This is a genomic window from Microbacterium sp. NPDC019599 (genome assembly GCF_040632175.1).
GTDB lineage: Bacteria > Actinomycetota > Actinomycetes > Actinomycetales > Microbacteriaceae > Microbacterium.
The window spans coordinates 115,344-171,982 of the sequence record NZ_JBEYBL010000008.1 but is presented as its reverse complement, the minus strand read 5'-3'; the positions used below and the strand labels follow the sequence as shown (position 1 = coordinate 171,982).

Below are 56,639 nucleotides of genomic sequence, written 5' to 3'. Positions count from 1 at the left end.
GCACGGCGCCGTTCCCGACACTCGCTATTTGCAGACTCCGCGCTGGCGCGCTCCGCTTACCAACCGCTCGCGCCGGGCACTCCGTCGCGCCCGACCGCTGATCTGGCTGATTGTCGGGGGGTAGGCAATTGAGCCAGACGAGGGCTGCGATAAGTGTCGATCTGCCCGCGCGCCACCGACCGCTTTCCTTGATGACGGGTGCTCTGCTCGCGACATCAGTCGCGGTCCACAGCAAGCAGTCAGCATCCCGCCATATTCTCTGCATAGAGCGTGCATAGGGACTGGATAGATCACCGGCAGGTAACCCGAGTCTCGGTGGAGTGTCCGCTCCATTAGAGTGTTCTCATTTTGTGGAGGCCGCCCGTCCTCCATATCGGTCGAAGAGGTTCCGAAGAGGATCTCGCCTGAGCGGAAGGCTACGCATTGCCCAAGTTCTCGGACGCCCTCGCAGTGCTGGGCGGTGCGGACCTGCGCGTTCTCGAGCGTGCGCGTTCAGAGAAGAACGGCCTGGTTGGACTCGGCCTCGTCGTGGTCTCGACCGCGCTTGTGGCGGCGGTGTCGATGACCTTCGCCATCGCAAACGCGATGAGCCAGCCGCTCCCGGTGGCGATCGTCTTCGGTGTCGTCTGGGGCGGCATCATCCTGGCCCTTGACCGTCTCCTCATCAAGTCGATGCAGGGCATTTATGGCGCCAAGGCGCTCCTCTATGCCATTCCTCGACTAATCATGGCGATCGTGATCGGCGTGGTCGTGTCGATTCCTCTCACACTCCAGATCTTCGACCGCGAGATCGTCAACCAGGTTCACCTCGATAACGTCGCTGCGGCTGCCGCCAACACCGACGAGGTGGAGCACGGCCCCGTGGCCCAGCGGCTCAAGACTGTCGAGGAGGAGATCTCCGCGAACGAGAGGGTCCTGCGGGGTGAAGTAGAGGGTCTGACATCGCCCGAGCTTGAGACCGCCCAACGAGAATTCGACGAAGCCCAGGCCGCGAGCGAGACAGCCGACGCGACTAAGACCGAGGCGTACAGGCTCATGGTGTGCGAGAAGGAGGGTGCGGGAAGCAACGCTGACTGCAGCAGCTTGGTGAGTCACACCGCTGGCGAAGGTCCTTTGTATGCGGCTCGTGTGCGCGAGTACCAGGATGCGCTGTCGAAGGCGGATACCGCAGCCGCGCGACTTGCGGAAGCTCGCATCGACCTCGAGACGGCGCGTGCGAACGCTGTGACTTCGAACTCGGAGAAGGTCGAAGAGGCACAGGAGGAGGCGCAGACGCTGCTGTGCGGACCGCCCGCGCCAGCCGACGCTGAGCCAAGCGCGGACGCGCCCGCCGGAATCGATCCGGAATGCGCCGCGGGACTGCGCGCCGAGGCTGTGCAGCTTCGCCAACAGCTGGCGAATGCCCAGGACCCGAAGACCTTCGATGAGAACACGGGAATGCTCGCCCGCCTGAAGGCGCTCGACGAGCTGGCCGCGAACAACCCGCTCAGTGGTACCGCTCACATCGCCATCGCGCTGCTCTTCATCATCATCGAGATCATGCCCGTCACGGTGAAGACGCTCCTTGCGTTCCGCGGCGAGAGCCAGTATGACCGCATCGCGAGACGTCTCCAGGAAGACGAGCTCAACGAGCTTGAGACGGATGTCGACACCGACCAGGTGCAGCGCGACCGCGAGATGCGCAAGCGCGAGGAAGTCCGCGAGGACATGCTTCAGCGCGAGATCGCACTCGGCAAGACGGCGAACGCGCACGTCGCCGAGCAGATGGAGTCGATCCTCGCCGCTGCGCTCGAGAAGTGGAGCGAAGACGTCCAGGAAAGCCTGGAGCGGAACCGCGCGACGTCGGGCGTGGAACCGGAGTTCGCAAGCCGCTCGCATCGCCCATACGACCTGCCGCGCGAGGACGACCTGTGACCGAGGACCCGGAATCCGAAGCTTCCTCGGCGACACCGTCCTCGACGCCTGCGCTCTTCCTCGTGGTGACGACGGCCGAGCTCAAGGACGTGGTTCGGAGCGCGACCTACCTGGCACGCGATCGTGTAGCCACCCGGCCGAGTCTTGAAGGCGTGACAATCGTCGGGCCAGCCCGATCCACCCGGACGGTCGGCCAATGGCTCCGTGGCAGCGACGATGTCGGCGAGCCGGTCTGGAAGGCTCTGCGCGACAGCATCCCGGATGTCGCTGTCGCGCCAGGCGGTCAACTTCTCCTCGGTGTCGTGGTCCTCGACCGGCAGCCGACCGCCGTCGCGGATCGCGTGGCCGCCCTTCGTGCTTCTCCGCGGTTGAAGGGCGTTCCACTCCAGGTCCATGGGCTCTCGGTTGACGGACGCTCAGTGGACGCCGATGAGAGCGTCGGGGAGAGCGGGAGAGCCGGCCGGGCGGAAAGAAATCCCGGCGCGACAGTGCGTGACGGCCTCGACGTTGCGTTGCTGAGCACCATCGAAGAGGCGATGTTGGGCGCGGAGGAGGATCCCGCTCTTCTCATCCCTGAGCCGATGATTGTGGAGCTCTTCGCCGGGCGCACTGTTCGACGCGAGCCGGCTCGAGGGGTTCGGGCAGTTCCATTGAGAGACGCCGACGAGGCCGCAAGCCATGCGAGCCTGCTCGCCGCGCGAACTGGCCAGCGCGCCGAGGAGCCGCTGGCGAGTGAGCCCGCTCCGCCGCTCGTCAACGCGGCTCCCGTCGTGAGCCGGCCCCTCCGCAGGGTCTACATCGTCGCCGGGGCTGGACTCGAGTCCCGCCCCCGCAAAGTCAGGCGGCGCCTCGGCGAGCTCGTCGAGAGCCTGGATCGTGCACTCCTGTCTTCCGATAGTGAGACGACGGGGTACACCTGGCTCGTGGCGGCTGGGACCCCCCGTTTCTCTGAGCCGATCGTGCGGCCGAGCGGGACTTTGAAGGCGGCGGATCTGCCTCGCAGCTCGGCGACCTCTGTCGATATGCGTGCCACGATGCGCGGGGTTGCTGCCTTGGTTAGCAGCAACGAGGCTTCATTCCGACGGCGCGGACAGCCACTGACGCCCGCTGTCGTCGTCTTCGTGCTTCCGAGCGCGATCCTGCCCGGCCCGACCACTCTCGGCGCGTACCGCGCGATCAAGAACCTCGCGACGGTCGGCTGGTTGGTCACAGATTCTGCGGTCCGCACGCCCAACCGAGACATCGACCTCGCGACGCTCGTCTACGACAAAGATGACGCGGCCAGCGAGCTCGCTTCGGCGCTGCGCGACGCCGAACTCGACGCGAGCGACCTCGACAGTGTCCTTCGCGATCTCGAGAACGAGATGCAGAACGGATGATCGGCCATGGTCGCTAGAGAGGAAGTGGGTCCGCTGGGGCACGCGGGCGACAGGGGCGCCTTCACGCGGCAATACCGGACGGATCATCGGATGGCGGGGCGTGCCGACGCGCTCACATATGTGGAGCTGGACTCGGATTTGGATCATGAGGTGCGGGAGCGTCTTGAACGCGGCGTGGCGCAGTGCATAGGGCTCCGACGAGCCCTGGATGCACCCGACCGAGCCCGACTCGACAGCATCGCCTCCTGGCCGCTCGAGCTGGTGACCGATGGGGACACGCCGGTGGGGTGGCTTGTGCCGACGATGCCCGATTCGTTCTTTCTCGGCACCGATACTTGGAGGCGTCCCGGCGCGCGGCGCCCGCAGCTGCTGGAGTGGCTATCGGCCACGCCCGCGCAGGCTCTCGTCGCCGGCTTTCGTGTCGACAGCGGCGACGCCGTCCTCCGCTTGGCCGTCCTGGCGAACCTCGTGCACGCCGTCGCAACACTCCACAAACTTGGGATTGTCTTCGGGGACCTAAGCCTGAGGAGCGTGGCCTTCTCTGCCGTCGACGCGAGGGTCCGTCTGCTGGACTGCCACGCCGCGGCGGCCGCTGCTGACGTAGCGAGGCATCAACGAAACAGCCCCTACTATCTCGCCCCTGAATGTCAGGCCGTCGGCGTACATGAGCACGCACGCGGGAACCCGCACATCCAGGATCAGGCGACCGACGTCTACAAGCTCGCCCTGTGCATCGTGCGTGGACTCAGCGAGGGGCGCGGCGTCCCGCAGCTAAAGACAGCGGAGCACCTGGCTGACGTCCTCGATGCAGACACGGTGTCGGCTGTCAACGGCGCGCTCAGCGCCGATCCCGTTCTTCGGCCACCTGCGAGGGCGCTGTATTCTCATCTATCGCGCTGCCTTGAGAGACTGACCGAGCCACCCGAGATCGCAGACTTCCGCGCCCTGTCCACCGTCGTGCCCCGCGGAAGCGATCTGCTCTTCACGTGGGAGGTCCGCAACGCCACCGCAACCCATCTGAGGGGACCCAACGGATTCTCGATGCCGGTCGATCCCGAATGGGGCTACTGCGCCGTTCCGATTACGCATTCGGGAATCTTCGCCCTTGAAGCGAGCAAACGAGGCGTGACGACTGTACAGCGCTCGAGCTTCGTCACAGCATTCGATCTCCCTGAGTTCGATCTCGCCGATGTCTGCGAACGGATTGTCGAGATCCCGAGTCTCGAGCCGGTTGAACTGGGCACTGTCTTCGATGGCGTCCCGCGCCGCCCCTCGGTCGAGATCGGCTCCGACTTCGTTCCCTCCGTGACCATTCCGCCAGTCACGACTCTGACGACCGCCATCGCGACGATGACCGAACGCATGAGCTCGTCGTTCTCCGTGGCTGAAGCGGTCAAGACACTTACGGGAGCCGACGTCGGCCATCTGCGACTGCCGACGATCGACGCCCTCAGGTTCGACGTCACCGAAGTCGACACCACTGAGGCATCCGCACCGAAGCGCGCGCCAGGCAAGGACACACCGAAGGCATGACGGCGACCCCCGGATGGTTTCCCGAGCCATCGAACCCCGACCAGTCCCGCTACTGGGACGGCCAGCAGTGGACTGAACACGTCCTGCCTACTGCCACGATCGGCAGGGTCACGGCGTGGGCAACGCCCACCGGCCGACCCGGATTGCCGATCTGGTCATGGCTGCTCGTCGGGGCCGCGGGCCTCCTTCTGCTGGTGTTCCTGCCGCCGATCTTCGGCGTTCTCGCCCTCGCCGTCCTCATCACTGCGATAGTCGCACTTGCGACTCGTTCGGCGACATGGATGCGCCTACCGAGCCGCGCAGTCGCTATCGCGGCGACGGCGGTCGCTGCGACCAGCCTGCTGGTGGCCGGCGCGCTGACCGCCTCGGCTTTCGCCGGATTCCCAGCCGATACGGTCGCCGAGGCGTCCATAGCAAGTGGCGCGCGAACGGTCGTGCCTGCCTTCACCGGCGAGACGGGGACCGCAACCGACACCTCCGCCACGGAGGGCCAGACGGCTCTCGCGGTGCTTGAGACGCTGCAGATCAAGGGGCGCGCACCCAAGACTGACTATGCCCGCGAGAAGTTCGGTCAGCGGTGGCTCGATGTCGATCGGAACGGATGCGACACGCGCAACGACACTCTCGCTCGCGATCTGACCGACGTCGCGCGCTCCGGCACGTGCACCGTCACGACGGGCGTCCTCGCTGACCCTTTCACTGGCGAGAGCATAGATTTCAAACGCGGGGAGTTCACCTCCGCCGAAGTGCAGATCGACCACGTTGTCGCGTTGTCTGACGCATGGCAGAAAGGGGCGCAGCAGCTCACCGAGGACGAGCGTGCGACATTCGCCAACGACCCGCTCAACCTTCTAGCTGTCTCAGGCGCCGCCAACAGTCAGAAGGGAGACGGGGATGCGGCGACGTGGCTCCCTCGGAACAAGCCGTTCCGCTGTGCCTACGTGGCGAGGCAGATCTCGGTGAAGGCGACCTACGGCCTATGGGTCACTCAGGCCGAGCACGACGTAATGGCCAACATCCTCACCGCATGTCCCGATGAGCCGGCGCTGACCTCGACCTTCGCTGCGAAGGCGACGACCCGCGACGAGCGGGTCACGGAGCCGGTGGCCTTCTCCGAGACCCGCGTCGACGACCCGACGCTCTTGGTCGGCGAGACCCGCGTCACAACCGCTGGGCAGAACGGAGAGCGGACCCTCACCTATCGCGTGAAGCTCGTGGACGGCGTTGAGGCCGGGCGTGAGCTCATCTCGGACGAGGTGACCACCCCGCCCGTTGCCCAGGTGACTGCCGTCGGAACTGGCGTCGCTACGGCGCCCGCACCTGCACAGCCGGGATCGGACTGTGATCCGAACTATGCGGAGGGGTGTGTGCCTCGTGCGAGCGATGTCGACTGCGCCGGCGGAAGCGGAAATGGCCCCGCGTATTTCCGAGGGCGCGCACGAGTAGTCGGGACTGACATTTACGACCTCGACAGGGATGGTGACGGCTACGCGTGCGATTGGGGGTAAGAGCGGGGTGGGCGGTCCCAGGGTGCTCCAGGTCCGCATGCAGTGTCCTGATACCGTCGCACCGTGACGAGTGAGCAGGTAAAGCGCGCCTTGGAGGAACTCGTTCGAGAGCGGGACTGGGCTCAGTTTCACACCCCCGCAAACCTGGCGAAGAGCATCTCGATTGAGGCTGGCGAGTTGCTTGAGTGCTTCCAATGGAGCGACGACGGCGACGAGGCACGAATGCGCGAGGAACTTGCCGATGTCGCGACCTACTGCGCGCTACTCGCCGCGAGACTGGGTGTTGACCTCGACGACATCGTGCTCGAGAAGCTTGCCGTAACCAAGGCGAAGTATCCGACCGAGCAATCGAGAGGACGGAGCACGAAGTATGACGCCCTTTGAGATGGAGCGGATCGACTTCGCGTCACACTCCATCTCGACCTGGGCCTCCGGCGACGAGCGTCGCAGAAACTGGCCCGTCGTCTACGTGCTCGATGGCACGGGCTCGCCAGGCGCCCCATCCGTCTACGTCGGTGAGACGGTCAACGCTGCCTCGCGCATGCGCCAGCACCTGCAGAATCCCGCGAAGGCTGAGTTCCGGCGTGTTCGCGTCATCATCGACGAGACGTTCAACAAGTCAGCCTGTCTGGACCTGGAGTCGCATCTGATCCGGTGGCTTGCCGGCGACGGACAGTTCACGGTGATGAATGGCAATGAGGGCATCATCGACGCCCGCTATTACGAGCGTGACTTGTACCGCGAGAACTTCCGCGACATCTTCGAGCGGCTGCGGGCCGAAGGGATCTTCCAACGAAGCATCCCCGAGATTGAGAACAGCGACCTGTTCAAGCTCTCGCCCTTCAAGGTGCTGACTCCCGAGCAGGCGATCGCCGTCGAAGACATCGTGGAAGGCTTGCTCAACGATCTCAGCACAGCCACGCGATCGCTCAGCGTCATCGATGGGCACCCGGGGACTGGCAAGACGATCGTCGCAATCTTCCTGTTGAAATTGCTCGCCGACATCCGGGACTACGACGACGCCGACGAGATCGAGCCCGACTCGATGTTCGCCGAGTTCTTCGTGCCCGAGAACCGCCAGCTGCTGAGGGGTCTTAGGATCGGCTTCGTCGTCCCCCAGCAGTCACTCCGCGAGTCGATCAAGCGTGTCTTTCGCAGGACCCCGAAGGTCGTGGAGGACCAGATTCTCACGCCGTTCGACGTCGGCGAGTCTGACCAGGTCTGGGACCTGCTCATCGTCGATGAGACGCATCGCCTTAACCAGCGCGCGAACCAGTCGTCCGGTGTGAACAACAAGAGATTCGTGACCATCAACGAGAAGCTCTTTGGTGCCGACGATCCATCGAAGACGCAACTGGACTGGATCCGCGCTCAGAGCACGCACCAGATCTACCTGCTCGATGCGGAGCAGACAGTCCGCCCAGCGGATCTCCCACAGAAGCTGCTTCGTGCAGTCCTTGACGAGGCCCGATCTGCGCACCGCCGATACCCCTTGTCGACGCAGATGCGCGTGCGGGCGGGTGCCGACTACGTGGAGTTCGTTCGAGGGATGCTGCGCGGCGAAACCAACGCCCATGACCGACCAGACTTCGGCGATTACGACTTACGACTCTTCACGGATCTCAGTGCGATGCGACGCGAAATTCTCGACCGGAACGTCGAACACGGTCTTGCGCGGCTCGTCGCCGGATACGCGTGGGAGTGGCAGAGCAACCGCGACAAGGACGCGTTCGACATCGAGCTCGACGGTCTGCAGCTGCGATGGAACAGCCAGGCGAAGGACTGGATCAATAGTCCGAGATCCATCCATGAGGTCGGCTCGATCCACACCGTGCAGGGATACGACCTCAACTACGCGGGCGTCATCATCGGCAACGACCTCCGCTACGATCCCGAAGCCCAGCGACTCTACATCGACCGCGACTCATATAGGGATGCCAAGGGCAAGGAGAACAACAAGCAGCGCGGCATCGTCTACTCCGACGACGACCTTCTCGAGTTCATTCGCAACATATACGGGGTCCTGCTGACGCGCGGTATACGTGGCACTTACGTGTATGTGTGCGATCCGAGCCTTCGGGAGTACATCGGTAATGCGCTCAGACCCTAGATCAGGGCCGTGCTTGAGACGGCGTCGCGCGCGGATCCTCCCCTGGCGCTCGGCCATCGCTGACAATGCAGCGCGCCTCGCCTTACCAAGCTCGGCCGGACGCGGTCGTCGGGGAGCGGCGCTCGCCGCCACGTGTCGAATCCGTAAGTCTCATCGAGTGCGTACAGGTCTTCATTGCGCGGCTTTCCAGTAGGCCTCACCGATCGCGCGGGCCACGGCACCAGGATCCTCGTGCTCCCAGAACCTCAGCACCATCCATCCGTGCGACTGCAGAGCCGTTGTTACGGTTCTGTCGCGCGTTCGATTGCGCTCGAGCTTGGGGCGCCAGTAGGCGACGTTTGTCTTCGGAGCGACGCCGTGTTCCGGGCAACTGTGCCAGAAGCATCCGTCGATGAAGATCGCAATCCGTCGCTTGCTGAACACGATGTCGGCTCTCGTCGGAACGGTGCTAACGGGTCGAACGTCAACCCGATAGCGAAGCCCAGCCGCATGGACGAGGCGGCGCACGCGCAGTTCGGGCGTGGTGTCTCGGCGACGATTGCCAAGCATGGCGCGTCGCACGTTCTCGCTGGAGGCCCAGGAGTCGACCACACTCGAGCCTACCCACGGGAACGGGTGCGCAGCACGGTCTAGATTGAAGCCGACTGCGCAGCGCGTCAGCTGGCTGTTCGATGCGAGGTCCGCTACGAATAGTGAGTGGCCATCATCACTCGCTTCTTCCGTGACTCGCGTGCCTTCCGCAAACAGGCCAAGAACGCCGAGTGCGCGTACCGCTTACTCACCGGCGATGACGGCGTCGAGTACTTGCAACTCGTAACGTTCGGTTCAGAGGACCGGCAGAATGTCGGAACTGGCTCGCAGAATGTTCGGATGGATGAGGCAAGGGCCGCTGAGTTGATCGACATCATCCTTGATGCATTCCCCGGGATCGAATCTCGCACGCGAATCAGCCTGCGTCCGATTGCGGCCCCTAGTTCGCGGCCCGAGGAAGGTGTGTGACCGTTGGCGGACTTCAGGTTCGTTGACCTCTTTGCTGGTCTCGGTGGCTTCCACGTAGCTCTGGCCGAACTGGGCGGCCAGGGGGTCTTTGCAGCAGAGTGGGTGAGGCCCCTTGCCGATCTCTATCGCGAGAACTTCGGCGTGACCCCCGCGGGCGACATCAACTCTGTAAACCCGAGCGAGATTCCAGATCATGACGTTCTGACGGCGGGTTTTCCCTGCCAGCCGTTCTCGAAGGCTGGCGACCAACTCGGCTTTGAGGATACAAGCCAGGGTAATCTCTTCTTCGCAGTCCTTGGCGTGCTTGCCGCCAAGCGCCCCAGTCATTTCATCCTTGAGAACGTCCCTAACATTCTGAAGCATGACCAGGGCACGACAATTCGTCGTATTGAGGGCGAGCTAAGAGCACTTGGCTACGACGTCAGGATCGGCAGGCTGAGCCCCGATGCGTTCGGAGTCCCACAGGTGCGCGATCGCGTCTACATCGTTGGTAGCCGCACGTCGCTAGCGGGATTTGAGTGGCCGTCGCCTAGCAAGTCAGTGCCAGACTTGCGATCGATCCTCGACACTCGCCCTCCGGAGGCGAAACCCATCGGCGAGGCTGCGACGCGCGCTCTCTCGTTGTGGGATGCCTTCCTGAAGGCCTCGCCAACGAGTGTCTCGCTCCCGTCGTTCCCCATCTGGTCCATGGAGTTTGGAGCGACCTATCCTTATGAAGAGACGACACCGTTTGGAATAGTGGAACGTGAAGGGCACTGGGGGCTACGCAAGTTCCGGGGTTCCCACGGAGCCTCACTTAGCGGCGCTTCATCTTCCGTTTGGGAGCACCTTCCTAGCCACGCGCGGAGAGGAGAGCGCATGTTTCCTCTCTGGAAGCAGCGCTTCATCGCCCAGAACCGCGCATTCTACGAAGCGAACGAGTCTTGGATCTCGAGTTCGCTAACTGGAATTGAGGAGTTTCCTTCGAGCTACCAAAAGTTCGAATGGAACGCTCAGGGAGAGGAGAGGACCGTCTGGAACTATGTCATCCAATTCAGAGCTTCCGGCGTTCGCGTGAAACGACCTACCACGGCACCGTCATTGATCGCGATGACAGACACCCAAGTTCCAATCATCGGTTGGGAACGCCGATACATGACGCCTCGTGAGTGTGCGCGCCTGCAAAGTCTCGACACCATCAGCCTGCCTTCGTCGCCCAAGGCGGCGTACCGTGCGCTCGGGAACGCCGTGAACGTGACTGTCGTTAGGGCGGTTGCGAGCGCACTCTTCGAGTGCTCTCCGGTTCGTGCCCTTGAGGATGCGCTGATCGCATGACCGTTGAGTCGATTGACATCCGACCGGGCGTCAATATTCTGGGTGTCCTTCAGAGCCTCAACTACAAAGCCTGGTATGCGCTTGGCGAGTTCGTGGATAACGCACTCGGTAGCTATATCGCGGGTGTTGCCGAGGGGCGACCGCACGCTGGTCCGCTTCGCGTCAGGATCACGATCAGTACTAGCGGGTCTGGTCGAGTCACCGTCGCTGACAACGCGTTCGGCATTGCCCATGCAGACTTTCCGCGGGCGTTCAGAGCGGCCGAGCCGCCGCCCAACCGAAGCGGGCTGTCTGAGTTCGGCATGGGAATGAAGAGCGCAGCGACATGGTTCGCCGCGAATTGGTCGGTTCGGACGTCAGAACTGGGCGATCCAGTGCAACGTTCGGTTCATTTTGACATGCGCCAGATCACCGATATGCAACGTGAGTCGCTCCCGATCACGGTTGAACCGGCGCTCGCTGAGAGCCATTTCACCGTGATTGAGTTGACCGATCTTAATCACATGCCCCGCGGACGCACGATTGAGAAGATCAAGCGGCATCTAACTAGTATCTACCGACAATTTCTTCGCGACGGGACGCTTGAGCTCATATACAACGACGAACCACTCACCTATGAGGAAGTTGAACCGCTCTCAGCTCCCCCCGCATGGAGACCGGATGAAAACCTCGTCGACTGGAGAAAACCCATCGACTTTGTGATGTCGGACGGTCGCCACGTCGGCGGCTTCGCTGGGGTGCGACAACGCGGGAGCACGAGCGAGGCGGGTTTCGCTCTGTTTCGTCGCCGGCGCTTGATTGTCGGAAGCTTCGACGAGCCGTACCGTCCCGAGGCAATCTTCCGGCGCTCAAACTCTTACGAGTACCAGCGGATTTGGGGAGAGCTTGATCTCGACGGATTTGAAGTCTCGCACACGAAGGACGGATTCGTTTGGGGAGAATCGGAGGACGAGTTCCTTGAGAGGCTCCATGAGCGACTCCGAGAGGCACCCCTCGACTTGGTGAAGCAGGCGCAGGAATACCGACCGACTGCCCTTGCCCGCGCATCGCTCTCGCCGTTGCGTGAAGCAACCGAAGACGTGGGACGCGTATACGAATCGCGCCTACTCGAGGTTGCCCATGATCTCCAGAAGACTGCCTCGCCGCCGCAAGTTCTCTCTGAGTCAATCGACGATCCGCCAGACGCGGCAACGGCGACACACACAATCAGCGTCCAAACCCACGACATCGACTGGGTTGTTCGGCTCGACATCACAAATGACGAGTCCGTCACGGACTGGATCGAGGTTGGTTCGACCACACGCGTCGATGACCCCGTCACCAATCTGCAAAGCCGAAGAATTGAGGTGAAGCTTTCCTGGGCTCACCCTTTCGTTCAAGCCTACGTCGGGCCAAATGGGGAGGCGAACCGAGCGCTAATCGGGATGGGCTGCGCTCTGGCGATCGCATCGTCGCTGAGTCAAGACGCGGGCTACTTCAGCCGGCCGATGCTGATGTACGCCAACGACGTACTAAGGAGGGTTCACGCTGTGATTGGGGATCGAAATGACTGAAGTCCGGGTCGTTCCCGTCGACACGGTCAGCCCGCCGATGCACTGGGTCGCTAAGTCGGGCGATCGCGTGAGCGCATCGATCGCCAAGATGCGGACGCGCATCGGCGACGCAGAAGCGCTGCGCGTGGCGGGAGACTCGCTTGATATCCTCGGTCACTGCGTGGATCCCATTGCTCCATCGACGCAGAGCGCAGTTCTCGTGGTGGGTCAGGTGCAGTCGGGCAAGACGATGTCATTCACGACCCTGATTGCGGCCGCGCGCGACAACGGGTTCGGCCTCGTGATCCTGCTCGCGGGGACCAAGAACAACCTGCGCTCACAGTCAGAAGATCGGCTGACGCGTGACCTCGACATGGGAAAGCTGGAAACACGAGATGCATGGCGGCACTACAGCAATCCTGGGCCCCTTCGACGGGACGATGTTGCACAGACGCTCCGCAACTGGAAGAGGTTCACGATCGAGGGCGGCCGGTCTCGCCCGACAGTAGTCATCACGGCGCTGAAACAAACTACGCGGATTGAAAGCCTTACGACCCTCCTTCGGAGCCTCGAACTCGCAGATGTCCCGGCGCTCATTGTGGACGATGAGGCGGACCAGGCCAGCCTCAACACGCGTGCCCGGTTCAACCTCCTAAACGATGCAAACGAGCGGAGCCGGACATATAGCACGATTGACGCGTTGCGGAGCGCAGTACCCCATCACACCTTTGTGCAATACACCGCAACCCCACAAGCGAACCTTCTGCTCGGGATTAGTGACGCGCTGAATCCCGAGTACGTGAGAGTCATAGACAGCGGTTCGAGTTACACCGGTGGCGACTACTTCTTTGTCAAGCGTCGAAGCGAGCTCGTAAAGCGACTTCCTGAAACCGACTTGGTCGACGATTACTCTGACCCTCCCGAGATCGCGCCCGCTTCCTTGCAGGAGGCGCTGCGAGTCTTCCTTCTCGGGTGCGCGGTAGTTGACCTCCACGGGCTGGCCGAGAATCGGTCAATGATGCTGCAGGTTGCTCAGGCGACCGAGCCGCATCAGCTGTATAAGAACTGGGTGACGCGACTCGTTGCCACTTGGCCCAACCTCGTGGAAAGGTCTGAAGGGGCCGAAGAGCTGCTCCTCGGATGGCAGGCCGCCTACGACGAGTTGGCACGTACCGTTGGCGAGCTACCGCCCCTCCGAGAGTTGATCGGGGCAATCCCTGAGGTTTGTGCCGAACTCCAAGTAGTGGAGGTGAACTCGACTCCAACGGGAGAAGAGGTCGACTGGGAACGTGACAGATTCTGGATTCTGATCGGCGGTCTCAAACTAGACCGCGGCTATACCGTCGAGGGACTGACAGTCACCTATATTCCCCGGCCCGCACCCGGTAGCACCGATGTGCTTCAGCAGCGTGCGCGATTCTTCGGGTACCGAGCACCATTCGGGGACTTCTGCAGGATCTATCTTCCGAAAACTCTTGAGGATGAGTTCGTCGCCTACGTGAAGGACGAGAAGGCGTTGCGCGACACGCTCGCGGCCTGGCACGGTAGACCGCTTCGGGAATGGAAGCGACAGTTCTTCATTTCACAAGGGATAAGGCACTTCGCCAGAACGAGTGTCATTGGCCGTCGAACCAGTCGACTCAAGCTTGAAGGGGGGTGGGTCTGGCCGCGGCAGATGGACAGCGGCGCCGAGGCCATTGCGAACAATCTCGGCCTGCTTCGCGCGTATCGCGAGTATCTGATTTCGATGGATACGCCACAGGGTGTCGAGAGCATCCCCGGTGTTGTGGATAAGAGGCGAGGAGTGGTTCCCCACGAGTACTTCCCGAACGTCGGACCGACCGAACTCCTCAATGTGCTGCTTACGCTCGAGTTAATAGACCAGGGGGATCGCGTCCTTATGACGGCGCTCACGCGCTACGTCGCATACTTTCAGCCGGATGTCGACCTCGTGATTCTCTCTGGGCTCACGACCGATGGGCAGCGTGGCCGCGACCCGAAGTCGTTTCGCCAGAATCCCTTTGTCGGGCGAAACCCCCAGACCGTCTCCGAGGCAAGCCCCTTGCTGTACTCAGGCGAGCGCGAGTTGCGTCACGCCGATAGGTTCACTGTTCAGTTCCGACAGGTTACCTTCACGGGTGGTGAGACACCCGTCCCCTGGGCGCACTTTTTCGTGCCGAAGGTGGCCGAGAAGGATGTGGTCGTCGAGGTATTTTGATGCGTGACCCAGCGACCCTAAGGTCAGCCTTCCATGGCCTTACGCCGGCCGCGGAGCCAGGCTCCTTTGTCGGTTCAGTTGCTGTCGACAACATCATTTGCGCCCGCGGCAATGGGGGAGATTACGAGCTATTCGTCCCTGCCGCCAGCGCCGATGATGATCCTGCCGTCTTACGGATCGGGTCGATGCGCTTGCATTCGCCGAGAATCTACGAGGTTGACGTTCTGAACGAAAAGCGTGTAGGCCCGTTTCTTCGGCTCTCCCTGGCAAGCGAACGATTCGACCTGTTGGACGCGTTTCTCGCCTCGTTCTGTGCATGCGTCCCAGATTCGCTCCCGCTGGCCGAGCCGCGGTCATTATCCGAGCAACTTGCGGAGATTCTCCAGTTGCTCCAGGGTGACCGCGTGCCGACCGCTGGCGAGATCAAGGGACTCTGGGCGGAGTTGTGGCTCATTATGTCGTCGGTGGACCCCGGCCAACTCCTGAGGGGCTGGCACTCTCATCCTCACGACAAGGTGGATTTCGCAGTGAGAAGTGTGCTGCTGGAGGTGAAGTGCCACGAAGGTCGCGAGCGACTCCACCACTTGCGACTCGACCAGTTGCAGCTTCGCCCAGATGCAACCTACATCGTGTCGGTCTGCGTGGCGGCATCTCCCTCCGGGTCCACAATCCGCGAACTAGTCAGCGGAATTGAGGCCCGAGTGACCGACGTAGAGCGTGCTCGCATGGCAAGGCAGGTCGCCCTTGTTCTTGGAGTCGAGACCCAACTCGCTTCTGAATACCGGTTCGAGCCGTGGCCGGATGTGCCGCCCATTGCCGTTCCCGCTGCGGCCATTCCACGACCCATGGTTACTGATGTGCTTGCGGTGCGAGACGTGGAGTTCGTAGTCGACCTCTCCGGCGCCGCTGGCGTACCGCTCGCAGACATTCTCGAAGGCTGACGCGAGCGCTCGCATCACGTTCGACCTGACCTCAGCGTACGAGCTGCGGCTCTGCGCCCCTCGTAGCGCAGTGGGATGGGTCGCGATCTTCGACAGTCCGCGACTCGTTATTGGTGATGTGTGGCATCTCCTCTCGCATTTCGGCGACGTCCTTCAACAGGCGATCGGTGAACGTCAGTACTCCAGTTCACTTGAGACGAACCAGGCGAGCGCATCGTCCTCGCCCTCGGTCGCGCCTCCGAGGCGGCCAACAAGCCGAAGCCGATCAATCACGGTGGCGTACGGCGACAGGAGAAATCGTAGGTGCTCGTCCTCGATGTGATGCGGTACCGCCAGCATGCCGATCGGGTGGAGGGTTTCCTGCAGATAGCCGACCCAATGGTGTGGTTTCGGTTCGGTGATCTTGTACTCCCATCGTGCGCTTGAGGTCAGCGTCGCCTGGGCTATCAGGACGAGCTGGCCCGGACGTCTGTCCCCCCAGCCAAAGACACCTATTGCATCAACCCCCGCGTCCTTCGCAAACGTCCGCGATGGGTATGGGACTTGGGCTGCCGTCAGTCCGACTGCGGTCGCCGCCTCCTGGAGTTGGCTGGCGAAATCGCGTCCTCGTGTGGTCGCGGTCCCCATCCCGACAGCGGTCAGCCCCATTGAAGTGAATGCAGACACGATTAGGCGTTCGAAGATGGTTCTGGGGTCGACACGCAGCACGGCGCCGTACGCGTGTGCCATGGTCAGAACTAGCAGGCGACCGTAGTCGCTATGCTCCCAATCTGCCGCGACATCGACTCCATCGTCCCTCACTACAAACGGATACGAGGGGCCTAGCACGTCGCTCCGCTGTTTCAGAACTGACATCGCCCAGTCTGGCCAATCCGGATCATCCAGATCCTCGGTGCCATCCTCATTCTCGAGACTTTCGATGTTTGCGAGATCTATATCGGGGTCGGTGGTAAAGAGGCCACGCTGCACGCGATACCAACCCCCGCGCTTCAGGCTCAACTCAAGGTCGGTGCGTAGGGCCGAGCCACGATGCGCGGCGATCGATTCCAGGAAGTCGGCAAGCGCGCTGGCGCGGGCGAATTTGCCGTATGGGTCCGCTCGAAGCTTGATCGATGACGGTTTCGGCACTCAGAACTCGTCCCGAAACGTTGCAACCGTTACCTGAAGGATCTTCGCTGACTTGGTGAGACGCGCTGCCAGCGGTTCGGTCTCGTCCGTAAGCGGGGCGCCGTCTTTGACGGAGTTGGTCAGCACATCAAGCTGATCCAGCAGACCTTGGAGTTGGCCATCTAGGCCGTGTTGATCAAGCTGGTGCGTAGCCAGATCAGGGTGGCGGCGAGGGCGATGGCTGCGCGATAGTTGCGGGCGAGTTTGTCGGTGCGCATCGCGATCCCGCGCCACTGCTTGAGCTTGTTGAAGCACCGCTCCACGACGTTGCGGCCACGGTAGCGGGCCTGCTGCTGGTGCCCGAAGTCGATCGGCCGTCCCGGCCTGCGGCGACGGTGAGCGATCTGATCGTCCCGCTCGGGGATCGTCGCGGCGATCCCGCGCTGGCGCAGCCATCCCCGGTTCGCCCTCGACGGGTAGCCCTTGTCAGCGAGCACCCGGTCCGGGCGGGTCCGCGGCCTGCCCCTGCCTGATCTTGGGACACGGATGCCGTCGAGCACGGCGGTCATCATCGTGGTGTCGTTGATGTTCCCTCCGGTGAGCACCCAGGACAGCGGCCGCCCCTTGCCGTCCGCGACCAGGTGGACCTTGCAGGTCAGGCCGCCGCGAGAGCGCCCGATCGCGTGATCAGGCGGCTCGGCCCGCGGATTCCTGTGATTCGGTGGAGCCCCCTGTGGTCCGCGGGAGGGTCGCGCCGTGCTGGTGCACGCGTGCGATCGTCGAGTCGATCGACACCACCCAATCCACGTCACCGTTCGCGTCCGCGAGCCTATGGACCTCCGCGAGCAGCTGCTCCCAGGTGCCGTCCTCGGCCCACCGATTGAACCGCTTGTAGATCGAGTTCCACTTCCCGAACCGCTCCGGAACATCCCGCCACGGCGCCCCAGTCCGGTACTTCCACACCGCACCCTCGACCGCCGAGCGATGATCCGTCCAAGGCCTGCCCGCCGTCTTCACCGCCGGCAGCATCGGCTCCAGCACGGCCCACACCTCATCAGAGATCTCGCGACGCGTCACCCATCAAGACTCACCCAGGACCGACCAGAACTCCTTGATCAACACGGCCTAGGTCGGGCCGGTTGGCAATCGTCGACGCGAGGTCCAGATTCCCGCTCGAGCGCAGCACTCCTAGTGCGATCTCGTCGCCGATCGCGTCGCTGTAGTCCGTCACCTGCCGGCTATCGCGAAGTGTCGCCTCTCTGCGCCCAGCCGCGGGACGCAGATCCTCTAGGACTTCGGTCAGTCGTGTGAGCTCGATCTGAGCAATTGCCGTATCTACGCCATCGAGCTCGGTTTGACTCGCATCCAATGAAATGAAGGTCGATAGGTTCTTTGTCCCCAAGAGACGGGTCCAGACGCCGAATCGCTCTGAGATTACATAGTCCACGAGATCCGGCGCGGCGCCCTCACGGCGAGCATGCTCCAGAAGTTCATAGGCAATATAGGCACTCCTTACGCCACGAGCATTGCTGCCGACTTGCCTGCCGATCCGATAGAAGATTTCGTCCGAACTTGTAGCGGCTTTGACTCGTGACCACAGATAGCGAGCCTTCTCGCCTGCTCCCCACATGCGCAGACCGCTGATGTGGCGGAAGCCGAGGTACGTCTCAAACTCCTGCTCGTCATCGACCTCGACGGCTGGCAGAGCGCCAATGTGCTTCTGTGCGGGAGCGCCATCAATTCGAAAGCCAAGTCCTCTCGTGGTGGCGCGTGAATCCCCGGCAAGGATCAGCGCGGTCGCAAGACGCCGGTTGCCTTCGAGCACCGTTCGTCTGCCATTCCCGTCCGGTTCAGAGACGATGACCGGCTCGCTTGAGAAGAACCCGTTCGAGTAGATCGATTCGGCAAGTTCTTGCAGCGCAGCACGCCGGTAGAGATGTTCGAGAACGCTCTCCTGTGATAGATCACTCAGACCGCGTGGGAGTCGGGGATTGTCGACATCCAGAAGGAGTTCCTCGAGGGGGATGTTTCCGATCGGTCGCATGCCACTTCCTTGATCGTGTTCCGTCAACTCTAGGGGCGGGGTGATCCCACATCCCTGATGGGCGCGGTTGGAAACCTGTTGGCCTGTCGGCACCGACGTGTCTGCACTCACGTCGGTGGCACATGGCGCTGAGAAGTGAATTGTCAGGAGCCGAACCCGACGAGCACTGTAAATATCTGAGCCAGTGAAGACCCGAAGGTCGAGTCCCAAAGCGGCGCTGCATCGGTGGATTAGCTGTAGCAACCGGCGAATCAGAGCGCTGATTCGGCGGCGACTTCGTCCGAAGCGAAGAGCTCGTCTGTCCCAGGCATCGCTGCGGCACTCGGTGCCAGCCACTCGCTGTCCGGGCGAGCAACCAGCCGTGCGTTCGTGTACGCCATATCAAGGGTCAGCACAGTGTGACCGCGGTATGCGCGCTCTCCCACCGCCGAAACGACGAGGGCGAGGTCGGCGCTTCCGTCGCCGGTGAGGTCGAGCGGCATAAGGAACTGCGCCCCGGCCTCACCGAGCTTCGGGTACCACTGCGGAATCACGAGCTTGTGGTTCCGGCGAACTCGACGAAGCGTGAGGTTGATAGCCGAGTCGAGAGCCTGGCGGGCGCGTAGCGGCTGCTCGACCATCTCCGGAGGGAAGCGGTCGATGTTGTCGCCGAGGATGTGGTCGTAGGCAAGCTTTAGCTCGCGCCGCCAGTCGTAGACAAGTTCCGACGCGGACGTAACGTACTCGGCCATTTGCGGTGGTTCATCAAAGCTCCGCAGCAGATCCCGGTTCGACTCGGTTACCCAGCCGACGAAGAACCAGTGCTGTGCGCCTTCGTGCTGGTTCCGGCGGAAGAATCCGAAGATCTCCTCGGCATGCGGTGTTAGGAGCCCAGTGTTCGAAGCTGCGCACTCCCCGTCAACCGTGACCGCAATCTTGTCCTCCATGACGAGTCGCCGGTGCGTGTAGCGAAGGAAACTGTCGAGGATCGGAAGGGGGCGCCCAGTCGGGTTCGACCCTGTCCACTCCTCAGGTTCTGCCAGTGCAGCGAGAGAGGCGAGCGTGTCCTCCCATGCCCGCCGACCAAGTTCGGAAGGCTCCACTGATCCCGGCGCCGATTTCGGCCCACGATATGGAAAGAATGCGAACGTCCGCAGACCCTCGGCATGACCTTCGGTCACGGGGCCGATCTCGGGAGACTGACGTCGAGCGACGTCCGCCGGCGTAGGAATGCTGTGCATGCCTGAACATTAGCGGTGCCATGGAAGTAAGCCGGTGTGGGTCAGCACTCACCAGTGACGCCCAGCCAGCCGTCCGCTGAACGATCTCTGCGGAGCGTCCTCGCGCGCCAGCCACTTCCTACACTGCGCGCGCATGGATCGGTCTGCGCTTCGGCGCACACCTGAGTCGCGCAGAGTGTGATTGCGCAACATCGCCGAAGAATCGGGGCTGCTGGACGCAGGGAACGGGGTCTAGTCAGATTATTCAGCGAGCCGTAGCGCAATTGTCGGTGCTTGATACTGCCCGGTGGTCATCGCCCCGGCGGCTTCGACGACTGTGCCGTCGGAGGAGGAGCTTCACTCGCGGCTGCGCGCCCATGCGTGGAAGCGCATAACTCGGTCGTGGCCGCGAAACTGATCGATCGACTCCGTGTCCGCTCGATGATGTCTCCGTGCGGCACCGCCGACCAAGATCAAGAGTTACCAGACCTTCCCACCCTGCCCGGATCGCGTTGGCGATCGGGCGCTCAAGCAAGACATCGATGGAGCAATGCACGCAGGCACCGTTAGGTGGGGTCGTGATTCGAGCGCCGTTCTGAAGCATCCAGCCACACGTACCTGCGTACCGCAAAAAGTGCTGGCCAGGCGGTAAAATGGGTCGTACTCTGACGCCATGCGCGGAGGCCTTCAGAGATGGAAGAGAGGCGCCGGATCCGGCGGGGTCGGGCGGGCGATCGACTACGCCGTCAAGGGAACCTGCGACGCTCACCTCCACCTGTCGAGTGGCTCCGATGCACTGGAGTTGTACAGCAATGCCGCCGACGCGAGCGTCACGCGATTCGTCGTCACGGACGGCGCGATCCACGCCGACGAGCTGTCCGCGGATGCCCTGCGGGTGTGGCTGACGGGCCATGACCCCGTCACAGGGGAGGAGCGCGGAGTCCAGCGCCTCAGCGCGGACGCCGACCTCTTGCTCGATGCGACGCTCAACCACCCCAAGTCGTACAGCATCGCCGCGCTGCTGCATCCGGACTTGGCGACCGAGTTCGAGTCGCTGCAAGACCGCCTGCGTGACCGGATCCTGACCACCTGGCTCGACGAGCTCAACGCACGTCGCGGCCACGGCGGACTCATCCGAGAAGACATCACGCGCATAGAGGTCGTCGAGCTCGACCACCGTCGCTCGCGCGCACTGGACCCGCACGCTCACCGCCACCTCTGGCTGAACGTGAAGGTGCTCGGCGCCGACGGCAAGTGGTCCAACGTCGACTCGCGGGTCGCGATGAAGCTGCACACCCTGATCAACGCCGAAGGCGACCTCGCCGCGCGCACCGACCCGCAGTGGGTCGCGACGCTCGCTCGCCACGGATTCACCCTCGATGACGACGGCGAGGTGGCACAACTGGCGGGGGTGGTTCGACCCTTCTCGCGTCGGTCAGCGCAGATCGAGGCGAACCGGGCGAAGCTCATCGCGGAGTGGAGTGCCGAGCACGGCGGCGCGAGCCCCAGCATCCGAGTCTTGACGCAGATCGACCGCCGCGCGTGGGCGATGTCGCGACCGAACAAGCCCGCCGACCTCGACGAGCGTTCGTGGGAGGCGACCATCCGTGACGAGCTCGCGAGTCTTGACCCCCGGCTCGCCCTCGACCGGGCGCCGGTTGCGCTCGTCTCGACTCCACTCGACACGCTCGACCTGGACCTCCTGGCGGACGCCGCAGTCGTTGATGCGGACGAGCGGTCCACCCGCTCTGGCGGCAGGTTCAGTTCGTTCGATCTGCGCGCCGGCGCTGCGCGCGCCCTCTCACGCAGCGGCGTGATCGCGCCCCGGGACGAGCTGACCCCCACCATCGATGCGATCGCCGAGCAAGCGCACCGCAAGTCCGTGCGACTGGTGAAGGATGCTGACCTCCCAGGCCACGTGAAGGCGTTCATGGCGACCGAGACGGTGCGCCTGAAGATTCGCCTCGCCGGCCGCCTCGATGCTCTCGCAACCCCGGGCCGGTCACTCCTACCGCAGGAGTTGCGCCAGGCCGCGGCACCCGCAGAAGACGTCGACCAGCTGGATACGTCGCAACTCGCTGCCGCGGGCGCGATCGCGGGGACGGGCGGACTTGTCGCGATCACCGGGCCGGCCGGCGCGGGCAAGACCACGATGTTGCGTGTCGCGTACGAGGGACTGAAAGGACAGCACCGACGGATGCTGGTCGTCGCCCCGACCCGAAAGGCAGCATCCGTGGCGTCACGCGAGGTGGGTGCTTCGGCGTCGAGCCTCCACGCTCTGCTCGCCGACCACGGCTACCGCTGGACCACCGACGCCACCGGCGCCCAGGTGTGGACCCGGCTGTCCTTCGGCCAGGTAGACGCGAACAGCGGGGTCATCTACAAGGGACCTTCACGGTTCGAACTCCGCCGCGGCGATCGGATCGTCGTGGACGAGGCCGGAATGGTCGACCTGCAGACGGCTGACGCGCTCGTCGATCTCGCGCACCGACAGCAGGTGGGGGTCGCGATGGTGGGCGATCCGTATCAGGCTCTTCCGGTCGGGCACGCGGGAGCAATGGCATCCGCGGTGCGCTTCGCGACAGCATCCGTCGAACTGGACACCGTGCACCGGTTCAGCGATCCCGAGTACGCCGCACTCACGCTTCGCCTGCGCAACCCTCGCGACCGGGACCACGCTCTTACCGTTGCAGGGGAGTTGCTCGAGGGTGGGCACGTGCAACGGGTGCGAAGCACGGAGGAAGCGCGCCACGCGATGGTCGCGGCCTACTTCGAGTGGCACGCGCGTGGCAAGCGGGTCGCGTTGGTCTCGGGCACGAACAGCGAGGCGGATGCGATCAACGATGCGATCCAGCAGCGCCGCGTCGACGAGGGCGAGCTCGATGCGACCGTGCTTGCGCTCGGAATGGGGGAGCAGCGTATCCTCGTCGGCGACACGGTGCAGACCCGTCGGAACGACCCGCGCACCGGCGTCGAGAACCGCGCGCAGTGGGTGGTGCGCGGCATCCGGGATGACACCATCACCCTCGCGTCGGCGAGCGACAGCGGCGAGCTGCACGGCGTAAGTCGCGAGTACGCGCTCGAGCACCTGCAACTGGCGTACGCGTCAACGGTGCACGGCATCCAGGGCGAGACGATGGATGCTGCGGTGGTGGGGCCGGATGTCGACGCGGCTGGGTTGTACGTCGGACTGACCCGAGGGCGTCACCAGAACATCGCGATCACGGTCGCGCGGACCGACGAGGAGGCGATCGCGCACGTTGGCGCGACGATGATGCGCGGGACGACCGAGCTCACGATCCAGGACGCGATGCGGGCGGCGGAGGCGGAGATGCGACGGGCGGCGCGCGAGAGGGAGCTCCAGGCTTCCGCACCCTGGACCACCCCGAGCTCGTCTCCTTCGCGCGGCGGACTCTCGCTCTGATCGCCCGCTCTCGCGCGCCGGTATACTCCGAGTATGACTACGACCATCAAGGTCAGCGACGAGCTCCGCGACCGGCTCAAGGAGCAAGCCGCGCGTGACGGGATCACACTCGGTGCGCACCTCGCGCATCTCGCAGATGCCGAGGACAGAAGGCGGCGTCTCCACCTGCTGAAGTCCGCGATCACCGCGTCGAGCAGCGCCGATGCCGGATCGCACGCTGCGGAGACCGAAGACTGGGAGCGCACCGAACTGGCCGATCCTTCGTGACGACCCCAGACCTTGCTCCCGGCGTCGTGGCCTGGGCGGCACTCGAGCCTGTCCGCGGCAGAGAGCAAGGGGGTCATCGGCCGGTGCTGGTCGTTGCGTCTGCGGGCTACCTGGATGCCGTGACGACCCTCGTCATCGTATTGCCGATCACGACCACCGACCGCGGATGGCCGAACCACGTTCGCGTTGAGGGGCCGAGCGGGCTCGACCGGCCATCGTGGGTCATGACCGAGCAGCCTCGCACGCTGTCTCGGGACCGACTCACCGGGGTGGCCGGCGAAGTGTCGATCGACTGTCTCGCAGCAGTACGCACCTGGCTGGGCGACTTCCTCGATCTCTGACCAGCGGGACGACTGCTTCCGGCTCCCGGCAATCCCTCGCTCGCGTGTCCCCGATACCGTTGACGGGTGCCCGCTCGCCCTTCCCGCAGCATCCTTCGTCTGCGCGTCTCCATCATCGGGATCGAGCCGGAGATCTGGCGCACGATCGACGTCGACGACAGCCTGACGCTCGCGCAGCTGCATCAGGTGGTGCAGATCGCCTTCAACTGGTTCGACTCGCACTTGCACCGCTTCTCGGAGGACGACCCGTGGGCGAGGAGCAACGGCATCCCTCGCATCGGGCGGCGGCCCCGAGCCTGGGTGGATGCGTGGTCGCTCGCTGAAACCGAGATCGAGGGCGAGGAGGACGAGGCGCTCACGACGGTTGGTGAGGCCATGCAGCACGACGGACCGCTCTGGTACGTCTACGACATGGGAGACAACTGGCTGCACCGCATCGACCTGATCGATCGCGATGGGGCGAGGCCCGGTGAACCGCTCGCGCAGCTGATCATCGGCGAGCGGCGCGCACCGTTCGAAGACTCCGGCGGGATCACCGGCCACCAAGACATCGCCGACATCCTCGCCGACCCGTCGCATCCTGACCATCGATCGACGAAAGCCTGGGTCGCCACGGCCGTCGGGCCGTGGGCCACCGACGATCCCGAGGACGCGGATCTCGATGGTGCGCGCGGTGAGCTCGCGGCCCTCTTCGCGCCGGACGGGTCAGATCCGTCGGGACTGGTGGATGCCGCAGCCGGCGTCACGGCCGACTCGCCCATTGCCGTGTTCGCGGCCGGCCTCACGGCGCCACTGCGGTCGAACCTGCGCCGACACCTCCGTCGCACGGGACTGCTCACGCCGGAGCGCCCGCGTGATGAGGACGTAGTCGACGCCGTGCGGCCGTATGCCTGGCTGATCGAGCGCGTCGGTGTCGACGGTCTGACGCTGACGAAGGCCGGATGGATGCCGCCCGCCGCCGTGCTGGAGGGAATGACGATCCTCGGCTGGCGCGACGACTGGATCGGCGAGACGAACCGCGAAGACCTCACCTACCCCATGCGGGAGTTGCGTGCCTCGGCCGAGCGGTTGCGTCTGATCCGCAAACTGAAGGGCCGGCTCGAGCTGGTGAGCCGCACGCGTGCGGCGATCGGCGAGCCGGCGCTGCTCGGCGAACAGATCGGACGGATGCTGCTCCGCCAGCGCATGACGGACGTTCAGCGCATCGCCGCCACCGTCCTCGTCATCGGCTTGGCGGACGGCAGCATCACGTCGCGGCGCGATGCGGAACGTCAGGTGCTCGAGTTCGTCAATGAACTGGGCTACACCGACGCTCAGGGACGAGAACTCGACCAGCGCTGGTTCGTCTCGCTGACGGAGCCGGTCCTTGACGTCCTCGAGGCGCTTGGCCTCTGGCGGTCCGCCGGTCGGCGCCGAGACGTCCCGCCTACGGATGGGATTCGCGCCATCGCCCGTCTTGCGCTGAGGTAGTCGCACCTCACCGATAGGCTCGCGGCGACGACGGCATCACTGGGGATTGCCGCTCACTGGGGTTGGGGTACGGATGGGTGATGGCCCGCGCGACTGGAGTCCGCCTGGGTACTGGGACGACAAGCCGAGGGCCTCGTATGTCGGGGCGACGCCGCGTCCTTCGGCAACGACAATGACCTTGAGACGACCACCTCGGTCGTGGTGGGGTCTTCTGTCGCTTTTGTTCGGAATCGCGGCGCTGGCACTCGTCCTTCTTCCGCTCCCGTCGACGTCCAGAGTGGGTGTGATCTGGACAACAGTGGGGCTTACCGCCATCGGATTCGGCATCACGCACCTCGATCGGCGCCGCCGCGGCTGTGCGCGGGGAGGAGTGCTCGCGACGCTCGGAATCATCTTCGGAGCGCTTGCGACGGTGCTCTCGGTGTGGGGGATGGCATGGGCTGCCGACCAGACCCTTCCCGCGCCGCCACAGGCTGTGATTACTCAGGCGTTCTCACCGCAGGCGTCGGCTTCTCCGGCTGTCGCGCCCAGTCCGCCCATGCAAGAGGCGGCACCCGAGGACCATTCGTATGCGCTGAGGGCGGGGCGGGACGTGCCGGCCGCGTCGAACGCGCGCCAGGTAGAGCCGCAGTACCAGCTGCAGGCGAACCTCGTCGCCGTCGCGTACGAGATCTGCGTCGGACTCGACGAGTACCGGTCGCAGTACGGCCAGCTGCCTACCTCGCTGTCGGTCGCCGACGACGGAAGACTCACCACAGAAGGCGTGACCTTTTCCGCAGTTCTACCCGCGTACATGCGGTTGAGTTACGCACCCGATGCGCCGCTCGACAGCGCCTTCGTGACGATCGCAGACGCGGAATCCGGCATGGCGATGTCGTGCGTGAGGTCGGCAGAAGAGATGTGGATTGCAAACAGCTGAGGCTCGAGCGCCGGAGCGGCATCGGCACCCCGTTTCGGCCTGCCATGCTGGTCGCGTGCCGCAATCGAACAATCTCCTCGCCGTCCTCATCGATGCCGACAATGTTTCGTCCACTCGTATCGAAGCGGTGCTCGCGGAGATCGCGAAGCACGGCACGGCATCCGTCAGACGCGTCTATGGCGACTGGACGAAGCCAAACCTGAGTAGCTGGAAGCCTGTCGCGAGCGAGCACGTCATCCAGCCGATGCAGCAGTTCGCAAACACGACCGGCAAGAACGCGACTGACAGCGCGCTCATCATCGATGCAATGGATCTGCTCTACACGCGGCGGTTCAGCGGCTTCTGCATCGTGTCGTCCGACAGCGACTTCACGCGTCTGGCATCGCGGATCCGCGAGGACGGGGTGACGGTGTACGGCTTCGGTGAGCGCCAAACGCCCGAGGCGTTCCGCAATGCCTGCGATCGGTTCACCTACCTCGACGTCCTCGAGCAGACGGAGACGGATGCCGGGACCGCGGCCTCGCCGAAGCCACGGGTGCGGTCGGCCAATCTTCGCGGCGACACGAAGCTCGTCTCGAACCTGCGTGCCAGTGTGCCCACCCGTCCGACGAGGACGGGTGGGCGAACCTCAGTGCGGTCGGTTCGCTCGTGCGGACGAAGCATCCCGATTTCGACTCGCGCAACTGGGGTTACGCCAAGCTGTCCGACCTCGTGCGCGAGATCGGACTGTTCACCGTCGCGCCGAATCCGAACGGCGGCGTGCGCGTGAAGAACGGCGGCAGGTAGTCGGTGATCCATCCCGAGCGCAGCGCTGTATGGAGGGAGCGTTCACCCTCATCCTTCTGCGCTGGCGCGTGACTCTTCGGCCAGTTGGTCAAGCACGCTCCGCACGGTGGCGTTGGCGCGGCCATGCTCCTGGACTATCCCGAGCAGCTCGACCGAGGTCACCCTGGACCGCAAGTGCCGCACGGCGTCGGCCGCCTCGCCCCGCATGCCGCCTTGTGCCGGCCTCATGATGAGGTCGTACATCGTCTGCGCCGGCGTCGTGACCAGTGCTTGTCCGAGTTCGGTGCGTTCGAGTGTCGCATCGAGTCGGTCGAGCGTACGGGGGATCAAGTGAACTTCTCCGCGGTAGTCCAGTCGCACGGGTGGTCGGCCCGCGACGGGTACTGCGACAGTCGTCACCCCGATCGCTCGCGGAATCGCCATCCAATGTCGCGCGGCCCCCAGCCCCATGAGAATTGCGTTGCGATTTCCAAAGCGCGCAGTCGCTACGGCGATGCCCGCAGCCTCGAGGCTGGGACGCCATGTGCGCGAATCTTTCCCGTCTGGCGGAGCGGTGTAGACGCCTCGCGCAAGCCGGAGAAGGGCGCCGATCTTGACGAGTCGATTGATGGTGCGACGGGGATGGGTGAAGCGCTCCTCAAGGTCCTGGGGTCTTATTGTTCGCAGAGGGGCACGCTCGACCATACGCAACACGTCGATATCCACGCCCATACCAGTCACCTTTTCTGAGACTAGCGTGACAGAGGGAGTCACGTCAGTCTCAGTAAGTGAACTTCGGGGTGACGATTCGGGATTGGCTGAATCTTGGACGTCTGACTTCGGCGACGGTCGTCCACGGCCGGGGCCCTTTCGGGCATGGCATCGCGCGGCTCCTGTGAAACAGGCTGCTCGTCGGAAGTGTGGCAATGATGACCCTCACGCCATGCCCATCCGAGGACTGATCAGCGACCCGGCTACGGGCGGCCCACTCCTGGGCGCACCTATTGGTGCAAGCAGGATTCGGGTCGCCTGTCACGTCTCAGACTGCGACGAATCGAGTTCAGGACTGCTACGAATCGAGCGGCTTCGGGTCAGCTTCGAAGTAGTCGACCACCGAGCGGAGTGTCTCCTGGGTCGCCAGCTTGAATGATTCCTTGAGGTGCCGACCGTCCTTGTCGAGCAGGCCCTCCTTTCCTTTCGAGGGTGACGCAGGCTTGTCTCGAATGTCGTCGGCGGGGATGGTCGTCGCGAAGTAGTGCGGATACGCCTCGCGAATCGCAATCACTTCGTCTGGCTTGTCGGCATCGAGCAGTGCGACCACCTTTGTGAAGCCGAGTCCATCGAGGAGGCCGATGATACGCCGCGGGTTTCCATCGCCCCCGCCCGAGCCCCAGCCGAACACCGTCCCGCGTGGGGTGACGCCGGATTGCTCAAACACTGTAGCGAGCAGTCCAGCATCCTCTTGACCCTCGACGACAATGATCTCGTCGTCAAGGAACAGGGCCTCGTTCGCATCAGATCCCAACGCGTGAGGGTTTTTCCAGCCTCCACGCACCTTGGATACTTCATCGATTCGGTCGCGTGGGACCTGTGCGATCCTCGAATCCTGACCTTCCTTGTAGACGCGGGCTATCTCGGCGCCGGCCGCGATGGCGTCCCATGACACGAGCAAGGGTGAGTGAGTAAAGATGACGATCTGCCTGAACGAGGACACGCGCGTAAGTTCGCGACCAAGTCGTCGGATGAGCTGGGGGTGGAGAGACAGTTCAGGCTCGTCGATGACGAGGAGCGAGTTCGGCTCGGGATCGTACAAGGCGTCGAGGATGAAAAGCAGGGAGATGATGCCGTCGCCGAGCCCATCGCTGTTGTGCGTCACGCCCTCAGTGGTGACCTTGAGGAAGTATGAGCCACCGCCCTGTCCCTCAGCCAGATCGATTCGCCAGTCCAACTTATGGCCCAGCACTCGCTCGAGTAGCTCATCAAATTGCGCTTTGCGGACGGCGTCAGCATGCAGCGCAAACAGGCGGCCCGTAAAGCGATCGCGTTCCTCATAGCGGGAATAGCCCATGCCTCCGGTGCTCATCCAGTCGGGACGCTCGCCGGAGTTCTTGCCGAACGTAGCGCGAAAGTAGCGACGCGAAGGAATGACGACGATTCTGAGCGGGTGCGTGGCGGACGCCGACTCGGGCAACCAGTCGGATTTGGTCTCACTCGTATCTGGGTGAAGCGAGGAAACCACGTACGAGGTGCCGTCCGCCCATGTGAGCCCGATACGAACGCCCGAGTCGCTCAGCTGATTTCGGCGCTCAACGGAGAACGAGACGTCTTGATCGCGCTTGCGGGCGAGAGCGTCGAAAGACTCCCACACCGTGGACTTTCCTGCATTGTTTGCGCCGACCACGACCGTGAGTCCGCTTCCCGGCCGGTCCTCCTGCGGTTGCGCAAGCGTCAGCAATCCGGTCTCGCGGAAGCCGCGATACCCGGAGATGTGCAGGCTGATCGGCGACGTGCTCTGCTCGATATTCGTCATGCTCCTACTCAGCTGCTTCTCTCGACTCTGGCGGTCTCTCAGATCCCTGCGGGTCATCCTTCGCACATGTGTGTTCAGTGCGAGGGCGGTTGGCGTGGCGCCCGTATCGGTTCGATGGACGTATCTGCGGATCTGTTCCGCCTCAATGCCGAAGGCCAGTCGAGGCCGCTTTCCCTTGGTCAACTCGTCATGAGTCCAGAGCAGACTCGCAATCCCACCCTCACCATTCCCATCGGTGCCGGACCACGTCGCCTCGAGGAGGAGCATGTGCCCAGCAGGAAGTGCAATCGCCCGGGGATGCCCGCTCGCGCTTACTTCGTAGATGTCGTACCGCGGGTCGTACACGAAGAGATCGATGAATCGGTCGGGTGCAAGCGGACTGCTCGGCCCTGTTCCCTCACCAAGAATTCCCTTGCCATGAGGAAGAAGCAGTTCCCAACCCATGTTGAAATCATCAACGATGTGCTTGCCCACGCTGCAGACCGATATCAGCCGTGCCGGCGCCAGAGACGTGTTCAGACGAAAATTGACAGTTCGTTTGCACTTGGTGGCTCTGGTCACATTTCCCCTAACTGGTCGCATGCCGTACGTCAACCGACGCGAGCGTTTCACCAAGATGGGACGATAGCTGATCCTGAGGCTCCGTATGTGGCACCACCTCAGCACATCACGCCGCGCCCACTGACGGGTTGGGTACGAGACGGTCGCACCGCGACCCCGACCGCGTTGATCGCCGTCTGACATCCGTCCACGCGCCCATCGCCCTGGATAGAGCTGTGTGGCGCGCACAGCGACGGGCTTGCGAGCGACCAGCGAGGATGCACCGGGCGTCCCGGCTGTCGGTGGTGCCCGGTAGCGTCCGCGTGTCGACCGAGCCGCGTCGACGTACGAACGTGAGGGAGCCACAATGGCCAAGAACAGCAAGCAGACCTCCAGCAAGGCTGCGACAGCCGCAAGCAAAGTACTTCGCGACGGTCGCACCTCGAAAGCCTCCAAGACCGCCGCGGCCAGCGCGCTGTCGCAGAAGGGCAAGGGCGAGAAGTAGGCCCCACGTGCTCAGTCGCCGTCGGCCGCGAGCACTCCGCCGAGAAGATCAATAGCGCCGCGCATCGGCGTGAGATTCGCGCGATCGGGGACCGTCAAAATGGAACTCGGTCGCGGGAACGTGACCCGTCGTCTCGGACCTCTCCCGCGTCGTGACTGTGGGGGAATCTTCGAGGCACCGACGGGGCGTCGTCGACTTGCCCGCGTTGGAGGACCGCCCGATGGACCGCACCCTCACCCGTGCTTAGTGATGCGCTGCTATCCCGAAACCTCCTGCCTCGAGACCAATTTGGTGTTGCGCCATGGTCGACCGCCGATCTCGGACGTCGCCAATCCCGTCGAGCCTCCGAAGCCCCGCGTGCCTCCGCGTAATTGTCTTTCATGTAGGAATCCACAACGCTCACTTCCCATTCACAATGGTGGCATTGTGGGGCGCGCTACGCGCTCTAAAGGGGCACACTCAGGTGTCTCTCGGCGCGCTATAGGGGTACAACCAGGCGTCTCTCACGCCACAATCATCATGTGGTCATACCATAGGGCTGGCGCGGAGCCCATAGACGGGGCACAGCGCCTTACACCTATCGAGGGAGAGAGATGAGCACGACGGAGAGCAAGGCCGCCCCGGGTTGGTATCCCGACGAGACTGGCCAGGCGCGCTGGTGGGACGGGACGCAGTGGACGGAGAAGACGGCGAACGCGCCGGCCACCGTCGCCGGTGAGAACTTGGTCGGCGAGGCCGAGAAGTCCCAGCCCAAGAAGTCTTGGTACAAGCGCAAGGCCGTCGTGATCCCCGCCGGAGCACTCGTCGGTATCCTCGCGATCAGCGGCATCGCGAACGCCGCCGGTGGTGGCGACGACACCACTGATACGGCATCCACCTCGCAGGTCGCGGAGGCGGCTGCCGAGGAGCCGGCTGCCGAGCAAGCACCTGCCGAGGAGGAGCCTGCCGCTGAAATTGGGACGCGCGAGAACCCCGCCGCCATCGGCTCGACCATCGAGGGAGACGACTGGACCGTCGTCATCAACTCGGTCACGCTCGGCGCGACTGATCAGGTTCTCGCCGCGAACCAGTTCAACGAGGCGCCCGACGCCGGCACCGAGTACATCATCATCAACTACACCGCCACCTATACCGGTGACGATCCCGAAGGCCAGATGCCGGCATTCGTGACGCTCGAGTACGTCACGGCTGGCGGCGTGACCGTCGACGGTTTGGACAAGTTGGTCGTGGCGCCCGACGCGATCGACTCGATGAGCACCCTTTACACGGGCGCCTCCGCGACCGGCAACAGCGCGATCCAGGTGCCGACGCCCGCCGACGGTGTCATCGCCGTGAACGCCGGCATGCTCGCCGACACGATCTTCGTCGCGATCAAGTAAGACGACGCGAGAAACCGTCAGGGCCGGGTGAGCATTGGCTCCCCGGCCTTGGCCGTACTCTCCGCCGGAGAGGGACACGGCCCGTCGCCTCTCAAGACCTCAACATCACAGGCGGCTTCAACGTGTCGCCGACCGAAGTAGAGAACGCCATCGAGACGCACCCCGGCGTCGCGCAGGTCGCCGTTCTCGTCCACCCGCATGGGGATGGCAAACGAGTTCGTTGCGGGCGCACGAGTGGTACCTTCATCGGGCGATGCCCGGACAAGGATCGAATCGGTTGTGCCTCGGCCACTTCACCATTTGTGCCAGCCGGACGCTCACACCGTCGGCGGCGGGGCGGGGCTCGATCTCGAAGAGTCCGATCTCGCCGACGAGGTCGGAGAGTTTCGCGTCTCCCCAGTTGCGTGAGTCGAAGTCGGGTCGCTGCTCTCGCACAACTGGCCGCGCATCATCGTGTGGCCAAGCCTGGGCATCCTCGTCATCGGGCTCACCGAGGCCGGAATCATCTACGCGAACTTGATCTAGACACCTTTGTCGGGATCCGCGAAGCGCCGAGGCCCTTCACCCGGCGTGCGTCTGGTGGATCCAGCCGCCCCATTCTTGCTCGTCGTCTGCGTTCGTCCAGGAGCGGGGCTTGAAGCGGCCGTGTTCCGGCGAGCACTGGCTGTAGTACGTCTGACGCAGGCGAGGCAGAGCCAGGCTGAGTTCTTCGTGCCATCCGAGCGGCCCGAATCCGTTATCCGACGGATCGAATGCGACGGTGTGGGAGGCGTGGAGCGCGGCGAGTTGCTCGACGAGGTCGCCGTGCTTGTACCAGCACACCGGCACGACCGACTCCGAGATCTTGTAGCGGACCGTGAACCACTCGACCCAGTCGCGCAGGGAGTCCCACGCGGCTCGGGCGTCAGCATCCTTTAGCGTCCGCCAGTCGACGGGTGCCGACGATTCGGCTGGGATCTCGAAGTCGACGTCGCTGATGTCTTCACGCAGGAGGAAGTCGAAGTCGACGGGGTTGCGCTGAGCGGTCATGATGCGGTCCCCTCGAGCGGGTGGAGCCTGGGGCGGCGCGGCCCTGAGGGCGAGCTCGATGCTGCGCGACGGGCGCGGTGGCACAACAGTACTGCGTCACCGGTCGATGAGCTCGTGCGAGTTTCTCCGAGCCCGCCACGGGGAGCGACTCTCAGTCGCCAACCCCGAACACCCGCATGAGCCCGGCGCGCGGGATCATGCGGCGTGGGCCGAGCTGGACTGTGGGGATCGTCCCGCTGTCGATGCCGAGCTTGATCGTGCGGTAGTCGACGCCGACGAGCTTCGCGGCATCCTTCATCGTCAGAGCCAGGCAGTCCTGAGATCGGTTCATCGCCCTTCCTTCCCTAGAGCCAGGAGTGACACTCTCCCTGCGTCGCACGCTACCACATATCTGAGCCAAGAGCGACAGTCTTGTTCACGAATCGCCGCCGACCTGGAATAGTGGGCTCCATGGCAGAAGTCGAGACATACGACATCAGCGAGGAACGCCTCGATCTCGGCAGCGGCGTAACCGTGCCGAAGTCGTGGCATGCGCGCGTGTCGGGCGAGCAGGACGTGCCCGCGACGATCACCGTGCGCGTCGAATGGGATGCAGCTCTCGGCCGTTCCGTCGTCGCTCTTGCCGCACTCGAGCGGGAGGGGGGCGGCGTCGACATCACCAGTCAGGTGCTGCGCGAGGTGCGCACGCATTGGATCATGACGAAGTCAGCCTTCGCCGTCGTCACGGTCGACGTCGAATCCGCCGACGGCTACAGCGAGCGGATCCCCGTGGGAGAGTTTCTCGCGCGCGAGCAGACACGCGAAGATCGCGAGCCCTCGGACATCCTTTACGACGCGGTCGCCGTCTACCGCGTTGCGACGGCGCTCAGCTACCCCCCGCTCAAGCTCGTTGCCGACACGCTCGATATCAGCCAGAGCACCGCGACCCGCCTCATGAGTCGCGCTCGCGATTCGGGCCTCGCGCCGGAGGTGCGAATCCAGGAGCCTCGACGGGCGCCGGCGGTTGACCCTTTCCTTCATCGGAGTGGGCCGATCACGGGCTCCGGCCGGCCCGGGGGCCCGTCGATCGGGCGCTGACAGCAACTCGGCGCAGACAGCGGCATTGGAGCACTTTGCCCTACAAGGCGCGACATGATGATCAGACCGCTCAAAATCAGCGTCTTCAGTTAGCGTGCAATAACCATTTGCCCGCATCCTCTCCCGGCATGCCCCCGCATGCCGCTCCACGACTGGGATTCTTGCCCGCAATTTGCCCGCATTCCATTCGCGGTTGGCTGTTTTCGGACGTCGTTCGATGTCGTCGAACTCTCGAAAACCCGCGTAATTCCGCGGAAGTTGCCGTTCGATGGCGCTATGCAAAATGCTCAAAACGTGTTCGAGTCCCTCCAGGGGCATCGCTTGCCTTGTACCCTGACCGATGATGTCGAGCGCCCAACGCTGTGCGCGTCGCGAGCGCTCGCCTGTCTGCGTCTGCGCCGCGACTTGACTCCTCGGCCATCGGCCGAGCATGCTCCGCACGGCGGGGTTGGCGCGGCAATGCGCCTGGACAATCTTGGGCAGTTCGATCAACATCACCCTCGAGAGCAAGTTCCGCACGGCGTCGGCTGCCTCGCCCCGTGTGCCCCCTTCTGGCTTCATGATTGGGTCATACAGCGTCTGCGCTGGCGTCGTGACCAGCGCGTGCGCGATTTGGGAGTGTGGGAGTGTCGATCGAGTCGGTCGAGTTCGTGGGAATCGGTCACACTTCTCGACCTTCGAGACCGCCAGGCGGCATGTGGCGTCTGCCAACCATTCCCGCCTAGCTTTTGCGCATGAAGCTCTTATCCCTTCAGGCGCCGTCGACACGTGCGGCGAGTTCAGACGGCAGCACCAGTGCCCTTCATGCAGGGGTGGGTGTGGACAACTGCGGAAGTCAGTCTCGTCGGTATGCCTACAGAGACGGTGTTTCTGGGCGAAACGCTGCCGGGTACGGAAGCAGATGAGTTGTGGGCGCAATTCATAGCGCGTCTTACGAGTTGAAAACCTCCGGGGGATCTCGCCAACGGCCGGCAGGAATCGCCCATTGGCGGCCAGCGGCCTCTTCGCGCAGGTGCGTTCTTTCGTGGCCGACACCATCGGCCCTGCCCACCGAAGCGTCATCGCGCCGCGGATTGAGACCCTCGTCGACGGGATCACGCAGGTGCGCGGGCGGTGACCGAGCATGGATCGAATCGGCCCGCTCGAGCTCGATGGGACCGTGCTTCACGATCGACGTCGTCCTCGGCACCAAAATGCTTCGGATCATTGGCAGCCCCACCGAGGACGAGGCGATCGCGCTCGCCAAGCGGGTGCTGGGTGTGAACTGACGAGAAGTCTCGTGCCCAGCAGTGCCGGTCGTCCGGTCCCTGGTGCGGTCGCCACGGCTGGATGTCCCATAGTTCCGGTCGGCTTTCGCGGGGGACCATCACCCTGGCGACCCGCCGGTGACAGGGCAGTTCCACTTTCGCCCCAGGCTGCGCGTCCTCCTGTGCGTCGCGGTTGCGCTCCGTTCAGACCTGTTGACACGCCAATGGGGCAGGAACACAATGGGCCTGCAATCCTTCGAACGACCGCGTCGATGAGAGGTATCGCCATGCCGGACGACGAGAGAAGATTCGAGCTCAGCCTGCAGGATCTCGAGGGACTCACTCCAGCCAAATTGAATGAGCTCAAAGAAAAGCACGGGCTCAGCATCGAGATCAGGTCGAGTTCGTCGGGGATCAACGAGATACTCGACTCGCTCGGCAAAGTCGAAACCCTGACGGGACACGAGAGAGGCTTCGACCGCACCGACCCCGGGTACAGCCGGAGCTACGACCGCGAGGTCAGCACGCTCGAGGCGCTCAAGGACGAAGTGATCAATCCGGCCATCCTGAACCGGAACATCGGAAGGATTCAGCCAGACCTTCCTCAGTAGTCTGACAGTCTCCCTCCATCGATGGGACCGCAGATGACAGAGGACGGGATCGAAGCCCTTCTCACCGACGAGCACGGCGAACCGCGATATGTGAGCCGGTACCTTCTGCTCAAGCTCGCGCAGCGTTGCAACATCGCGTGCACGTACTGCTACTGGTTCCGTGACCCCAGCGTGTACGAGAAGCCGGCGCTCCTCACCGAGGAGGCGGAGACCGCGCTCCTCGCGCGCCTGGGACAGCACGTCGACAGGTTCCAGCTCAAGAGCTTCTTCATTCTGCTCCATGGCGGTGAACCGACCCTCATCGGCAAGGATCGCTTTCGTCGGCTTGTATCGTCCCTCCGAGAAGTCGAAGAGTCTCACGGTTTCGAGCTCAAGTTGGCGATCACGACGAACGGGATCCTCGTCGACCGCGAATGGGCGGAGATGTTCGCGCGATTCAGTGTCGGAGTGACCCTCAGCATCGACGGTCCCGAGGCGGTGCACGACGCTCGACGGATTGATCACCGCGGACGAGGCACGTACAAGAAGGTCATCTCGGCGATCACGACCCTCCGCGAAGCGGGGGTTGAACCCGGCATCCTCGCCGTCTGCGATCCCGAACGATCTCCGGACGAGATGCTCGACCTCTTCGTCGACGACCTCAACGTGGGGTTCGACATCTTGGTGCCTGACGCCAACCACGACGACGCTCCGCCGAGCATCGCGGCGTACTACATGCGCCTGTTCGACAGGTGGTACGACCGGTACGCAAGCGAGAAGGTGCGCATCCGCTTCATCGACAGCATCGTCAAAGGCCTGCTGGGGTATCCGAGCGAATCGGAATCGATCGGATACGGCCCCGTCACGACGACGACCATGCTCACCGACGGAAGTCTGGAGCCGCTTGATGTGCTGCGGGCGACACGGACCAACATCACGAAGACCGACCTCAATATCCAGACGAATAGTCTCCAAGACATCCAGACAGACCCCGTATGGCGAGAGATCCTCTATGCATCCCTCAATCTCGCCGCCGTCTGCCGCTCCTGTCCCTTCGAGTTGTCCTGCGGCGGCGGCCACGTCGCCTCCCGATGGTCTTCGAAGAATCGGTTCGACAACCCCAGCGTGTATTGCGATGACTTCAAAGCGATCCTTGGTCATGCATGGGAACGGATGAGGCCCGATCTGTTCGTCCAGACGGAACAGCAGCTCATTCCCCTCATGGAAGCCTGATGCACCCGCCGGCGGCTACGAACGACACGGCGGTGCTTGAAGGCGACGAGGCCCGCGCCAACAGGGAGCATCCCTTTTCGCGCATCCTCGCCGACGCTGAGTTTCATGGAGCTCCTTTCCCATACTTCGTCGCCAACAGCGTGCTGCGGGAAGGCGATGCCGCCGAGCTGCGCGACTTCTTGCGATCGATCGACCGCTGGACGCTCAACGAGGGTTCCTTCTTCGAGCAGTACGAAGCGGACCTGGCGCACCAGCCTTTCCCATCAACGTGCCGCAGGTTGGTCGGCGTCGAGGCCATTGCCCAGGTTCGCGCGTCCCTCGAGGACGCGTTCGACTGCGCGCTCGAGGACCGCGCGAAGGTCATCGCCCACATGATGACGCCCGGCCAGGGCATCGGCATCCACAACGATGATCCGTTGGACGGCGATGAGACGCACCGGTTCGTGTTCTACCTCGGCGACGAGTTCGCCGACGCGGACGGCGGTCACTTGCTGCTGTTCAACCGGCCGCATGCCGACCATATCCACCGCGTCGTGCGACCAACCCATAACAGTGGGTTCGGATTCGCGATGTCGTCTCGCTCATTCCATGCTGTGAGCGAGATCCGGTCGGGTATCCGCTTCTCTCTCGTCTTTTCGTTCTGGGAAGCAGCCGCCGACAAGCCAAGGCTCGCGAAGGAGGGCCGTCCGGAGCGCGAGTTCATCAGGGTGCCGTCGACCGCCGGCGCCGACCGTGAGACAGCACGGCAAGTCGCATTCGAGCTGTTCCCCATGCGCTATCCGGTCGAGGTGACCGCAGATGCCGACGGTTGCACTTTCGCTCTCGAGCCGTCTCAGAGTCCAGGGGTACTGCGAGACTCCCAGTTACCTGAACAGCTGGCCGCAACGGTCGGAGCCTCGCTTTCCGAGCGAGGCGCCTACAGGGTGCTGCGTTGCTTTGAAGATGACCGGCTGTACCTGCGAACGCTGGACCACCAGTGGGCGCTCTGGGCGTGGTCCAAGTGGATCCGCCGGACGGGATGGCGGGGCCCCCTGCACCTGCTGCATCTCGATGCCCACGACGATCTCGCATCACCGCCTCTCGCGTGCACCGACTCTCCGGCGAAATTCTCCCTGCCCTTGAGCGGATCGGTCCTCGATACGGCGGATCCCTCGACCGTCGCCCAGGCGATCCTGCGCGGTCGCATCGGCGTGGGCAGCTTCATCGCACCGCTGATCGGCGGGCCGAATCGGATCGACATCCTCCACGCCGTTCCAGCCGAAGTCGAGCGCCACGTCGTGGCCGTCTCCCGTGGCGAGGAACCGTTCACAAGTGGGCTGCCCGGCATGAAGCCGCGAGTCGACCGCGACCCTCTCGTCGCCGACGACCGGGCCAGCACCTACACGATCGGTTCCGTCGCTGACATCGCGACCCTCGAGGTCGTCGCGCCTGTCCTCCTCGACATAGATATGGACTTCTTCAGCAATCGAGTCGGCGCCGACGACCCTGACGCTCAAGTCGATGAAGGGCTCCAGGGTGTGCTGTCGAGGATCGAACAAGTCGGCGGGTGCCTCGCGAGCAACCAAGCGCTGCAAGAGAACGTCGCTGTCGTGACGGTCGCACTCTCACCCGGCTTCTTCCCCTCCGAGTACTGGAGCGCCGCCCTTCCCGCCGTCGAGAACGCCATCGCCCGCGCGCTGCACCCCTTCGCGTCACTCGGCACCCGCAGGTGACCGACCCGCGTGCTGAGCCGGGACAGTGGCGTGAAATGGGAGGCGCGGGGTGAAGGATGATGCGAGCCGACGAACGGACACGCTCACGCGCATTGCCGAAGTGCTCGGTCCGATGTACGGGTCGGAGCGCCTGGCCCCGTTCCTGTATGCGCACCTCCGGATGCGAGCGCCACGCACCGTGGTCGAACTCGGCACAGGCGTCGGCGTGTCTTCGTTCTGGATGGCCAAGGCCCTCGAAGACAACGGCCACGGACACCTGTGGACCATCGACTCCTTCGATGCGCTACGAGATCCCGTGGAGCTGCGAGCGCTACGCGACCTGCTCGGCGCCTGCGGCCTGACCGACGTGGTGGGCGCCGACGCGCCGGCGTTGCTGCGCGAGGTCGCCGAACGGTTGGGATTGTCGTCGCGCATGAGCATCATCCCGAGCCGGCTCAACCTGGATCAGGACGGACATTTCGCGCGCTATGACTTCTCGTCGAAAACTCTCGATTTCGTCTTCTCGGACTTCCTGCATGGGCCCGACCACATCGAGCGAATCCTGGGCCACTTCCTGCCTCGTATGTCCGATGCGGCCGCGATCCTGATCGATTCCGTCGCGTCGGAGGTCGCGTCGTATCTCGCCGTAGAACGGTTCGTCGCGGATCTCAACTCGGGTCGCACGCCTCCTTCGCTCAGCAGAGGTTGGCTCCCCGGCGACCACGACGCTGTATCAGCGCGGACTTACCGCCTTCTGCATCTACGCGATCAGACGGGCGGCCCACAACGAACGACGACCTGGATAGACATCGAGCCACGCAGACCGTGGCCCAGCGACGCCGCGCTCGGCGACCATCTCCCGAGATGAGGTCGCTCGAGAGAGTCCCTCCAGGGGCAAACGTCCTCCTCAGACGGCGAAGAACCGGCCCCCGCCCACCATCCGGGCGGGGGCCGACTCACCTGATCAAGGAATCACCGCCGCGCGAACCTCCTCATCCCAAGCAGCGCAATGCCGAGCGCCAGTGCCGCAGCACCCCCGACGCCCCATGGCAGCGGGTTGTTCAACCCCGTCACCGCCAGCCCAGGCGGGTTGCTCGGCGGGTTGGCGCACGTCGCCGTGGCCTCGGGGTACTCGACGACCGTCTCGTAGGTCGGGTTGACCTCGAAGATGACCGTCACGCCCGCGCGGGTCCACGCGAAGTTGCCGGTCGTCTCGGAGTAGGTGCCATCCGGGTTCAGCACCCAGCCGGGCCACTGCAACGGTGGTGTCGCACTGGCTCCGGGCCACAGGAGGGTGCCGCTGAGCGGCTGGTTCGTCACCACGTAGTCCGGGCCATCCGGGTTGACGAACGTGATGGTGACGGGAGTGTCGCTGTCAGGCACGAAGCCCTCCGGCACCGTCACCTCATAGCCGAGGTACGGCACGTTCCCGACGCACACCGAGCCGATGTCACCGGGGATCAACGGGCAGTCCTCGTCGGTGAACTCGTACGTGATCGCGTACGTGAATGTCCCGTTCCCTCCGTTGTCGACCCATCCTTCGGGGACGGCCACGACGACGAACCCTTGCTGGACGGACGCCAGGACATCGAGGTTGGCCGGATCCTCGGCATCCACCCAGTCGTAGTGCACGCCCTCGGTGTCCTCGGGCAGCACCACGGCGTCGTTCGCCGTGAAGCATTCGTCGACGATCGTGGGCGGCGTGAGGGTGACGATGACGTCACACGGCTCATCCGAGAAGTCCGCCTCGTTGAACGCGAAGCGCCACATCCCGTCCCCTTCCATGACCCAGCCGGCCGGCACGTTCACTGCGACGTAGCCGGTCGCGACGACCGCGAGGATGTCGAGCCCGTCACGTGAGTACGTGACGCCCTCGGTGTCGTCGGGCAGGACATACATGTCGTTGTCCATGCCGCACTGGTCGTCCGCGACCGGGGTCACGAGCGTCACCTCGATGTCACACGGCTCGTCCGTGAAGTCGGCCTCGTTGAACGCGAAGCGCCAACTTCCGTCCTCCTCCATGACCCAGCCGGCCGGTGCGTTCACGACGACGTAGCCCGACGCGATCACAGCGACGATGTCGAGCCCGTCGCGCATGTACGTGACTCCCTCGACGTCGGCGGGCAGGACGTACATGTCGTTGTCCATGCCGCACTGGTCGTCCGCAACCGGCGTCACGAGCGTCACCTCGATGTACTCCAGACACGCCGGGTCATCCGGCGGGAGCTGGCTCAGATCCGGCACCGTCCATTCGATCTGCACACCCTCGGGGAACACGAAGCCCTCGGCGGGCTCCGCCGTGTACCTGATCGAGTTGTCCTCATTGATGAACGAGTTCCAGATGATCCCCTCTCCGAGTGAGAAGGAGACCGAGCCGGCCGCATCACAGGTCGGCGGCGTGAACTCGAGCGTCGGCGTGACCTCCACGGGCGGCGGATACGACGGCGACGGCTGCGGCGTCGGTGCGAGGTACGGCTCGGGTTCGGCTTGCACCGTCTCGACAGCGACCTCGGCCGGCTCTGCCACCGGCTCCGCGACCGGCTCTGCCACCGGCTCCGCTGCCGGTTCGGCAGCGACCGCCGCATCGTCGACCGCGGCGCCTTCGTCGACGACCACCGTGGTCGCCGCGTCAGGCGGGGTCTCCTCGGCTGCGGCCCCAAGTGCCGCCAGCGGGGCGATCACGAGGGCCGCGGCCAAGGTCGCCCCGGTGATCACCTTCCACTTCATTCTCATGGCCATTTCCTTTCGGGTAACCCTGGATTCCCCACCAGGGCGCCACTCTCCGCGAACGCGCGCTGGAACGCGCTCGGGAGGTCATCGCAGCGGCTCGCTCACGGAGCGCGCGATCCTGCACGCACAGGTCGGAGACGCAGCCGTCGGTACGCCGCAGCCGCGGCCTGGCTTTCGTCGTGGCGTCCATGCCACACCTGCGCAAAAGGCTGAAGGGCTTCCCGCCCCCAAGCGGCGAGAAGTGTTTCGGGTATCCGGACACCCGTGGGCGTCCTGATGAGCGAACGATAGCCCTAACCCCGCCCGCGCGCGAGGGCCTTGCCCCAGGAATTTCACAGGATGCTGGCGCCGCAGGCGTCGGGCGGTGTCGAGACCATCCGCGCACGGTGAAGCGGACAGCACTCCCGCGGCATCCCCATCAGGGCCAGACTGAGGTCGTCGGGCGGAGTCGATGGGAGCGACCATGAGCGAGACCTGGACCGGAACCGGTACGGCCGAAGACCCGTGGCGGCTGCGCACAGCGCCGCTGTCGTCGGAGTACACGATGCATCGGGACGACGCCTCCGACCCCCCGCTGCTCGTCTGCCAGGTCGGGAGCACACGGCTCACGTACCTCGCGCGCGCTATCGAGGACCTGCACGCCGAGCTCGTCCGTCGCGGCGATTGGGTCCCGCTCGGGGCCGCCGACGAGCAGAAGGACGCGGCGCCCGGCACGGTCGAGGAATGGGGACGCTCGGCCGACAACCCGGTCGGCGGGTGGTACGGCCAGCGCAAGGGCTATCGAGGCCGCTTCGGCATGTACCTGCCGCCTCTGCTCGAAGCCCTCGGTCTCGCCGAGCTCGAGCACAACCCGCGGAACAACCGTATGCGGGCGATCCCGCAGACCTGATCGGCGGATGCTGTCACCACAGCCCCGATGGCAGGCCGGGAGGCTCGATAAGGTCGTGCCTATGCGCACGAAGCCTCTGGGTGCCCTCGCCGCCGTGACAGCATCCCTCGCCGTCGTCCTCTGCGGACTCTCGGTGGTGCTTCCGCTGCCGTCGCCGATCGAGATCGCATTGGTCGTGGCAGCCGTGCTGCCGCTCGCGACCGCGGGCGGTCTCCTCGGCGCTGCTGTCGCCGCGCAGAGGAAGTCGGCGGCGTAGGCGCCGGCGCAGCGCCCATACGATCGCCTCATGACGCCTTCGACACCGGACGCCGTCGAGCCGGGGATCTATGAGCACTTCAAGGGACAGCGCTACGAGGTGATCGGAGTCGGGCGGCACAGCGAGACGGAGGAGGAGCTCGTCCTCTACCGTCAGCTGTACGGCGAATACGGCTTCTGGGTGCGGCCCCTCGCGATGTTCCTGGAGCGCGTCCAGCACGAGGGCGCCGAGGTGCCGCGCTTCAAACGGATCGCCTGACCCGTTGCCCGAACCGGCAGAGCCGCTGCACGGCCTGTCAAGCCCTTCGCGACCGCCCGGTCGTCGCTCGATGATCGAGGCGATGCCGCACCCGTCGGCGGTCACCGCGAGGAGGTTCGGATGCCGGATTTCACCCCTGAGGAACGGGGCTTGCGCCCGGGCGAGGCGATCGTGTTCTGTTCGTGGATCGCCGTGCTGGCCGTCGGCCTGACGTACATGATCGCCATCCCGCTCGTGGGGCGCTGAGCCATGCGACCCCTGCGAGACAACGCTCTGAGCCTGCTCTTCGGCGGGCTGTTCATCCTCGCCCTCGTCGGGCAGTCCGTCGCCGGCTACTTCGAGAGCAACGAGCAGCTCGCGCAGCACGGGATGCCGCTCCTGAGCTTCGGCAGCTTCCTGACGTCGTCCGAGTTCGTCGTGGACGTCGCGGAGAACTGGCAGTCCGAGTTCCTCCAGTTCTTCCTCTTCATCGCCGCGACCATCTGGCTCGTCCAGCGCGGGTCGCCCGAATCGAAGAAGCCTGGCGACGAAGGACCGGGCTCGGATGAGGAGCAGCTCGTCGGCGACCACGCGCAGCCGGACTCGCCGTCCTGGGCGAAGTCGCGGGGCCTGCGCCAGGTCGCCTACTCGAACTCGCTCCTGCTCGTCATGGGGATCGTCTTCCTGCTCTCGTGGCTCGCGCAGTCGCTCGCGGGCATCGTCGTCATGAACTCCGAGAACGCCGAGCACGGACAGCCGGCCATCACGTGGGCCGAGTACCTCGTGACGCCCGACTTCTGGTCGCGCACGCTGCAGAACTGGCAGTCCGAGTTCCTTGCGGTCGGCGCGATGATCGCGCTGTCGATCTTCCTCAGGCAGCGCGGATCGAGCGAGTCGAAGCCGGTCGGCGCGCCGCACCACACGACGGCGATGTCGTCCGACTGATCCCGCCCGCGTCGGGCCGAGCAGCCGCAGGGCCGCCGCTCATGCGGCGGCCCTGCGGTGATGGGTGAACCCGCGAGGTCACTCCGAGATCTCGGCGACGGTCTCTCCTGCCTCCTCCGCTGAGAGCGACAGCGCGATGTCGGCCTGGCTGATGATGCCGACCAGCTCGTGGCCGTCGATGACGGGCAGCCGCCGCACCTGGTACCGCTTCATCATCTCGAGGGCTTCTTCGATGTCGTCGTCGGCGCCGATCGTGACGGGCTTGCCTTCGCCGAGCGATCCCGCGCTCGTCGCGGCCGGGTCGCCGCCCCGCGCGATGCACTTCACGACGATGTCCCGATCCGTCACCATGCCCTTCAGGCGCTTGTCCTCGCCGCAGATCGGCAGCGCGCCGACGTCGAGCGAGGCCATGAGCTGCGCCGCGTCGACGAGGGTCTGGTTCTCGCCCACACAGCGCGGGTCCGCGGTCATGATGTCCCTTGCGACAGTCATCTGTCCGCTCCTTTCGGTTGCCTCGACGCTACGAACACGCGGTTGCGACGACGCAGGGGCTTGACACCCTGCGAGGCGGCGCGTAGCCGGGGGAGCGGATGCTGTCGCTCAGCGCCGCAGCGTCTGCGAGGGATGCTCCCCGAACTCCGCGAGGTACTGCTGCGCGAAGCGCCCGGTGTGGGCGAAGCCCCAGTGCTGCGCCACGGAGCGTACGGTGCGTCCCGAACCGGCGCCCTCCAGGAGCTCCTCGCGGGCCAGTCGCAGCCGTCGCCTGCGGAGGAACTGCATGGGCGTCGTGTCGAAGCGGCGGCGGAAAGCATCCTGAAGCGATCTGGTCGTGGTCCCCGCCGCGATCGCGATGTCGCCCACCGTGATCGGCTCGTGCGCGTGCGCCTCGATGAAGGCGATCGCAAGTCGGAGGCTGCGGCGCTGCGCGCCGCCGTCGGTCCGCGGCTCGAGATCGAGGACGGGGAATGACGAGAGCAGCGACACAGCGGCGTGCCGGATGACCTGCGCCCGCACCATCTCTCCCACGGTGGCTGCGGCGTCGCCGAGCAGGAATCCGTCGAGCGTCGCCAGCGCGTCCGCGGCGAGGAACGGCCGCCGGCGCTGCTCGTTGATGCGGTCGAATCGGAACGCGGCCTCCGGGATCCCTGTGATCGACTCGGCCACCCGGTGCAGGTACGCCCCCGGGAAGCCCACCGTGCGCAGGCGCGCGCCCGAGAACTCGACGCGCATCTCCATGCCCGGCGGCACGATGAACGGCACCGACCCCGAGCCGCGCTCCTCGCCGACGCGCCAGCGATGCCGGCCGTGGACTGCGTGCGCGAACATCACGTCGTCGAACGAGTCGGTGCCCGAGCGGCAGCGCCCGCTGAAGCGCAGCGAGGCGACCGAGGTGGATTCGTCGTGGATCGCCGTCATCTCGTAGCCGAATCCGCGCTTCGGCAGGGCCGAGAGGTCCATCTCGCTGCCGTAGAACTCGCTCATCGACCGCTGGGCTTCGTCGACGCTGGTGGTGCGGGCGAACCGGCGGCGCGCAGCATCCGCTTCGCTCAGGATCTCCGTCATGCGGCGACGGTCCCGGCCGACCGGGTGCGGGTGACGCCGCACGGGTCAGCCCTCTTCGACGGATGCCTCGGTTGCACCGACCTCGGCAGGCTCGGGGACGAGCTGGAGGCCCCCCGGCGAATTGGCCGCGTACATGAGGGCATCGAGCCACGTGCGATTGAGGCGCGGCGTCCGGCTGCCGTGGAATCGGAACACGAGTCCCGCGTGCGAATGGATCCAGACGCTCGTCCTGCCTCCGCCGTTGGAGAGCTCGTCACGCCAGGAGAAGAAGAACGCCTCGTCGCGGCGGAGCTTCGTGCCGATGACCACCTGCAGGTGGGCGAGCGCCCGGTCGTCGAACTCGACACGCACCGAGTCCTCGTAGCTGAACTTTCCCATCGACCCTCCGGCGCCAGGTTCTCAGGCCCTCGGTCGCACATGAGCGGGGCAGTCCACTGCGCGCAGGACTGATCCGCCGCGCGATGCGCTTCTCGATGTGAAGGAGGCGCGATCGTGCGTCCGGATCCGGCGCGGCGGTCGGTGGCGCGCAGGCGACGTCCGACGGTTTCGGGCTCGGTCGGCATGGATCTCCTGGTGCAAGGGGGCGACATAGGGTGCCTTGAACGGGATCCAAGGACAACGGGGTTGACTTGCCGCGTGGTCGACAGGTGTTGAAGGTGCCCACATCGCACCTTGCGCCCGCCCCGGCTACAGGCCGAGGCCGGGAGTGTCAAGACGGTGGCGGGTGTTCGACGAAGAGCGGATGCTGGGTCTCGGACCCGATCGGCGGCACGCCCCAAGCGACCCTGCGCTCGCGCCTCCGGTGAGTCCGCGATGGAGGCCCGCATGGGCAAGCTGATCTACGAAGGGGCCGTCAAGGTCGACTTCGACGACCGCACGCTCGCGCACCTTCAGTTGGTGATCGGCGCGAAGCTCCGCCGGGGGGAGCCCTTCCACTTCACGTGGAAGGACGACGTGAGCATCGGCGATGGCCGCACGTCCGTCTGGCTTCACCCGCGCTGCTCGCTCATCTACAAGTTCTACGGCGGCCGCAACCCGCGCCTGAACCCCGCGTGGATCGACGCGCTCGCCTACACCGCGAACTCGCCGGGCGGGCTGTATGTCGTGCCCGAGCCGGCGGAGCGCCCGCTCCAGGACACGGCGGGGGAGACCCTCGCGGCGCTCTGACGCCGCGCATCTCGGGGCGTCAGGCCCCAACGGTGCCCGGCGGATGCGTCGCCGCTGGACGCGGGCGGCTGGCCGCGTCACCCAGGTGACCTGCCCGCCGGGCGCGTCGGCCCGTGAGGCGGCCCGCGTCGCGCGTCAGCCCTTGACGCCGCCCGCGCTGATGCCGTGGATGATCTGCTTCTGCGCGAGGAAGAAGATGATGATCATCGGCGCCGTCGCGATGACGCTCGCCGTCACGATGATCTCCCAGTGCCACTCGCCGCCGAAGCCGAACGCGTCCACGAGTGATTTGAGACCGCGCGGGATCGTGAAGGTCGATCGGTCGCGGAGGTAGATCAGCGCCCTCATGAGGTCGGTCCAGACCGCCTGCACCTCGAAGACGAAGGTGACGGCCAGTGCCGGTCGGCTGAGCGGCAGTGCGATGCGCCAGAAGACGGCCCATTCCGAAGCGCCGTCGACCTTCGCGGCGTCGAACAGATCCGGGGGAAGCCCGAGCATGAACTGCCGAAGGAGGAACACGTAGAACGCGCTCGCGAAGAGGTTCCCCGCCCACAGCGGCACGAGGGTTCCGACGAACCCGAGCGCGTTCCAGATGAGGAACGTCGGGATCATCGTGACGGCCCCCGGCAGCATCATCGTGGCGAGCACGAGCCCGAACAGCGCTCCGCGCCCGCGGAACCGGTAGTGGGCGAAGGCCCACGCGACCATCGAGCTCGACAGCGTCACCGTCGTGGCGGCCAGGACCGTCACGAGCGCCGTGTTGAACAGCCACAGCGCGAGGGGAGCCTCCTGCCAGACGGTCGCGTAGTTCGCCCACGTGAACGTCTCGGGGATGAGCTTGTTGTCGAACACTTCGCCGCGCGGCTTGAAGGAGGCGCTCACGAGCCAGACGAACGGGTAGGCGAAGACGACGGCGAGAGCGGTGAGCGCCGCGATGACGAGGATGCGGCGGATGCGGCGACCGCCGCGCGCGGCGCGACGCGAGACGCGGCGCCGGCGCGGCGTGCCGTCGCCGATGTCAGCGGCGAGCGTCGAGACGGGAGCGCTCGGTGCCGGATCGACGGGATCGTCGCGGTGGGGGACCTCGGGGGGCAGCACACGAGTCATCGCCGGTCCTCGCCTTCGTAGTAGACGAGTCGTCGCGACACGATCAGCTGGATGCCGGTCACGACCATGATGAGCAGGAACAGCACCCACGCCATCGCCGACGCGTACCCCATGTGGAGGAACTGGAACGCCTGCTGGAACAGGTAGATGACATAGAACAGGGCGGCGTCGTTGCTGTAGGTCGTGTTCCCCGCGCCGAAGAACGCGGTGTAGGCCTCGTCGAACGTCTGCAGGCCCGCGATCGTGTTGACCACGATGATGAAGAACAGCGCCGGGCTGATGAGCGGGACGGTGACCGAGAACGACTGCCTCCAGAACCCGGCACCGTCCAGCCGCGCCGACTCGTAGAGCTCCTCGGGCACCGCCTGCAGCGCGGCAAGGAGGATGATGACGGATGCCCCGATGGTCCAGAGACTCATGATGATCAGTCCGGGCTTGACCCAGGCGGAATCCGTCGTCCACGAAGGCCCGTTGATCCCGAACCAGCCGAGCACGGTGTTGAACAGCCCGTTCTGGCCGTTGAAGAGCAGCAGGAAAAGGATGCCGACCGCCACGGGCGGCGTCATCTTGGGCAGGAAGAACACGGTCCGGAAGAAGCCGGCGCTGCGGCCCGCCCGGTTGAGCAGCAGGGCGAGCGCGAGCGAGACCACGACGTACAGGGGCACCTGGACCGCCGTGAAGAACAGCGTGTTGCCCAGCGCGAGGGCGATCTTCGGGTCCTCGAAGAGCTTGACGTAGTTGTCGACCCCGACGAACCGCGGGTCGTTGATGACGTCGTAGTCCGTCAGGGACAGGTAGACGCTGTAGATGAGCGGCCAGGCCGTGAAGATGAGGAAGCCGATGAGCCAGGGGCTGAGGAACAGCATCGCTGCCGTGACCTCGCGCCGCCGCGCCCGCCGCCTCGAGCGGGTGCGCGAGGCGGGGGGAGCGGCGACGGCTGCCGGCTCTTTCGTGATGGGCTGGGCCGACATCGTCGTCACTTCTCGGATTCGAGCGAGCTCCACGCGTCGTCGAGAGCCGCTTGCGCGTTCTCCTGCGCGGTCGCGAGAGCGTCCTGCGGCGTCGCATCGCCGGACAGCACCGAGTTCACGGCGTCGAAGAGCGCCTGCTTGAACTCGGCGTCGGCCGGGTTGGCGGGCATCGCGAACGTGCTCTCGTTGGCCTCGTACATCTTCGCGACGGCCGTGTCCCACGGCTCGCCGCCCGAAGTCGTCATGTCCTGGATCATGGCGTCGGCCTTCGCGTTGCCGGTGAGGATGCCCGTGAAGGGCTTGTCCTCGGCCTTGCGGGCCTCGATGCGGGCTTCGGCCGCGGCTTGCCACGCATCGATCGACGTCATCGCGCGGGCGAAGCGGCAGGCCGCTTCGGGGTTGTCGCTGCCGCTGGGGATCGCCCAGGCGGATCCGGACGCGAACGCGATCGTGTTGCCGGAGCGGTCGCGCACGGTGTCGAAGGCCATGGGGGCATCGGTCGACACGTCGTTGAGGACGTTGACGTACCACTGCTCCATGGGCATGGCACCGAGGACGCCCGTCGCGAACTGGTTGCCCTCACCAAAGAAGTCGGCGGAGTCGCGGTAGGCCTTGACGGCGCTGAAGCCGCCCTGGTCGTCGTAGATGGAGACGGCCCACTCGAGGGCCTCCTGCACCTTCGGGTCGTCGAGCTGGGCGGTCCTGCCATCCTCCGAGATGAGGTCGACGCCGTTCGCCTTGGCCCACAGCGGGAGGAACTCGGGCAGCTTGGAGTCGTAGCCGATCACCTGGATGTCGCCGCCGTCGCCCTTCGCGAGCGCGGCGCTCGCGGCGCTGACAGCCTCCCAGTCGGAGCCGTTGACGTCCTCGACCGTGAGCCCGGCCTCCGAGAGCAGGTCGGCGTTGGCCATCGTGAGCTGGACGGTGTTGAACTCGGGGATGCCGTACACGACGTCCTCGAGGGTCACCTGGTCGATCGCCGCCGGGACGAAATCGCCCGTCGTGATGCCCTCACCCTCGATGCAGCGGTCGAGCGGCACGATGGCGCCTCGCGCTGCGAGCGAACCGATCTGGTCGCGGCTCGCATAGACGATGTCGGGCGGGTTGCCCGTCGCGACAGCCGAGAGGAACTGCTGCAGATCGAGATCACCCTCGGTCAGGCTGACGTTGACGTCGCCGAGCTGCTCCTCGGCATAGTCGACCCGGCTCGTGGCCACCTCGTCCACGCCCGAGAATCCCATGACCGACAGGTCGCCGGAGAGTTCGGCATCCGTGCTGTACTCCGCGCCTGAGTCGTCGGCTCCACCCGTCCCCACGGCGCAGCCTGTGACGCCCAGAGCCACAGCCGACGCGATCGCACCGACGGCGAGCTGTCGCTTTCCCATTCGCATGATGCACCTCCACCGCCGCATGGAAGAAGCGGGCGGTGGTGTGAACGTAGGAAGGCTCCGACGACATCACCGAGGGGATTGACACCGGCGGTGCTCGGGCCTAGTCGCGAGCCTGCGGGCTACCGTTCGAATGGTCGGCTGTCAAGGGATTCCGGGCTGTGCGGCGATCTGGCAACGTCTCTCGTGACGGCTGGCGGGGATATCCATGAAGCGCATCGACATCTACTACGGCGGAGAGCACTACAGCGTCGGCGGGCGCCGACTCGACGATCTCCAGAGGGAGATCGAATCGGGGCTGCGAGCAGGCGTGCACTGGCTCGAGGTCAACGACGGCGAAGGAATGCGGCGCCCGGCGCTGCTCATGCTCACGCCGGGCGTCGAGCTCGCGGTCGTACCGATCCCCGACAACGAGGCCGAGATCGTCGGAGACTCGTGGGACCCTGCGGGCGCGACGGAATCCTACGTGTGAGGCCCGCCGCCGAAGCGGCGGGCGTCCGCGCGAGTCAGTGGGCGGCTTCGTACGCTTCGAGGACGGATGCCGGCACCCGGCCGCGCTCGGAGACGGTGTAGCCGTTCGACTTCGCCCACTCGCGGACCGGGCCGTAGTCCTGCTGCCCGGTGCGACGGCGCTTGCGGCCGTCCGACGCTGCGGCGGATCCTCCTCGGGGACCGCGCCCGGCCGTGACCCTTCGCGCGGCGCCGACGTATGCGGCCACGGCGTCGCGCAGAGCGGCCGCGTTGGCATCGGTCAGATCGATCTCGTAGGCGACGCCGTCGAGAGAGAAGAGCACCGTTTCGCCTTCTCCCACTTCGAGGACGGTTCCGTCCAGGTCGTCGACGAGCTGGTGCACAATTTTTCGGGCCATGACAATGACAATACCCGCAGTTATCGCCGCAGACTATGTGCGAATTGATGCGACAATTCCCGCATCACCGGAGCGCGAATTCATCCGCGCTCAATTCGATCAGGGGAGAAGTCCGGCGCGCCTCGCCGCGAGCACGGCGGAATGGCGGGTGGAAGCATCCAATTTCGCCATCGCCGATTGCAGATACGACTTGACCGTCGCCTCCCGCAGAGTGAGATTCGCCGCGATCTCGCCGTTGGTCGCGCCGAGCGCGGCGCATGCGAGCACGTCGAGCTCGCGCGGTGAGAGGCGGATGTCGAGCCGGACGCCGGGGGGCTGTCCTCCGGATTCCGACAGCGAGGCGAGGCGGCGCTCGAGCTTCGCGAGGCGCGCGCGCAGCACGGGGTCGTCCGTCGACGCGGCGATGCTGCGCACTTCGGCGTAGCTCTCGCGAAGCTCGTCGCGTGCCGCGGCGGGCATCGTGTCCGGGTCCGTGGGAGGCAGTGCGCGGAGGCGCCGGTCGACCTCGTCGCGCACACGCAGCTCGATGGCGAGCTCTTCGGCGACCCGCAGGGCGGGCGTCACGACGGACTCGCCGACGGGTGACGCGGACCACGAGCCGCAGTAGACGACGCCGCGAGCCCGCTGGCCCACCACGACGGGTGCCGCGAAGAGGGTCGCGATGCCCTCGCCCAGCACGGCGCCGTCATAGTCGTGCGTGATCCCGCGCGCCGACCGGTAGTCCACGGCGAGACGGGGCCGGCGCTCGACGAACGCCCGCCCGCCGAGGCCGCGACCAGCCTCCACGACGAGTCCCTCGAGGCTGCGCGTGCGCGCCCCCGCGATGGCGCTGACGTGCACCGCGCCGTCGCGCACGAGCCCGCCGAAGACAACGGGGAACCGGCTGCGGCGGGCGAGATCGCTCACGGCGCGTGCGATGAGCCGGATGTCGGAGTCCGAGCCCCCGGGTGCCACCATGCACCACCTGCTTCCGGGTGGACGGCGCCGCCGCCGCGAATCGTAAGCGTCGACCCTACCACCGCGAAGATGCGCCCCGACCGGAGTGGATCCGGCCGGGGCGCGTGCGCACGGACGGCCTACTCGTCCGCGGCGCGCTCGAGGTCCAGGAGGTAGCGCTTGACCTCCGGGTGTCCGCCGTACTCGCCCAGCGACCCGTCGGACCGGACGACGCGGTGCACGGGGACGATGATCGAGAAGGGCGTCGTGGCGCACGCGGTGCCGACGGCGCGTGCGGCGCCGGGGCTGCCCGCCGAGATCGCGACCTCGCCGTAGCCTGCGGTCTCGCCGTACGGGATGTCGCGCACAGCCTCGAGCGCCGACCGGCGGAAGCCCGCGACGAGGCGCCAGTCGAGCTCGACGTCGAAATCGCGGCGCTCACCATCGAAGTACTCGTCGAGCTGGACGTCGATGTCGCCGCCGGCGTCGTCGTCGGGAACGGGGACGGCGTGCAGCTGCAGGGCGATGCGGGCGAGTTCGGCATCGAGGGGGCCGTCGAACGGGTGGAGCGTCACGATGCCCTCGGAACCCGCCACGATCAGGATGTCTCCGATCGGCGAGGGGTGGACGCGGAACGAGATGTCGGTCATGCGATCCATCCTCGCCGCGCTCCGGCGGCCGCGGTCGGGAGGGGAGTGGACACGGCGGAACACGGCCCCGAACCGGGGGCTGGGGAGGAAAGGCTGGTCATCCGGCGTGTCGGCAATCCCGCGAAACTCGGACCGGCATCCCTTCTCCTGCACGGGCGCCGCATACGCTGGCTGGTGTGTGGCGAGCAGAAGGAAGCGCCGTGATGGGCGCGGAAGACCAAGTGCCCGCGGCACTCGTGACCCCAGCAGACCTGGGTCTGTCCGAGCCGGGGGTGACGGTCGTGCACATCGCCGAGCCGGAGCGCGACAGGCTGCGCCGCGAGATCGCGCACCTCGGCGGTCGCTCGACCCTGCTCCACTACGCCGACCCCGGCGACGCCGGCATCGAGATCACGCAGGCCCACCCGGGCAGTCTCCCGCAGTTCATCACAGGGCGCTCGACGCTGCTGTCCAACCTCTTCCGCGACGAGGTCGTGCTGCGCTCCGCGCGGATCGCGGCCGAGCGGCTCACCGCGAAGAACGTCGAGCTGCGCACGGCTCGCGGGCTGGACGCCATCCGGCTCGGCGTCGCGCTCGCCTCGTGGCGGATCGGCGGCCTGGAGTGCACGGCCCCCGTCCTGCTGCGCCCCCTCGCGATCCGGCGGCACCAGGCGGACTTCGAGCTCAAGCTGCACGGGACGTTCAGCGTCAACCCCGAGCTCGTCCGCGCCCTGCGCACGCACTTCGGCATCGAGGTCGACGGAGCCGCGCTCGCCGCGCTCGCCTCGGACGGCGGCGTGTTCAAGCCGCAGCCCGTCATCGACCACCTCCGCGCGCTGACGGCGCAGATCGACTCGTTCACCGTCAAGGCGCGGCTCGTCGTCTCGAGCTTCGCGGACGTGGGCGGGCCCATGGAGCGGGACGCCGTGGATCTGGACCACACGATCCTCAACGCCCTCGCGGGCCATGCCGACGACCGCGACACCCTGACGATCCGCCGCGAGGCGCCCACGCCGACGAACCCGGACGAGCGGGCCCCGGCATCCGATCTGCTCCTGCTGGACGCCGATGCCGAGCAGGAGCGGGTCCTCGCGCGCATCGCGGGCGGCCAGTCGCTCGTCGTGCACACGCTGCCCGGCACGGGCGGGACGCAGACGGTCATCAACACGCTCGGCGCGCTCGTCAAGGACGGCAAGCGCGTCCTCGTCGTGAGCGCCCGCCGCTCGACGCTCGAGGGCGTCCGGCACCGGCTCGCGAGCATCGGCCTGTCGGGGCTCGCCGTCACTCCGCGCGATCTGCAGCGTGACCTCATCCGCGCCATCACGCGCAACGAGAAGGCCGAGCAGCCCAAGGTCTCCGACATCGACGACGCCCTCGTGCGGCTGCGAGGCGTACTGCGCGAATACCGGGGCGCGGTCACGCGCCGTCACGCGTCGCTCGGCGTCTCGATGCTCGACATCCTCCGCTCGCTCGCGACGCTTCAGGCGCGGGTCCCGTCGCTGGAGACCGCGGCGCGCTTCGTCCTGCCGACGCTGCAGGCGCTCGCGAAGGGCCGAGCGGATGCCGCGGCCAAGCTCGCCGCCGCGGCCCGGCTCGGCGAGTTCCGCGTCGGGCCGGGTGAATCGCCCTGGTACGGCGTGACCTTCGCGACGACGGAGCAGGCGCGGGCGGCGCACGGCCTCGCGGGGTCCCTGCACCGTCGCGACCTTCCGGCCCTGCTCGAGCGCGCGTACGAGCTCATCGGCCAGACGCGCATGCGGCCGTTCCGCACGATCACGGAGCTCGGGGCCTATCTGCGACTGCTGCAGGGGATCCGCGACTCGCTCGACCGGTTCAGCCCGACCGTCTTCGAACGTCCGCTCGGCGAGCTCATCCAGGCGCACGGCCCGCGCCGGGACTCTCCCGAGCTCAGCGGCACGCGTCGTCGGCACCTGCGCCGACTGTCGCGAGAGTACGTGCGCCCCGGTGTGCACATCGCCGACATGCACGAGGGGCTCCTGCGCGTGCAGCAGCAGCGCACGGAGTGGCAGCGGCACGTCGACGTCGGCGTCGCGCCGGAGGTGCCGCTGGGTCTGGGCGACGTCCACGTCGCCTGGCAGCGCGTCGAGGCCGACCTCAGGGAGCTGGACCGCATCCTCGGGCGCTCCGAAGCCGACCGCCTGGCGACGCTGCCTGTGCCCGAGCTCGTCCGGACCCTCGCGGGCCTCGCCGCGAAGTCCGACGTGTTCGACAACCTCGTCGAACGCGCCGCGCTGCGCACGGAGCTGGCGGGCCTCGGCCTCGAGCATCTCCTCACCGAGCTGTCTGTGCGGCACGTCCCCGAGGACCGCGTGGGCGACGAGCTCGAGTACGCGTGGTGGCAGTCCGCGCTGGAGCATCTCCTGCGCACCGACAAGGCGCTCCTCGGTGCGAACACGGCCGTCGTCGACCGGCTCGAGCGGGACTTCCGGCTCGTCGACGAGGCCCATGCCGCGGCATCCGGACCTCTCCTCGCGGCGCAGCTGGCGACGCAATGGCGCATCGGGATCGTCGATCAGCCCGGTGAAGCCGCGGCGCTCAAGCGCGCGCTGAAGGAGGGCGTCGCCGACCCTGCGGAGCTCACGCGCACGGCGCCCACGCTCCTGCGCACGCTCGCACCGGTGTGGCTCGCGACGCCGTACGACGTGCCGGCGATTCCGGACACCCCCGCGTTCGACGTCGTCGTGATCGCGGATGCCGGCGCCCTGTGCCTCGCGGAGGCCGCGCCGGCTCTGCGCCGCGCGCGCCAGGTCGTCGCGTTCGGCGACCCCGTGACGCAGAAGCCGACGCCCTTCCGCGTCGCCGCGGGACCGGCGCGCCCCGAAGCCGAGGACGAGGAGCCCTTCGACGGCACGAGCGTGTTCGAACGGCTCGCGGAGCTCCTGCCGGTCGAGACGCTGACCCGGAGCTACCGCGCCGGCGGCGAGGACCTGGCCCGGCTCGTCAACGACGCCTTCTACGGCGGGGAGCTGGTCTCGCTGCCGTGGGCGGGCTCGTACCTCGGACGCGGGAGCCTCGGCGTGGACTACGTCGAAGGCGGCGTCGGGGCGCCCGACCCCGTGACGGGCGCCGTCGAGAGCCCCGACGCCGAGGTCAACCGCGTCGTGACGCTCGTCGTCGAGCACGCGATCAACCGCGCGTCCGAATCGCTCATGGTCGTGACGGCGAGCGCGAAGCACGCCGAGCGCGTCCGCGCCGCCGTCGAGACGGCTTTCGCCGGAAGGGCGGATGTCGCCGACTTCGTGTCGCGCGACACGGCCGAGCCCTTCGCCGTGCTGACGCTCGAGGAGTCGGTCGCCGAGAGTCGCGACCGCGTCATCTTCTCGCTCGGGTTCGGCCTGACGCGCCACGGGCGTGTGCTGAGCGACTTCGGCGACCTCTCGACCCCCGACGGAGACCGACTCCTGACGGTGGGGATGACGCGCGCCCGCCGCTCGATGGTCATCGTGTCGTCGATCCGGCCGTCCGCCTTCGACGACGGGCGCCTGGACTTCGGTGCGGCGACGCTCATGTCGATCCTCGGCGGGATCGCGGCGCGCTCGCGTGAAGCGCGGCTCGAGGACCTCGCCGACCCGCTGACCCGCGCGCTCGCGCACGAGCTGCGCGCCCTCGGCGTCTCGGTCGACGTGCACTACCGCGGGCTGCTCCCGCTCGTCGCGCAGTACGACGGCAAGGCGGTCGTCGCCGAGATCGATCCGGAGACGGTGGGGGAGTCGCTCCGCGAGTCGCTCCGCCTCCGCCCGCAGATCCTCCGGCGGCTCGGCTGGCACTACGTGCGCGTGCACGCGTTCGACCTGTACAGCGACCCCGCGGGCGTCGCGTCCAAGATCGCGGGGCTGCTCGGCGTGGCTCCCGAAGCGGTGACGGCCGACACCGACACCCAGCCGTTCGATGTCATCGAGTGAGGATCGCCAGAGGGTCCAGCGGGTCCCGGGCGCTCGCCGCGCGAAGCTGACCCCTGCCCCCGGCACGTCGGATGAGCCCGTGCCGGCTGATGAGAGCCCGGATGACGCGGCGGGAGCAGCATCCGCCCCCACCGCCGGACCGAACGACGACCGCATGCGCCAGGACGTCCCCCCGCATTACTGAGGGCGCGGGCTTTGCGGGCTCGCGGGTGGCACTCAGGGTC

At 65.6% G+C, this 56,639-nt stretch carries 53 protein-coding genes and 1 pseudogene (1 of these 54 only partly in view); 33 read left to right on the top strand and 21 right to left on the bottom strand.

Going from position 1 to position 56,639, the window contains the following annotated elements; genetic code table 11:
* Nucleotides 1-423: 423 nt before the first annotated feature.
* The 6 genes from ABZ477_RS14530 to ABZ477_RS14505 all read left to right on the top strand — a co-directional run bounded on the left by ABZ477_RS14530 (nucleotide 424) and on the right by ABZ477_RS14505 (nucleotide 8,444).
* Entirely contained in the window at nucleotides 424-1,914 is a 1,491-nt protein-coding gene (locus ABZ477_RS14530; protein WP_360134390.1) for a DUF4407 domain-containing protein, read from the top strand.
* Nucleotides 1,911-3,293, top strand: a complete 1,383-nt coding sequence (locus ABZ477_RS14525; protein WP_360134387.1) for a hypothetical protein — start codon at nucleotides 1,911-1,913, stop codon at nucleotides 3,291-3,293. Before ABZ477_RS14530 ends, ABZ477_RS14525 begins: the two co-directional genes overlap by 4 nt.
* A 90-nt stretch (nucleotides 3,294-3,383) precedes the next feature.
* The gene (locus tag ABZ477_RS14520; RefSeq protein WP_360134384.1) at nucleotides 3,384-4,826 is read left to right on the top strand and encodes a hypothetical protein; all 1,443 of its coding nucleotides are present in this window, start codon (nucleotides 3,384-3,386) and stop codon (nucleotides 4,824-4,826) included.
* Nucleotides 4,823-6,334 (top strand): G5 domain-containing protein, encoded by a 1,512-nt coding sequence (locus ABZ477_RS14515; protein WP_360134381.1) that lies wholly within the window; start codon nucleotides 4,823-4,825, stop codon nucleotides 6,332-6,334. Before ABZ477_RS14520 ends, ABZ477_RS14515 begins: the two co-directional genes overlap by 4 nt.
* Before the next feature lie 63 nt (nucleotides 6,335-6,397).
* The gene (locus ABZ477_RS14510; protein ID WP_360134378.1) at nucleotides 6,398-6,718 is read left to right on the top strand and encodes a nucleotide pyrophosphohydrolase; all 321 of its coding nucleotides are present in this window, start codon (nucleotides 6,398-6,400) and stop codon (nucleotides 6,716-6,718) included.
* Nucleotides 6,705-8,444, top strand: coding sequence for a DNA/RNA helicase domain-containing protein (locus tag ABZ477_RS14505; RefSeq protein WP_360134375.1), 1,740 nt, complete (start codon nucleotides 6,705-6,707; stop codon nucleotides 8,442-8,444). The genes ABZ477_RS14510 and ABZ477_RS14505 overlap by 14 nt, the downstream gene beginning before the upstream one ends.
* 171 nt (nucleotides 8,445-8,615) lie before the next feature.
* On the opposite strand, the gene ABZ477_RS14500 is transcribed toward ABZ477_RS14505, so the two are convergent.
* A complete protein-coding gene (locus tag ABZ477_RS14500; protein ID WP_360134372.1) occupies nucleotides 8,616-9,035 on the bottom strand; it encodes a very short patch repair endonuclease in 420 nt (139 codons plus the stop codon).
* A gap of 105 nt (nucleotides 9,036-9,140) precedes the next feature.
* Here ABZ477_RS14500 and ABZ477_RS14495 point away from each other — a divergent pair, with 105 nt between their 5' ends.
* Genes ABZ477_RS14495 through ABZ477_RS14475 form a run of 5 tightly spaced genes read left to right on the top strand, consistent with a single transcriptional unit; the run spans nucleotide 9,141 to nucleotide 15,448 of the window.
* Complete coding sequence (locus ABZ477_RS14495; RefSeq protein ID WP_360134369.1) at nucleotides 9,141-9,443, top strand: hypothetical protein; 303 nt, start codon at nucleotides 9,141-9,143, stop codon at nucleotides 9,441-9,443.
* A gap of 3 nt (nucleotides 9,444-9,446) precedes the next feature.
* A complete protein-coding gene (dcm, locus tag ABZ477_RS14490) occupies nucleotides 9,447-10,757 on the top strand; it encodes a DNA (cytosine-5-)-methyltransferase (RefSeq protein WP_360134366.1) in 1,311 nt (436 codons plus the stop codon).
* On the top strand, nucleotides 10,754-12,310 hold the full coding sequence (locus ABZ477_RS14485) for an ATP-binding protein (RefSeq protein WP_360134363.1): 1,557 nt from the start codon (nucleotides 10,754-10,756) through the stop codon (nucleotides 12,308-12,310). Before dcm ends, ABZ477_RS14485 begins: the two co-directional genes overlap by 4 nt.
* Nucleotides 12,303-14,507: a Z1 domain-containing protein gene (locus ABZ477_RS14480; RefSeq protein WP_360134360.1), complete on the top strand. Its 2,205-nt coding sequence runs from the start codon at nucleotides 12,303-12,305 to the stop codon at nucleotides 14,505-14,507. Before ABZ477_RS14485 ends, ABZ477_RS14480 begins: the two co-directional genes overlap by 8 nt.
* Nucleotides 14,507-15,448, top strand: coding sequence for a PD-(D/E)XK motif protein (locus ABZ477_RS14475; RefSeq protein ID WP_360134357.1), 942 nt, complete (start codon nucleotides 14,507-14,509; stop codon nucleotides 15,446-15,448). Before ABZ477_RS14480 ends, ABZ477_RS14475 begins: the two co-directional genes overlap by 1 nt.
* 174 nt (nucleotides 15,449-15,622) lie before the next feature.
* On the opposite strand, the gene ABZ477_RS14470 is transcribed toward ABZ477_RS14475, so the two are convergent.
* From ABZ477_RS14470 to ABZ477_RS14455, 4 genes are all read right to left on the bottom strand, one after another.
* Nucleotides 15,623-16,576, bottom strand: a complete 954-nt coding sequence (locus ABZ477_RS14470; RefSeq protein ID WP_360134354.1) for a hypothetical protein — start codon at nucleotides 16,574-16,576, stop codon at nucleotides 15,623-15,625.
* 161 nt (nucleotides 16,577-16,737) lie between these two features.
* Nucleotides 16,738-17,632 (bottom strand): IS5 family transposase gene (locus tag ABZ477_RS14465; protein ID WP_360134351.1). Its coding sequence is split into 2 segments (ribosomal slippage): nucleotides 16,738-17,286 and nucleotides 17,288-17,632, totalling 894 coding nucleotides; the frame shifts between segments, so codons are not numbered across the junction.
* A 10-nt stretch (nucleotides 17,633-17,642) separates the two neighbouring features.
* Nucleotides 17,643-18,599 (bottom strand): ParB/Srx family N-terminal domain-containing protein, encoded by a 957-nt coding sequence (locus ABZ477_RS14460; RefSeq protein WP_360134348.1) that lies wholly within the window; start codon nucleotides 18,597-18,599, stop codon nucleotides 17,643-17,645.
* Nucleotides 18,600-18,850: 251 nt separating this feature from the next.
* Nucleotides 18,851-19,819 carry a DUF3825 domain-containing protein gene (locus ABZ477_RS14455; protein WP_360134345.1) on the bottom strand — a complete coding sequence of 323 codons (969 nt, stop codon included), beginning with the start codon at nucleotides 19,817-19,819 and terminating at the stop codon, nucleotides 18,851-18,853.
* 781 nt (nucleotides 19,820-20,600) lie between these two features.
* Between ABZ477_RS14455 and ABZ477_RS14450 the strand changes: the two genes are divergently transcribed.
* From ABZ477_RS14450 to ABZ477_RS14420, 7 genes and pseudogenes are all read left to right on the top strand, one after another.
* A complete protein-coding gene (locus ABZ477_RS14450; RefSeq protein WP_360134342.1) occupies nucleotides 20,601-23,222 on the top strand; it encodes an AAA family ATPase in 2,622 nt (873 codons plus the stop codon).
* Nucleotides 23,223-23,255: 33 nt separating this feature from the next.
* Nucleotides 23,256-23,489, top strand: coding sequence for a hypothetical protein (locus tag ABZ477_RS14445; protein WP_360134339.1), 234 nt, complete (start codon nucleotides 23,256-23,258; stop codon nucleotides 23,487-23,489).
* Nucleotides 23,486-23,830 (top strand): type II toxin-antitoxin system PemK/MazF family toxin, encoded by a 345-nt coding sequence (locus ABZ477_RS14440; protein WP_360134336.1) that lies wholly within the window; start codon nucleotides 23,486-23,488, stop codon nucleotides 23,828-23,830. The genes ABZ477_RS14445 and ABZ477_RS14440 overlap by 4 nt, the downstream gene beginning before the upstream one ends.
* A 66-nt stretch (nucleotides 23,831-23,896) precedes the next feature.
* Nucleotides 23,897-25,300 carry a plasmid pRiA4b ORF-3 family protein gene (locus tag ABZ477_RS14435; RefSeq protein ID WP_360134333.1) on the top strand — a complete coding sequence of 468 codons (1,404 nt, stop codon included), beginning with the start codon at nucleotides 23,897-23,899 and terminating at the stop codon, nucleotides 25,298-25,300.
* A 370-nt stretch (nucleotides 25,301-25,670) separates the two neighbouring features.
* Nucleotides 25,671-26,219 (top strand): hypothetical protein, encoded by a 549-nt coding sequence (locus tag ABZ477_RS14430; RefSeq protein WP_360134330.1) that lies wholly within the window; start codon nucleotides 25,671-25,673, stop codon nucleotides 26,217-26,219.
* Nucleotides 26,220-26,274: 55 nt separating this feature from the next.
* Nucleotides 26,275-26,640: pseudogene (locus tag ABZ477_RS14425) on the top strand (NYN domain-containing protein); the annotation flags it as partial.
* 227 nt (nucleotides 26,641-26,867) lie between these two features.
* Complete coding sequence (locus ABZ477_RS14420; protein ID WP_360134327.1) at nucleotides 26,868-27,005, top strand: OST-HTH/LOTUS domain-containing protein; 138 nt, start codon at nucleotides 26,868-26,870, stop codon at nucleotides 27,003-27,005.
* A gap of 48 nt (nucleotides 27,006-27,053) precedes the next feature.
* Here ABZ477_RS14420 and ABZ477_RS14415 read toward each other — a convergent pair whose 3' ends face one another.
* Nucleotides 27,054-27,716, bottom strand: a complete 663-nt coding sequence (locus ABZ477_RS14415; RefSeq protein ID WP_360134324.1) for a type IV toxin-antitoxin system AbiEi family antitoxin domain-containing protein — start codon at nucleotides 27,714-27,716, stop codon at nucleotides 27,054-27,056.
* 337 nt (nucleotides 27,717-28,053) lie between these two features.
* On the bottom strand, nucleotides 28,054-30,075 hold the full coding sequence (locus ABZ477_RS14410) for an AAA family ATPase (RefSeq protein WP_360134321.1): 2,022 nt from the start codon (nucleotides 30,073-30,075) through the stop codon (nucleotides 28,054-28,056).
* A gap of 346 nt (nucleotides 30,076-30,421) precedes the next feature.
* Here ABZ477_RS14410 and ABZ477_RS14405 point away from each other — a divergent pair, with 346 nt between their 5' ends.
* On the top strand, nucleotides 30,422-30,559 hold the full coding sequence (locus tag ABZ477_RS14405; RefSeq protein WP_360134318.1) for a hypothetical protein: 138 nt from the start codon (nucleotides 30,422-30,424) through the stop codon (nucleotides 30,557-30,559).
* A gap of 593 nt (nucleotides 30,560-31,152) precedes the next feature.
* On the top strand, nucleotides 31,153-31,938 hold the full coding sequence (locus ABZ477_RS14400) for a DUF2510 domain-containing protein (RefSeq protein WP_360134315.1): 786 nt from the start codon (nucleotides 31,153-31,155) through the stop codon (nucleotides 31,936-31,938).
* Between the two features lie 243 nt (nucleotides 31,939-32,181).
* On the opposite strand, the gene ABZ477_RS14395 is transcribed toward ABZ477_RS14400, so the two are convergent.
* The 3 genes from ABZ477_RS14395 to ABZ477_RS14385 all read right to left on the bottom strand — a co-directional run bounded on the left by ABZ477_RS14395 (nucleotide 32,182) and on the right by ABZ477_RS14385 (nucleotide 33,298).
* Nucleotides 32,182-32,373 (bottom strand): OST-HTH/LOTUS domain-containing protein, encoded by a 192-nt coding sequence (locus ABZ477_RS14395; protein WP_360134312.1) that lies wholly within the window; start codon nucleotides 32,371-32,373, stop codon nucleotides 32,182-32,184.
* 126 nt (nucleotides 32,374-32,499) lie between these two features.
* Nucleotides 32,500-32,967, bottom strand: coding sequence for a hypothetical protein (locus ABZ477_RS14390; RefSeq protein ID WP_360134309.1), 468 nt, complete (start codon nucleotides 32,965-32,967; stop codon nucleotides 32,500-32,502).
* 151 nt (nucleotides 32,968-33,118) lie between these two features.
* Nucleotides 33,119-33,298, bottom strand: coding sequence for a helix-turn-helix domain-containing protein (locus tag ABZ477_RS14385; protein ID WP_360134306.1), 180 nt, complete (start codon nucleotides 33,296-33,298; stop codon nucleotides 33,119-33,121).
* Nucleotides 33,299-33,417: 119 nt separating this feature from the next.
* On the opposite strand from ABZ477_RS14385, the gene ABZ477_RS14380 reads away from it, so the two are divergent.
* The 5 genes from ABZ477_RS14380 (at nucleotide 33,418) to ABZ477_RS14360 (ending at nucleotide 39,673) form a co-directional block, all read left to right on the top strand.
* A complete protein-coding gene (locus tag ABZ477_RS14380) occupies nucleotides 33,418-34,044 on the top strand; it encodes a hypothetical protein (protein WP_360134303.1) in 627 nt (208 codons plus the stop codon).
* A 1,534-nt stretch (nucleotides 34,045-35,578) separates the two neighbouring features.
* Nucleotides 35,579-35,902, top strand: coding sequence for a hypothetical protein (locus ABZ477_RS14375; RefSeq protein ID WP_360134300.1), 324 nt, complete (start codon nucleotides 35,579-35,581; stop codon nucleotides 35,900-35,902).
* A gap of 33 nt (nucleotides 35,903-35,935) precedes the next feature.
* The gene (locus ABZ477_RS14370) at nucleotides 35,936-37,114 is read left to right on the top strand and encodes a radical SAM protein (RefSeq protein WP_360134297.1); all 1,179 of its coding nucleotides are present in this window, start codon (nucleotides 35,936-35,938) and stop codon (nucleotides 37,112-37,114) included.
* A gap of 32 nt (nucleotides 37,115-37,146) precedes the next feature.
* Nucleotides 37,147-38,826 carry a cyclophane-containing peptide 2OG-Fe(II) oxygenase YhhC gene (yhhC, locus tag ABZ477_RS14365; RefSeq protein WP_360134294.1) on the top strand — a complete coding sequence of 560 codons (1,680 nt, stop codon included), beginning with the start codon at nucleotides 37,147-37,149 and terminating at the stop codon, nucleotides 38,824-38,826.
* Nucleotides 38,827-38,875: 49 nt separating this feature from the next.
* Complete coding sequence (locus ABZ477_RS14360; protein WP_360134291.1) at nucleotides 38,876-39,673, top strand: class I SAM-dependent methyltransferase; 798 nt, start codon at nucleotides 38,876-38,878, stop codon at nucleotides 39,671-39,673.
* A gap of 104 nt (nucleotides 39,674-39,777) precedes the next feature.
* Here the strand turns inward: ABZ477_RS14360 and ABZ477_RS14355 are convergent, their stop codons facing one another.
* Nucleotides 39,778-41,538, bottom strand: coding sequence for a hypothetical protein (locus ABZ477_RS14355; RefSeq protein ID WP_360134288.1), 1,761 nt, complete (start codon nucleotides 41,536-41,538; stop codon nucleotides 39,778-39,780).
* A gap of 460 nt (nucleotides 41,539-41,998) precedes the next feature.
* Here ABZ477_RS14355 and ABZ477_RS14350 point away from each other — a divergent pair, with 460 nt between their 5' ends.
* The 5 genes from ABZ477_RS14350 (at nucleotide 41,999) to ABZ477_RS14330 (ending at nucleotide 43,862) form a co-directional block, all read left to right on the top strand.
* A complete protein-coding gene (locus ABZ477_RS14350; RefSeq protein WP_360134285.1) occupies nucleotides 41,999-42,424 on the top strand; it encodes a DUF6855 family protein in 426 nt (141 codons plus the stop codon).
* Between the two features lie 61 nt (nucleotides 42,425-42,485).
* Nucleotides 42,486-42,680, top strand: coding sequence for a hypothetical protein (locus ABZ477_RS14345; RefSeq protein WP_360134282.1), 195 nt, complete (start codon nucleotides 42,486-42,488; stop codon nucleotides 42,678-42,680).
* Between the two features lie 30 nt (nucleotides 42,681-42,710).
* The gene (locus ABZ477_RS14340; protein ID WP_360134279.1) at nucleotides 42,711-42,938 is read left to right on the top strand and encodes a DUF1653 domain-containing protein; all 228 of its coding nucleotides are present in this window, start codon (nucleotides 42,711-42,713) and stop codon (nucleotides 42,936-42,938) included.
* A gap of 120 nt (nucleotides 42,939-43,058) precedes the next feature.
* Complete coding sequence (locus ABZ477_RS14335; RefSeq protein ID WP_360134276.1) at nucleotides 43,059-43,184, top strand: hypothetical protein; 126 nt, start codon at nucleotides 43,059-43,061, stop codon at nucleotides 43,182-43,184.
* A gap of 3 nt (nucleotides 43,185-43,187) precedes the next feature.
* Nucleotides 43,188-43,862 carry a DUF6766 family protein gene (locus ABZ477_RS14330; RefSeq protein WP_360134273.1) on the top strand — a complete coding sequence of 225 codons (675 nt, stop codon included), beginning with the start codon at nucleotides 43,188-43,190 and terminating at the stop codon, nucleotides 43,860-43,862.
* A gap of 78 nt (nucleotides 43,863-43,940) precedes the next feature.
* Here ABZ477_RS14330 and ABZ477_RS14325 read toward each other — a convergent pair whose 3' ends face one another.
* The 3 genes from ABZ477_RS14325 to ABZ477_RS14315 form a co-directional block, all read right to left on the bottom strand.
* Nucleotides 43,941-44,354 (bottom strand): CBS domain-containing protein, encoded by a 414-nt coding sequence (locus tag ABZ477_RS14325; protein ID WP_360134271.1) that lies wholly within the window; start codon nucleotides 44,352-44,354, stop codon nucleotides 43,941-43,943.
* Nucleotides 44,355-44,462: 108 nt separating this feature from the next.
* Nucleotides 44,463-45,425, bottom strand: a complete 963-nt coding sequence (locus ABZ477_RS14320) for an AraC family transcriptional regulator (protein WP_360134268.1) — start codon at nucleotides 45,423-45,425, stop codon at nucleotides 44,463-44,465.
* A 45-nt stretch (nucleotides 45,426-45,470) separates the two neighbouring features.
* A complete protein-coding gene (locus ABZ477_RS14315) occupies nucleotides 45,471-45,803 on the bottom strand; it encodes an ATP-dependent DNA ligase (RefSeq protein ID WP_360134265.1) in 333 nt (110 codons plus the stop codon).
* 447 nt (nucleotides 45,804-46,250) lie between these two features.
* Between ABZ477_RS14315 and ABZ477_RS14310 the strand changes: the two genes are divergently transcribed.
* A complete protein-coding gene (locus ABZ477_RS14310) occupies nucleotides 46,251-46,592 on the top strand; it encodes an ATP-dependent DNA ligase (RefSeq protein ID WP_360134262.1) in 342 nt (113 codons plus the stop codon).
* Between the two features lie 135 nt (nucleotides 46,593-46,727).
* Here the strand turns inward: ABZ477_RS14310 and ABZ477_RS14305 are convergent, their stop codons facing one another.
* Genes ABZ477_RS14305 through ABZ477_RS14295 form a run of 3 tightly spaced genes read right to left on the bottom strand, consistent with a single transcriptional unit; the run spans nucleotide 46,728 to nucleotide 50,055 of the window.
* Nucleotides 46,728-47,699: a carbohydrate ABC transporter permease gene (locus ABZ477_RS14305; RefSeq protein ID WP_360134259.1), complete on the bottom strand. Its 972-nt coding sequence runs from the start codon at nucleotides 47,697-47,699 to the stop codon at nucleotides 46,728-46,730.
* Complete coding sequence (locus ABZ477_RS14300) at nucleotides 47,696-48,670, bottom strand: sugar ABC transporter permease (RefSeq protein WP_360134553.1); 975 nt, start codon at nucleotides 48,668-48,670, stop codon at nucleotides 47,696-47,698. The genes ABZ477_RS14305 and ABZ477_RS14300 overlap by 4 nt, the downstream gene beginning before the upstream one ends.
* Nucleotides 48,671-48,675: 5 nt before the next feature.
* The gene (locus ABZ477_RS14295; RefSeq protein WP_360134256.1) at nucleotides 48,676-50,055 is read right to left on the bottom strand and encodes an extracellular solute-binding protein; all 1,380 of its coding nucleotides are present in this window, start codon (nucleotides 50,053-50,055) and stop codon (nucleotides 48,676-48,678) included.
* A gap of 211 nt (nucleotides 50,056-50,266) precedes the next feature.
* Here ABZ477_RS14295 and ABZ477_RS14290 point away from each other — a divergent pair, with 211 nt between their 5' ends.
* Complete coding sequence (locus tag ABZ477_RS14290; RefSeq protein ID WP_360134253.1) at nucleotides 50,267-50,530, top strand: hypothetical protein; 264 nt, start codon at nucleotides 50,267-50,269, stop codon at nucleotides 50,528-50,530.
* Nucleotides 50,531-50,564: 34 nt separating this feature from the next.
* On the opposite strand, the gene ABZ477_RS14285 is transcribed toward ABZ477_RS14290, so the two are convergent.
* From ABZ477_RS14285 to ABZ477_RS14275, 3 genes are all read right to left on the bottom strand, one after another.
* Entirely contained in the window at nucleotides 50,565-50,927 is a 363-nt protein-coding gene (locus tag ABZ477_RS14285; protein ID WP_360134250.1) for an Lsr2 family protein, read from the bottom strand.
* A 99-nt stretch (nucleotides 50,928-51,026) separates the two neighbouring features.
* Complete coding sequence (locus ABZ477_RS14280; RefSeq protein ID WP_360134247.1) at nucleotides 51,027-51,884, bottom strand: LuxR C-terminal-related transcriptional regulator; 858 nt, start codon at nucleotides 51,882-51,884, stop codon at nucleotides 51,027-51,029.
* Between the two features lie 119 nt (nucleotides 51,885-52,003).
* Entirely contained in the window at nucleotides 52,004-52,513 is a 510-nt protein-coding gene (locus ABZ477_RS14275; protein WP_360134244.1) for a methylated-DNA--[protein]-cysteine S-methyltransferase, read from the bottom strand.
* Nucleotides 52,514-52,716: 203 nt separating this feature from the next.
* Here ABZ477_RS14275 and ABZ477_RS14270 point away from each other — a divergent pair, with 203 nt between their 5' ends.
* Nucleotides 52,717-56,415, top strand: a complete 3,699-nt coding sequence (locus ABZ477_RS14270; RefSeq protein WP_360134241.1) for an AAA family ATPase — start codon at nucleotides 52,717-52,719, stop codon at nucleotides 56,413-56,415.
* A 216-nt stretch (nucleotides 56,416-56,631) separates the two neighbouring features.
* Here the strand turns inward: ABZ477_RS14270 and mscL are convergent, their stop codons facing one another.
* A protein-coding gene (mscL, locus tag ABZ477_RS14265; protein ID WP_360134238.1) for a large conductance mechanosensitive channel protein MscL crosses the window boundary here: on the bottom strand, nucleotides 56,632-56,639 show its 3' portion. Its footprint extends 418 nt past the window's final position; only the last 8 of its 426 coding nucleotides appear in the window; the start codon falls outside the window, past its right edge — the gene reads right to left on this strand; it ends in the stop codon at nucleotides 56,632-56,634.

Bases quoted from the DNA above. Each gene is read 5' to 3' on its own strand.
- ABZ477_RS14520 (WP_360134384.1), top strand. From the start codon at position 3,384: ATGGCGGGGCGTGCCGACGCGCTCACATATGTGGAGCTGGACTCGGAT.
- ABZ477_RS14515 (WP_360134381.1), top strand. From the start codon at position 4,823: ATGACGGCGACCCCCGGATGGTTTCCCGAGCCATCGAACCCCGACCAG.
- ABZ477_RS14505 (WP_360134375.1), top strand. From the start codon at position 6,705: ATGACGCCCTTTGAGATGGAGCGGATCGACTTCGCGTCACACTCCATC.
- ABZ477_RS14485 (WP_360134363.1), top strand. From the start codon at position 10,754: ATGACCGTTGAGTCGATTGACATCCGACCGGGCGTCAATATTCTGGGT.
- ABZ477_RS14480 (WP_360134360.1), top strand. From the start codon at position 12,303: ATGACTGAAGTCCGGGTCGTTCCCGTCGACACGGTCAGCCCGCCGATG.
- ABZ477_RS14475 (WP_360134357.1), top strand. From the start codon at position 14,507: ATGCGTGACCCAGCGACCCTAAGGTCAGCCTTCCATGGCCTTACGCCG.
- ABZ477_RS14460 (WP_360134348.1), bottom strand. From the start codon at position 18,599: ATGCGACCGATCGGAAACATCCCCCTCGAGGAACTCCTTCTGGATGTC.
- ABZ477_RS14455 (WP_360134345.1), bottom strand. From the start codon at position 19,819: ATGCACAGCATTCCTACGCCGGCGGACGTCGCTCGACGTCAGTCTCCC.
- ABZ477_RS14445 (WP_360134339.1), top strand. From the start codon at position 23,256: ATGACTACGACCATCAAGGTCAGCGACGAGCTCCGCGACCGGCTCAAG.
- ABZ477_RS14415 (WP_360134324.1), bottom strand. From the start codon at position 27,716: ATGGGCGTGGATATCGACGTGTTGCGTATGGTCGAGCGTGCCCCTCTG.
- ABZ477_RS14405 (WP_360134318.1), top strand. From the start codon at position 30,422: ATGGCCAAGAACAGCAAGCAGACCTCCAGCAAGGCTGCGACAGCCGCA.
- ABZ477_RS14400 (WP_360134315.1), top strand. From the start codon at position 31,153: ATGAGCACGACGGAGAGCAAGGCCGCCCCGGGTTGGTATCCCGACGAG.
- ABZ477_RS14390 (WP_360134309.1), bottom strand. From the start codon at position 32,967: ATGACCGCTCAGCGCAACCCCGTCGACTTCGACTTCCTCCTGCGTGAA.
- ABZ477_RS14385 (WP_360134306.1), bottom strand. From the start codon at position 33,298: ATGAACCGATCTCAGGACTGCCTGGCTCTGACGATGAAGGATGCCGCG.
- ABZ477_RS14380 (WP_360134303.1), top strand. From the start codon at position 33,418: ATGGCAGAAGTCGAGACATACGACATCAGCGAGGAACGCCTCGATCTC.
- ABZ477_RS14375 (WP_360134300.1), top strand. From the start codon at position 35,579: ATGCCGGACGACGAGAGAAGATTCGAGCTCAGCCTGCAGGATCTCGAG.
- ABZ477_RS14370 (WP_360134297.1), top strand. From the start codon at position 35,936: ATGACAGAGGACGGGATCGAAGCCCTTCTCACCGACGAGCACGGCGAA.
- ABZ477_RS14355 (WP_360134288.1), bottom strand. From the start codon at position 41,538: ATGAGAATGAAGTGGAAGGTGATCACCGGGGCGACCTTGGCCGCGGCC.
- ABZ477_RS14350 (WP_360134285.1), top strand. From the start codon at position 41,999: ATGAGCGAGACCTGGACCGGAACCGGTACGGCCGAAGACCCGTGGCGG.
- ABZ477_RS14345 (WP_360134282.1), top strand. From the start codon at position 42,486: ATGCGCACGAAGCCTCTGGGTGCCCTCGCCGCCGTGACAGCATCCCTC.
- ABZ477_RS14340 (WP_360134279.1), top strand. From the start codon at position 42,711: ATGACGCCTTCGACACCGGACGCCGTCGAGCCGGGGATCTATGAGCAC.
- ABZ477_RS14335 (WP_360134276.1), top strand. From the start codon at position 43,059: ATGCCGGATTTCACCCCTGAGGAACGGGGCTTGCGCCCGGGCGAGGCG.
- ABZ477_RS14330 (WP_360134273.1), top strand. From the start codon at position 43,188: ATGCGACCCCTGCGAGACAACGCTCTGAGCCTGCTCTTCGGCGGGCTG.
- ABZ477_RS14325 (WP_360134271.1), bottom strand. From the start codon at position 44,354: ATGACTGTCGCAAGGGACATCATGACCGCGGACCCGCGCTGTGTGGGC.
- ABZ477_RS14320 (WP_360134268.1), bottom strand. From the start codon at position 45,425: ATGACGGAGATCCTGAGCGAAGCGGATGCTGCGCGCCGCCGGTTCGCC.
- ABZ477_RS14315 (WP_360134265.1), bottom strand. From the start codon at position 45,803: ATGGGAAAGTTCAGCTACGAGGACTCGGTGCGTGTCGAGTTCGACGAC.
- ABZ477_RS14310 (WP_360134262.1), top strand. From the start codon at position 46,251: ATGGGCAAGCTGATCTACGAAGGGGCCGTCAAGGTCGACTTCGACGAC.
- ABZ477_RS14305 (WP_360134259.1), bottom strand. From the start codon at position 47,699: ATGACTCGTGTGCTGCCCCCCGAGGTCCCCCACCGCGACGATCCCGTC.
- ABZ477_RS14300 (WP_360134553.1), bottom strand. From the start codon at position 48,670: ATGTCGGCCCAGCCCATCACGAAAGAGCCGGCAGCCGTCGCCGCTCCC.
- ABZ477_RS14295 (WP_360134256.1), bottom strand. From the start codon at position 50,055: ATGGGAAAGCGACAGCTCGCCGTCGGTGCGATCGCGTCGGCTGTGGCT.
- ABZ477_RS14290 (WP_360134253.1), top strand. From the start codon at position 50,267: ATGAAGCGCATCGACATCTACTACGGCGGAGAGCACTACAGCGTCGGC.
- ABZ477_RS14285 (WP_360134250.1), bottom strand. From the start codon at position 50,927: ATGGCCCGAAAAATTGTGCACCAGCTCGTCGACGACCTGGACGGAACC.
- ABZ477_RS14280 (WP_360134247.1), bottom strand. From the start codon at position 51,884: ATGGTGGCACCCGGGGGCTCGGACTCCGACATCCGGCTCATCGCACGC.
- ABZ477_RS14275 (WP_360134244.1), bottom strand. From the start codon at position 52,513: ATGACCGACATCTCGTTCCGCGTCCACCCCTCGCCGATCGGAGACATC.
- ABZ477_RS14270 (WP_360134241.1), top strand. From the start codon at position 52,717: ATGGGCGCGGAAGACCAAGTGCCCGCGGCACTCGTGACCCCAGCAGAC.